49 protein-coding genes and 1 pseudogene (1 of these 50 running past the window's edge) are annotated in these 57,671 nt (G+C 60.8%); 31 read left to right on the plus strand and 19 right to left on the minus strand.

Translation table 11 applies throughout. From position 1 onward, the window contains the following. From JK208_RS00005 to JK208_RS00015, 3 genes are all read right to left on the minus strand, one after another. Positions 1-227, minus strand: a 227-nt coding sequence (locus tag JK208_RS00005; RefSeq protein WP_211573874.1) for a hypothetical protein, incomplete at its 3' end; no start/stop codon positions are given. Between the two features lie 128 nt (positions 228-355). Continuing rightward, complete coding sequence (locus JK208_RS00010) at positions 356-739, minus strand: helix-turn-helix transcriptional regulator (protein WP_194267620.1); 384 nt, start codon at positions 737-739, stop codon at positions 356-358. Continuing rightward, entirely contained in the window at positions 736-1,383 is a 648-nt protein-coding gene (locus JK208_RS00015; RefSeq protein WP_194261716.1) for a peroxiredoxin, read from the minus strand. The genes JK208_RS00010 and JK208_RS00015 overlap by 4 nt, the downstream gene beginning before the upstream one ends. A 108-nt stretch (positions 1,384-1,491) precedes the next feature. On the opposite strand from JK208_RS00015, the gene JK208_RS00020 reads away from it, so the two are divergent. Genes JK208_RS00020 through JK208_RS00030 form a run of 3 tightly spaced genes read left to right on the plus strand, consistent with a single transcriptional unit; the run spans position 1,492 to position 4,933 of the window. Continuing rightward, on the plus strand, positions 1,492-2,418 hold the full coding sequence (locus JK208_RS00020) for an MBL fold metallo-hydrolase (protein ID WP_211573876.1): 927 nt from the start codon (positions 1,492-1,494) through the stop codon (positions 2,416-2,418). Positions 2,419-2,469: 51 nt separating this feature from the next. Further along, positions 2,470-4,158, plus strand: coding sequence for a bifunctional protein tyrosine phosphatase family protein/NAD(P)/FAD-dependent oxidoreductase (locus JK208_RS00025; RefSeq protein ID WP_211573878.1), 1,689 nt, complete (start codon positions 2,470-2,472; stop codon positions 4,156-4,158). A 7-nt stretch (positions 4,159-4,165) separates the two neighbouring features. Beyond that, on the plus strand, positions 4,166-4,933 hold the full coding sequence (locus JK208_RS00030; protein WP_211573879.1) for a sulfite exporter TauE/SafE family protein: 768 nt from the start codon (positions 4,166-4,168) through the stop codon (positions 4,931-4,933). Positions 4,934-4,939: 6 nt separating this feature from the next. Here the strand turns inward: JK208_RS00030 and JK208_RS00035 are convergent, their stop codons facing one another. After that, on the minus strand, positions 4,940-5,290 hold the full coding sequence (locus JK208_RS00035; protein ID WP_194267624.1) for a hypothetical protein: 351 nt from the start codon (positions 5,288-5,290) through the stop codon (positions 4,940-4,942). A gap of 254 nt (positions 5,291-5,544) precedes the next feature. Between JK208_RS00035 and JK208_RS00040 the strand changes: the two genes are divergently transcribed. Beyond that, positions 5,545-6,087: a cupin domain-containing protein gene (locus JK208_RS00040; RefSeq protein ID WP_194261721.1), complete on the plus strand. Its 543-nt coding sequence runs from the start codon at positions 5,545-5,547 to the stop codon at positions 6,085-6,087. A gap of 122 nt (positions 6,088-6,209) precedes the next feature. Next, positions 6,210-6,632 (plus strand): hypothetical protein, encoded by a 423-nt coding sequence (locus JK208_RS00045; RefSeq protein ID WP_211573880.1) that lies wholly within the window; start codon positions 6,210-6,212, stop codon positions 6,630-6,632. A gap of 15 nt (positions 6,633-6,647) precedes the next feature. On the opposite strand, the gene JK208_RS00050 is transcribed toward JK208_RS00045, so the two are convergent. The 3 genes from JK208_RS00050 to petA are packed head-to-tail and all read right to left on the minus strand — an operon-like array spanning position 6,648 to position 9,145. After that, complete coding sequence (locus tag JK208_RS00050) at positions 6,648-7,340, minus strand: cytochrome c1 (RefSeq protein WP_211573881.1); 693 nt, start codon at positions 7,338-7,340, stop codon at positions 6,648-6,650. Further along, entirely contained in the window at positions 7,337-8,500 is a 1,164-nt protein-coding gene (locus JK208_RS00055; protein ID WP_211573882.1) for a cytochrome b N-terminal domain-containing protein, read from the minus strand. Before JK208_RS00055 ends, JK208_RS00050 begins: the two co-directional genes overlap by 4 nt. Positions 8,501-8,512: 12 nt before the next feature. After that, entirely contained in the window at positions 8,513-9,145 is a 633-nt protein-coding gene (gene petA, locus JK208_RS00060) for a ubiquinol-cytochrome c reductase iron-sulfur subunit (protein ID WP_211573884.1), read from the minus strand. A 176-nt stretch (positions 9,146-9,321) separates the two neighbouring features. Here petA and JK208_RS00065 point away from each other — a divergent pair, with 176 nt between their 5' ends. Together JK208_RS00065 and JK208_RS00070 are read left to right on the plus strand one after the other, a co-directional pair. After that, complete coding sequence (locus JK208_RS00065) at positions 9,322-9,795, plus strand: cytochrome c (RefSeq protein ID WP_249201839.1); 474 nt, start codon at positions 9,322-9,324, stop codon at positions 9,793-9,795. A 130-nt stretch (positions 9,796-9,925) separates the two neighbouring features. Then, positions 9,926-10,579 carry a TetR/AcrR family transcriptional regulator gene (locus tag JK208_RS00070; RefSeq protein WP_211573886.1) on the plus strand — a complete coding sequence of 218 codons (654 nt, stop codon included), beginning with the start codon at positions 9,926-9,928 and terminating at the stop codon, positions 10,577-10,579. A 15-nt stretch (positions 10,580-10,594) separates the two neighbouring features. On the opposite strand, the gene JK208_RS00075 is transcribed toward JK208_RS00070, so the two are convergent. Continuing rightward, positions 10,595-12,919 carry a TonB-dependent receptor gene (locus JK208_RS00075; RefSeq protein WP_211573887.1) on the minus strand — a complete coding sequence of 775 codons (2,325 nt, stop codon included), beginning with the start codon at positions 12,917-12,919 and terminating at the stop codon, positions 10,595-10,597. A gap of 236 nt (positions 12,920-13,155) precedes the next feature. Between JK208_RS00075 and JK208_RS00080 the strand changes: the two genes are divergently transcribed. After that, positions 13,156-15,462 (plus strand): TonB-dependent receptor, encoded by a 2,307-nt coding sequence (locus JK208_RS00080; protein ID WP_211573889.1) that lies wholly within the window; start codon positions 13,156-13,158, stop codon positions 15,460-15,462. Between the two features lie 55 nt (positions 15,463-15,517). Here the strand turns inward: JK208_RS00080 and JK208_RS00085 are convergent, their stop codons facing one another. Further along, a complete protein-coding gene (locus JK208_RS00085) occupies positions 15,518-17,275 on the minus strand; it encodes a bifunctional diguanylate cyclase/phosphodiesterase (protein WP_194261729.1) in 1,758 nt (585 codons plus the stop codon). Between the two features lie 287 nt (positions 17,276-17,562). Next, positions 17,563-18,246, minus strand: a complete 684-nt coding sequence (locus JK208_RS00090) for a Fe2+-dependent dioxygenase (protein WP_211573890.1) — start codon at positions 18,244-18,246, stop codon at positions 17,563-17,565. 285 nt (positions 18,247-18,531) lie between these two features. Here JK208_RS00090 and JK208_RS00095 point away from each other — a divergent pair, with 285 nt between their 5' ends. From JK208_RS00095 to JK208_RS00105, 3 genes are read left to right on the plus strand one after another with little or no spacing between them, the layout of a single operon-like run. After that, positions 18,532-19,704 (plus strand): TolC family protein, encoded by a 1,173-nt coding sequence (locus tag JK208_RS00095; RefSeq protein ID WP_194261940.1) that lies wholly within the window; start codon positions 18,532-18,534, stop codon positions 19,702-19,704. Continuing rightward, positions 19,701-20,864 carry an efflux RND transporter periplasmic adaptor subunit gene (locus JK208_RS00100; RefSeq protein WP_211573892.1) on the plus strand — a complete coding sequence of 388 codons (1,164 nt, stop codon included), beginning with the start codon at positions 19,701-19,703 and terminating at the stop codon, positions 20,862-20,864. The genes JK208_RS00095 and JK208_RS00100 overlap by 4 nt, the downstream gene beginning before the upstream one ends. A gap of 9 nt (positions 20,865-20,873) precedes the next feature. Further along, on the plus strand, positions 20,874-23,951 hold the full coding sequence (locus tag JK208_RS00105) for an efflux RND transporter permease subunit (RefSeq protein WP_211573894.1): 3,078 nt from the start codon (positions 20,874-20,876) through the stop codon (positions 23,949-23,951). Between the two features lie 22 nt (positions 23,952-23,973). On the opposite strand, the gene JK208_RS00110 is transcribed toward JK208_RS00105, so the two are convergent. Beyond that, on the minus strand, positions 23,974-25,905 hold the full coding sequence (locus JK208_RS00110) for a hypothetical protein (RefSeq protein WP_211574298.1): 1,932 nt from the start codon (positions 25,903-25,905) through the stop codon (positions 23,974-23,976). A gap of 495 nt (positions 25,906-26,400) precedes the next feature. Between JK208_RS00110 and JK208_RS00115 the strand changes: the two genes are divergently transcribed. Beyond that, a complete protein-coding gene (locus JK208_RS00115; protein WP_249201841.1) occupies positions 26,401-27,192 on the plus strand; it encodes a deaminated glutathione amidase in 792 nt (263 codons plus the stop codon). A 34-nt stretch (positions 27,193-27,226) separates the two neighbouring features. On the opposite strand, the gene hydA is transcribed toward JK208_RS00115, so the two are convergent. From hydA to JK208_RS00145, 6 genes are read right to left on the minus strand one after another with little or no spacing between them, the layout of a single operon-like run. Beyond that, positions 27,227-28,615 carry a dihydropyrimidinase gene (gene hydA, locus JK208_RS00120; protein ID WP_211573895.1) on the minus strand — a complete coding sequence of 463 codons (1,389 nt, stop codon included), beginning with the start codon at positions 28,613-28,615 and terminating at the stop codon, positions 27,227-27,229. Between the two features lie 30 nt (positions 28,616-28,645). Then, complete coding sequence (locus tag JK208_RS00125; protein WP_249201842.1) at positions 28,646-29,299, minus strand: GntR family transcriptional regulator; 654 nt, start codon at positions 29,297-29,299, stop codon at positions 28,646-28,648. After that, positions 29,299-30,240 carry a dihydrodipicolinate synthase family protein gene (locus JK208_RS00130; protein WP_211573897.1) on the minus strand — a complete coding sequence of 314 codons (942 nt, stop codon included), beginning with the start codon at positions 30,238-30,240 and terminating at the stop codon, positions 29,299-29,301. The genes JK208_RS00125 and JK208_RS00130 overlap by 1 nt, the downstream gene beginning before the upstream one ends. Then, positions 30,237-31,391: an FAD-binding oxidoreductase gene (locus JK208_RS00135; protein WP_211573899.1), complete on the minus strand. Its 1,155-nt coding sequence runs from the start codon at positions 31,389-31,391 to the stop codon at positions 30,237-30,239. The genes JK208_RS00130 and JK208_RS00135 overlap by 4 nt, the downstream gene beginning before the upstream one ends. Beyond that, positions 31,388-32,809: an FAD/NAD(P)-binding oxidoreductase gene (locus JK208_RS00140; RefSeq protein WP_211573900.1), complete on the minus strand. Its 1,422-nt coding sequence runs from the start codon at positions 32,807-32,809 to the stop codon at positions 31,388-31,390. The genes JK208_RS00135 and JK208_RS00140 overlap by 4 nt, the downstream gene beginning before the upstream one ends. Continuing rightward, complete coding sequence (locus tag JK208_RS00145) at positions 32,796-33,047, minus strand: (2Fe-2S)-binding protein (RefSeq protein WP_249201843.1); 252 nt, start codon at positions 33,045-33,047, stop codon at positions 32,796-32,798. The genes JK208_RS00140 and JK208_RS00145 overlap by 14 nt, the downstream gene beginning before the upstream one ends. Before the next feature lie 139 nt (positions 33,048-33,186). On the opposite strand from JK208_RS00145, the gene JK208_RS00150 reads away from it, so the two are divergent. From JK208_RS00150 to JK208_RS00220, 15 genes and pseudogenes are all read left to right on the plus strand, one after another. After that, positions 33,187-33,987: a transporter substrate-binding domain-containing protein gene (locus JK208_RS00150; RefSeq protein ID WP_211573902.1), complete on the plus strand. Its 801-nt coding sequence runs from the start codon at positions 33,187-33,189 to the stop codon at positions 33,985-33,987. Continuing rightward, positions 33,984-34,643 (plus strand): amino acid ABC transporter permease, encoded by a 660-nt coding sequence (locus JK208_RS00155; protein WP_211573903.1) that lies wholly within the window; start codon positions 33,984-33,986, stop codon positions 34,641-34,643. Before JK208_RS00150 ends, JK208_RS00155 begins: the two co-directional genes overlap by 4 nt. Beyond that, entirely contained in the window at positions 34,640-35,293 is a 654-nt protein-coding gene (locus JK208_RS00160) for an amino acid ABC transporter permease (RefSeq protein WP_211573904.1), read from the plus strand. The genes JK208_RS00155 and JK208_RS00160 overlap by 4 nt, the downstream gene beginning before the upstream one ends. Next, positions 35,280-36,053, plus strand: a complete 774-nt coding sequence (locus JK208_RS00165) for an amino acid ABC transporter ATP-binding protein (RefSeq protein ID WP_211573905.1) — start codon at positions 35,280-35,282, stop codon at positions 36,051-36,053. The genes JK208_RS00160 and JK208_RS00165 overlap by 14 nt, the downstream gene beginning before the upstream one ends. A 14-nt stretch (positions 36,054-36,067) precedes the next feature. Further along, positions 36,068-36,958 carry a dihydrodipicolinate synthase family protein gene (locus JK208_RS00170; protein ID WP_194267647.1) on the plus strand — a complete coding sequence of 297 codons (891 nt, stop codon included), beginning with the start codon at positions 36,068-36,070 and terminating at the stop codon, positions 36,956-36,958. Between the two features lie 16 nt (positions 36,959-36,974). Beyond that, positions 36,975-37,808 (plus strand): transporter substrate-binding domain-containing protein, encoded by an 834-nt coding sequence (locus JK208_RS00175; protein WP_211573906.1) that lies wholly within the window; start codon positions 36,975-36,977, stop codon positions 37,806-37,808. Positions 37,809-37,846: 38 nt separating this feature from the next. Then, positions 37,847-38,578, plus strand: a complete 732-nt coding sequence (locus JK208_RS00180) for an amino acid ABC transporter permease (protein ID WP_211573907.1) — start codon at positions 37,847-37,849, stop codon at positions 38,576-38,578. Beyond that, entirely contained in the window at positions 38,578-41,451 is a 2,874-nt protein-coding gene (locus tag JK208_RS00185; RefSeq protein ID WP_211573908.1) for an FAD-dependent oxidoreductase, read from the plus strand. Before JK208_RS00180 ends, JK208_RS00185 begins: the two co-directional genes overlap by 1 nt. Beyond that, on the plus strand, positions 41,448-42,182 hold the full coding sequence (locus JK208_RS00190; RefSeq protein WP_211573909.1) for an amino acid ABC transporter ATP-binding protein: 735 nt from the start codon (positions 41,448-41,450) through the stop codon (positions 42,180-42,182). Before JK208_RS00185 ends, JK208_RS00190 begins: the two co-directional genes overlap by 4 nt. Before the next feature lie 111 nt (positions 42,183-42,293). Continuing rightward, positions 42,294-43,562: an ArgE/DapE family deacylase gene (locus JK208_RS00195; protein ID WP_349291945.1), complete on the plus strand. Its 1,269-nt coding sequence runs from the start codon at positions 42,294-42,296 to the stop codon at positions 43,560-43,562. A 97-nt stretch (positions 43,563-43,659) separates the two neighbouring features. After that, positions 43,660-46,233: a TonB-dependent siderophore receptor gene (locus JK208_RS00200; RefSeq protein ID WP_249201845.1), complete on the plus strand. Its 2,574-nt coding sequence runs from the start codon at positions 43,660-43,662 to the stop codon at positions 46,231-46,233. 66 nt (positions 46,234-46,299) lie between these two features. Continuing rightward, a complete protein-coding gene (locus JK208_RS00205; protein ID WP_249201846.1) occupies positions 46,300-46,593 on the plus strand; it encodes a hypothetical protein in 294 nt (97 codons plus the stop codon). A gap of 113 nt (positions 46,594-46,706) precedes the next feature. Next, positions 46,707-47,777 (plus strand): annotated as a pseudogene (locus JK208_RS00210) (glutathionylspermidine synthase family protein). Between the two features lie 97 nt (positions 47,778-47,874). Continuing rightward, on the plus strand, positions 47,875-49,182 hold the full coding sequence (locus JK208_RS00215; protein ID WP_211573913.1) for a DUF1800 family protein: 1,308 nt from the start codon (positions 47,875-47,877) through the stop codon (positions 49,180-49,182). A gap of 3 nt (positions 49,183-49,185) precedes the next feature. Beyond that, positions 49,186-50,409 (plus strand): DUF1501 domain-containing protein, encoded by a 1,224-nt coding sequence (locus JK208_RS00220; RefSeq protein ID WP_211573914.1) that lies wholly within the window; start codon positions 49,186-49,188, stop codon positions 50,407-50,409. Positions 50,410-50,429: 20 nt separating this feature from the next. Here the strand turns inward: JK208_RS00220 and JK208_RS00225 are convergent, their stop codons facing one another. Further along, the gene (locus tag JK208_RS00225) at positions 50,430-52,583 is read right to left on the minus strand and encodes a TonB-dependent receptor (RefSeq protein ID WP_249201847.1); all 2,154 of its coding nucleotides are present in this window, start codon (positions 52,581-52,583) and stop codon (positions 50,430-50,432) included. Between the two features lie 359 nt (positions 52,584-52,942). On the opposite strand from JK208_RS00225, the gene JK208_RS00230 reads away from it, so the two are divergent. Genes JK208_RS00230 through nagB form a run of 4 tightly spaced genes read left to right on the plus strand, consistent with a single transcriptional unit; the run spans position 52,943 to position 57,052 of the window. Further along, positions 52,943-53,929, plus strand: coding sequence for an N-acetylglucosamine kinase (locus JK208_RS00230; RefSeq protein WP_211573916.1), 987 nt, complete (start codon positions 52,943-52,945; stop codon positions 53,927-53,929). Then, a complete protein-coding gene (gene gluP, locus JK208_RS00235) occupies positions 53,926-55,215 on the plus strand; it encodes a glucose/galactose MFS transporter (protein WP_349291946.1) in 1,290 nt (429 codons plus the stop codon). Before JK208_RS00230 ends, gluP begins: the two co-directional genes overlap by 4 nt. After that, a complete protein-coding gene (nagA, locus tag JK208_RS00240; RefSeq protein WP_211573917.1) occupies positions 55,212-56,321 on the plus strand; it encodes an N-acetylglucosamine-6-phosphate deacetylase in 1,110 nt (369 codons plus the stop codon). The genes gluP and nagA overlap by 4 nt, the downstream gene beginning before the upstream one ends. Beyond that, positions 56,318-57,052: a glucosamine-6-phosphate deaminase gene (nagB, locus tag JK208_RS00245; protein ID WP_211573918.1), complete on the plus strand. Its 735-nt coding sequence runs from the start codon at positions 56,318-56,320 to the stop codon at positions 57,050-57,052. Before nagA ends, nagB begins: the two co-directional genes overlap by 4 nt. On the opposite strand, the gene JK208_RS00250 is transcribed toward nagB, so the two are convergent. Next, positions 57,049-57,671, minus strand: partial view of a LysR family transcriptional regulator gene (locus JK208_RS00250; RefSeq protein WP_211573919.1) — the 3' portion only. 301 nt of this gene lie beyond the right edge of the window; only the last 623 of its 924 coding nucleotides appear in the window; its start codon lies off the right edge, out of view; it ends in the stop codon at positions 57,049-57,051. The genes nagB and JK208_RS00250 overlap by 4 nt on opposite strands.

Genomic DNA, 57,671 nt, shown 5'->3' on the forward strand with positions numbered 1-57,671 from the left:
TTTTTTGCCTGGGGGAGGGGGGTAAACATCGCGCGGCATTTGGGGGAGAGTTTGTCGATTTTCTTCTGCATGCAGGCGGTGATCTTGGCTTCATTGGGGATGGCCAGCGCGCACAGGCGAAGCGCATCGCCCTTGCAGGCCTGCGTCTGTTCTTCACGGGTGGCGGCGGAGGCACCCTGTGTCAGTGCAAATGTCAGGCCGGCCAGGGCAATACAATAACGGATCATGTGTTTTCTCCTTACCTTCAGGTAAGCGTGTGGCGCTTTTTACAGTTTCAATCTGAAAGAACTTTATCGCAACTCTGTGTCCTGAAATATCCTTCAATAAGGACTTCCTGAATCCGGATTAACGACTTTCAGGAATGAAGAATGCGGGCAAACCGCGCAGATGCGGCCGGACCGGGCGCCGTTTCGGCGATGGGGGCCGGAAGCTCGGGCGGGAGGGCGCCGGGTTGCAGACTCATCAGGAGTACCCGCGCGCGTCTGGCATCTGGAGTGTCGGCCCAGCAGTAGTGAATGGCGCGGGATTCACGTTGGGATTCGATCAGCCCCGCGCGTCTGAGGGCGCCCAGATGCTGGCTCAGTGTCGGCTGTCCGATACCGGTCATGGTTTCGATTTCGCTGACGGCATGGGTGCTGTCGAGCAGGGCCGAGAGGATCATGAGTCGTTGGGGCTGGGCGAGAATGCGCAGCCATTCCGCCAGTTCACGGCTTTTCTCAAGGGGAAGCAGGACGGTCATGAACGCTCCCGCGGCATGGGCTGGAAGAACCATTTGGCCCCGGCTTTTTCCACTGCGGCCTGTGTCTGGAGCGGAGGCGCGATGGTGCGCTGCCCGGGCTGCCAGCTTTCGGGCGTGAGGGCTCCTGCGCGGTCGACTTCCTGCAGGGCGCAGAGCAGGCGCAGGAGTTCGGGAACGGAGCGTCCGACCGTGGCGGGGTAGTTCAGGATCGCCCGGACGGTGCCCGTGGGGTCGATCATGAAGACGGAGCGGACGGTTGCGCTGTCCTGAGCCGTGCTGTCGAGCATGCCGTAAGCCTTGGCGACGGCAAGGGATGGGTCTTCGATGATGGGGAAAGGGACATGGACGTCGAACTGCGTCCGGATGGCGTTCACCCAGGCCAGATGGGCTGGAAGACTGTCCGCCGAGATGCCGAGGAGTGCGCAGTCCCGCTGCTGGAATTCTTCCGCACTGCGGGCCAGCGCGATGAATTCGCTGGTGCAGACAGGTGTGAAATCGGCCGGATGGGCAAAGAGTAGCACCCAGTGTCCGCGCAGGGCGCTCATGATGAACTCGCCATGCGTGGTCCGGGCGCTGAAATCCGGAGCGCGGTCGCCGATGCGAAGGGACGGAAAAGACGATTCAGCGGGAGGGGATACGATCATGGTCCGGTTCCAAAAGCATCAGGGCGCTTGACATGCAACACTTACAATATTAACTTAACAGTTAATGAAAGTGTCGTAAAGACATTCCGCAGCCAGAAGGTGGACGCCATGCACGATGCAGCAATTCAGGCCGCGACCGACCAGATCCGGCGGACCGAGCAGGGTGCGACGCCCGTTCCCGCGGTGTGTACGTTCTTTGATGAAGCCACGAATACTGCGACGCATGTGGTCCATTGCCCCGTCACGAAGCGCGCTGCCGTCATTGACAGCGTGCTTGATTATGACGCTGCGGCCGGACGAACGTCGCATGGCTCGGCGCAGGCGATTGTCGATTATGTGGAGCGCGAAGGCCTGACTGTGGACTGGCAGCTTGAGACGCATGCCCATGCGGATCATCTCTCCGCCGCGCCCTGGTTGCAGGAAAAAATTGGCGGCAAGCTGGGGATCGGCGCGGATATCACGCTGGTTCAGGCCGTGTTCGGCAAGATCTTCAATGCGGGAACGCGGTTTGCGCGGGATGGGTCGCAGTTTGACCGTCTGTTCCGCGATGGCGAGACCTTCCTGATCGGGGAACTTCCCGTAACAGTGCTGCATGTTCCGGGCCACACGCCTGCGGATATGGCGTTCGTGATCGGGGATGCGGCCTTTGTGGGCGATACGATCTTCATGCCGGATTTCGGTACGGCGCGAGCGGATTTCCCGGGTGGAGATCCGCGCCAGTTGTTTCGTTCCATTCGCCGTCTGCTGTCACTTCCGGTCGAGACGCGGCTGTTCCTGTGCCATGATTACAAGGCGCCGGGACGGGACGACTATGTCTGGCTGACGACGGTCGGGCATGAGCGCGGTTACAACATTCACGTTCATGACGGCGTGAGCGAAGAGGAGTTTGTGCAGATGCGCACCGCCCGCGACGCGACGCTTGCGATGCCGCGCCTCCTGATGCCGTCCGTACAGGTCAACATGCGCGGTGGGCACCTGCCTGAACCCGAAGCCGACGGCGTGAGCTACATCAAGATTCCCGTCAATCGCGTCTGAAATCCATCCGTCCGGCACGGTTGTGCCTTATTTTGCGTTTCTGGAGTTCCCATGCCAACCCGTCATCTGACCGACAGCTATGCCATTTCCCCCCAGATTGCCGTGCAGGATATTGCCGATCTGAAGGCGGAGGGATTTCACACGATCCTTTGTTTCCGTCCTGACGGGGAGGCGCCGGATCAGCCGGAAATGAAAGTGATCGAAGCCGCCGCGAAAGAGGCTGGACTGGCATTTGCCGCAATTCCGGTAAAGTCCGGAACCGTGCCGAGCGAAACGCAGATCGCCGAAACGCGGCAGGTTCTGGCGACGCTTCCCGCACCGGTTGTCGGCTATTGCCGCTCGGGCACGCGGGCCGGGCAGATCTGGGCTCTGGCCGAGGCGGGCAAGCGTCCTGCCGCTGAGATTTTCGCGGCAACGGAACGGGCCGGGGTGGATATCAGCCGTTTGCGGGCCCGGATCGAGCGTGTGGCCGCGCCGGCGGCGGCTCCGCGCAAGGATGCGGCGCATTTTCAGGTTCTGATCATTGGTGGTGGTGCGGGTGGCCTGTCCACTGCGGGCAGTCTGCTCAAGCGGAACCGGAATCTGTCGATTGGCGTGGTGGAGCCGTCCAACGAGCATTTCTACCAGCCGGGCTGGACACTTGTGGGCGGCGGTGTTTTTCAGGCCGCACAAACGCGCCGCAAGGAAGCGGATGTTATGCCGAAAGACGTTGTCTGGGTGAAGCAGGCGGCAAAGTTGTTCCGGCCGGATGTGCGCGAAGTGGTTCTGACGGACGGTACGGTCGTGTCCTATGACGCGCTCGTCGTGGCGACGGGGATTACGCTGAACTGGGACGCTATTCCCGGTCTGGCGGAGACGCTGGGCAAGAACGGCGTGACGTCGAACTACCGTTTCGATCTGGCCCCTTACACATGGCAGCTTGTGCAGCAGCTCAAGGGTGGCACGGCGATCTTTACCCAGCCGCCCATGCCGATCAAATGCGCGGGCGCGCCGCAGAAAGCCGTGTATCTGTCCTGCGATGCGTGGAAGCGCCGGGGCGTTCTGGATAACATTTCGGTTGAGTTCGATACCGTAACACCGGGGCTGTTCGGTGTGAAGGATTTCGTGCCGCCGCTGATGGAATATATCAAGCGCTATCACGTCGGATTGCAGACCGGATCGAAGCTCGTGGAAGTGGACGGGCCGAACCGTAAGGCTGTTTTCGAACGCAAGGTCGGGGAGAATGTGGAGCGGGTCGAGCGGACGTTCGACATGCTGCATGTCGTTCCGCCGCAGAGCGCGCCACAGGTAATCCGCGACAGTGCGCTTTCGGGATCGGACGGGTTTGTTGAGGTCAATCCGGCGACCTTGCAGCATGTGCGTTTCCCGGATGTGTTCGCCCTCGGAGATGTGATCGGCACGTCCTGTGCCAAGACCGCAGCAGCGGTTCGGGTGCAGGCGCCTGTGGTGGCGACCAACGTGCTGGCGTTTCTGAAGCATCAGGGGCCGGTTTCGGAATATGAGGGCTATGGCGCCTGTCCGTTGACGGTGGAGAACGGGCGGATCGTGCTGGCCGAGTTCAGCTATGGCGGCAAACTGGCTCCGACGTTGCCGAAATGGCTGCTCAACGGACAGAAGCCGACGCGCCTTGCCTGGTGGCTCAAGAAATACGTCATGCCGCTGATGTATTGGGACGGGATGCTGAAAGGGCGTGAGCTGATGGTCGCGCCCAAGCCCCTGAACGCGAAAAAGGGCGGCTGAGCGGATCGTGCATATTGCGCTTGAGCTGGCCTGTGGTGTTCTGATCGGGTTTACGCTGGGACTGATCGGGGGCGGCGGGTCCATTCTGGCCGTTCCCCTGATGGTCTATGTCGTGGGTGTGAAAAACGCGCATGTCGCCATCGGAACGAGCGCCATGGCGGTAGCGGTCAACGCTCTGGCCGGGTTGGTCAGCCATGCCCGCGCGGGGACGGTCAAATGGAAATGCGCGGGCATTTTCGCGCCCTGCGGCGTAGCGGGGGCGTTGATCGGGGCGGCGTTTGGCAAGGCGGTGAATGGCGAAAAGCTGTTGCTGTGTTTTGCGCTGCTGATGGTTGTGGTCGGTGTGCTCATGCTGCGGGGGCGTCGCAACAAGGGTGAGGCCGGGGCGGCGTGTAACCGTCAGAACATGCCGCGCGTCATGATGGCCGGGGCCGGGACGGGCGTGTTGTCCGGATTTTTCGGGATTGGCGGCGGGTTTCTGATCGTCCCGGCGCTGATTGCCTGCACACGGATGCCCATTCTCAATGCGGTCGGCACATCGCTGGTCGCGGTGGCGGCGCTGGGCGCGAGTACGGCGTTGAGTTACATGCTTTCGGGCTATGTGGACTGGGTGATGGGTCTGCTGTTTGTCGCGGGGGGCGTCATCGGCAGCTTTCTCGGGACCCGTGCGGCGAAGCGCCTTTCAGGCTCCGGTCCTGCGCTGACGACGTTCTTTGCCTGCGTCATTTTCACGGTTGCGGCGTACATGATCTGGAAGAGCCTTGCCGCGTTGTAAGGCGCGTCAGTCGAGGCCGAAATTCGGAAAAATTGTGAAGCACACCATCGAGAAATAGAACATGACCGCCAGCAGGATGTGACACATATAAAGTGGTGCGATCATGGCGCCGCGCCTGCGGAAAAACGCCATCAAAACACCGAAGGCCGCGATGGCGACAGCGAGCGCCACGTTCAGCATGAGGCGGCTGTCTCCATTGCTGATCGCAATGACGAGAAAGACCGCGCCCACAATGGCTGATCCGACATGAACGGGTGTGAGGAAGCTGAAAGGGCGCTTGTAGCGGGCCGCGAAAATAGCGAGCCAGACGCCCATGATCACCGTGAGAGTGAAACACCCCGTCGAAGCATACAGCATCAGTCGTCCATCCTGTCTCTGCGCAAAATCGCGGAGCCGTGACTGGAGCAGTCGGAAGTCCGCACATGCCGTTCTGGTGGTTTGTTTACTCCAGAACGGTTTTGCGGGCCATATGTTCCGGACGATCAAGTCTTTGCCTGTGCGGGCATATCACAAACAAATACCGCCTACAGGTATAATGATTTTCAAGGTTTCCTTTCTGTTTCGATATGACATAATCATGAAACGAAACAGGAGAGGGGGCATGGGACAGGATGGATCTGGGAGCGCGCCTGCGGTTTGTCCGGACAGCCAGAAATCTGTCCCAGCGTGAACTGGCCAAGCGGACCGGCGTCACCAATTCCACGATTTCCCTGATCGAATCCGGGGATATGAATCCCTCCGTCGGGACGCTCAAGCGGGTTCTGGACGGAATTCCCGTAACACTTGGCGAATTTTTCAGCATCGTCCCGGAAGGGGGAGACAAGATCTTTTACCGCGCGGATGAACTCCTGACCTTCGAGCAGGGGGGCGTGGTGTTCCGGCAGGTGGGCGCGTCCTCATTTGGCAGGACGCTTCAGATTTTGCGGGAAAACTATGCGTCCGGCGCTGATACGGGCGCTGCGGTTTATGCCCATGAGGGTGAGGAGGGCGGTTTCATCCTTCACGGGCGCGTGGAAATTACGGTCGGAGAGCGGCAGGAGATCCTTGGGCCGGGGGATGCGTATCATTTCGACAGTCGCCAGCCACACCGGTTTCGATGTCTGAGTTCCGAAGGCTGTGAGATCATCAGCGCCTGTACGCCACCGACATTCTGAGCTTTTTGTTCTGATCTTCAAAAGAACGGGAGGGGTGTGGCCGTCTCCCGGTTGCTGCGTTCTATCGTCTGGTGGGCCTGTCAGACATGTGAGATGGGTGTGCTCAGGGGAGAGCCACGGGCATGCGAGACCGTCCGTATCCTGAATGTATCAACTGGCGGGGTCTCGTATCCGGATCTGTGCGGACGGGGCTACGCGTGTTGGTGTGCGTGTGCGTTCTGGAGGGGACGGTATGGGGAGAAACCGTCACGCGGACACCTGACATCTGCCCGGTTCGCAAAGCCGTTTTGCAGATCGACACGAAGGCTCTTGCGGCGGCTGTCGCAGAACTGGAGCGCAAGACGCGATGCCCGGTGTTGATGGATGATGCGCTTTTGCAGGACGGAAGAAGCGTGACCATCAGGGGGCTGTATACACCGCGGGATGCGTTGGTGCGGCTTCTGGGCAATGCGGAACTGGACGTGATCGAGACGGTTCAGGGGCTGGCAGTTATGCCGCTGACCTATCGGGAGGCGCATCGCAGGGATCACGCCTCGCATCTGTAGGCTTTGCGCCACCCATCAGGGGCGCGATTTCCAGATCCGGCGTTGCAGCACGAAGGTCAGGAACGCCATCAGGGCGAGGTACGCCAGAACGTAGAGGCCGATCCGTCTGCGTTCTGCTGCGTGCGGATGCGCGACGTCGTTGAGAAAGGCCGAAACGTCGGTTGCCATCTGTTGGGTGGTGGCTTTTGTGCCGTCCGGATAGGTCAGCATTCCGTCCTGAAGGGGCGGAGGCATGCCGATATGCTTCCATTTCAGGGCGGTGTTGTAATAACGGCCGTCATCAAGTTTTACGCCCGCAGGTGTGGGGGCATAGGACAGGAGGATGCGTCGGATCTGTTCGGCGCCCCCCGGTAATGTCATGGCCAGACGGGAGAGGTCGGGCGGAAGCAGTCCGTGATTGGCCAGACGCCCTACGGCCTCGTTGGGATAGGGCGAGAGGATGGGATCAGAGGGTGTGGCGGGACGGGTTTTAGGATCGCCATTGTCGTCCGTTCCGTTCGGGATCTGCTGATCGGCAGCCCAGCTTCGGATGGCGTCTGGAGACAGTCCGAAGGCGGCCATATCGCCGTAATCGACATGATCCATGCCGTGGCAGGCGGCGCAGACCTGTTGAAAGACCATCAGGCCACGCTGGGCGGGTGTGCTGGCGCAGGCGGGAAGGGCGGTAAGGCTGGCGGCAAAAGCGAAAGTTCGGATCAGGCGGCTCATGATGTGATCTCCCGTTCCGAAACGAGTGGCATGACCACCAGAAAGTGGATGAACCACCATGCCATCGCCAGACGGCTGACGATCAGCCATGTTTCGGTCGGAGGATGCATCCCCGCGATGCCCAGCAGAATAAACGACAGAAAAGCCACCGGTAGGGACAGGCGCACCAGTGGGCGGCGTGTGGCCGAACGGGTGGGGGAACGGTCCAGTGCAGGCAGGGCGAACAGCACCGCGAGGCTGCCGACAGCGAGGAGCAGGCCGCCAAGGCGGGACGGCACGGCGCGGAGGATTGCGTAGAACGGTGCGAAATACCATTCCGGCCGGATGTCACGCGGTGTCACGAGGGGATTGGCCTGAACATAATTGTCCGCGAGCGTCAGCAGATTGGGCAGGAAAAAGACCAGCCCGGCATAAACCATCAGGAACAGGCAGAGCGCGAAGCCGTCCCGGCTGGTGTAATACGGATGGAACGGCAGGGTCTGTTTCGGACTGACGGGGTCGATGCCGGAAGGATTGTTCGGCTTGACCACATGCAGCGCTGTAACATGCAGGGCGATGACGGCGAGGATCGCAAAGGCCATTGTGAAATGCAGCACGAACAGGCGGTGCAGGGCCGTATTCCCTAGCGTTTCGCCACCCAGAAGCAGTTCGGAAACCGGCTTGCCGATCAGGGGAATGGTATGGGCGGCATTCAGGACCACCGTGGCGCCCCAGTAGGACATCTGTCCCCAGGGCAGGACATAACCAGCGAAGGCCGTGACCATCACCATCAGCATCAGGCCCAGTCCTGTCAGCCAGAGCAACTCGCGCGGAGCCTTGTAGGAGCCGTACCAGAGGCTACGCGCGACATGGATGTAGAGGCAGGCGAACAGCATCGTCACGCCGCCCATATGCAGGCTGCGCAGGAACCAGCCTGAGGGGATCTGACGGTCGATCGCTTCGACGCTGGCAAAGGCCTGTGTGATGTCGGGAGTGTAGTTGATGGCGAGGAACAGGCCACTGGCGATCATGATGGCCATCGTGACCATCAGGAAGGCGCCGAAGCTCCATAGGGCATTGAGGTTGCGCGGCATCGGAAAGGCGACGTATTCGCGGCGCAGGACGCTCATGACGGGCAGACGTCGTTCAAGCCATCCGGGAGTTTTCTCGGGTGCGGGCATGGGGTCCGGTCCTCAGATCTGCTGGATGTCGGACATGCTGAAGCCCGGATCGCCCGCACTGTGGCCGATGCGGATTTTCGTGTCGGAGAGGAACGTCACGGGTGGGACCGGCAAATTATACGGCGCGGGCGCGCGCTGTGCGACACGGCCTGCGGCATCGAAATGCGAGCCATGACAGGGGCAGAAATATCCGCCTTCTGCCTCGGGCGCCGAACCGGGTTTCTCGAAAGATGGAACGCAGCCCAGATGGGTACAGATCCCGACCAAAACCCCATAATCGGGGCGGACCGAGCGGTGCCAGTTCGTGGCATCTTTCGGCTGCTGAAGCATTTTCGAGTCTGCGTCGCGCAGGGTGGCGATGTGCGCGGGGGTCTGGAGTGCGGCCAGCATCTGTGGTGTGCGGCGCTGGATGAAAATGGGCCAGTCCTGCCATTGCACGGTCATGTCCTGTCCGGGAGCAAGGGAAGACAGATCGACCTCCAGCGTTTTGTCGGACCAAGTCGTGGCGGACGGATTTTTCAGGCTGTTGAGAAAAGGGACGGCAAGGGCGCAGGCCCCCGCGCAGCCCAGTGTTACGGTTGCGGTCGTCAGCAGGTCGCGCCGTTTCGTGCCGCCCGGGGAAGGGGACGTCTCGCTCTGGGTCATGCGGAACCTCTGCCGACTGTGCCGGAGTTCCGGCAGGAAAGATGGGGGCAGGATAGGCGGATTTGCGCTTTCGAGAAAGACACGCTGCCGCGCCGGGAGCGGTAGCTTTCAGACGAAGCGGGGGGTAGTGTGTTTCAAACTGCTACGGCAACGCATCTTCCGGAGGGCTTCGGGCCATGACGATGAGACACGGATTCAGGATCATGCTGGCGGGGCTACTTGGCATGGGACCGTTTGTAACGTCTGCGGCGATGGCGGCGGATGGTGCGGCGCTCTACGCGGGAAAATGCGCGATGTGCCACGGGCCTGCGGGCGCTGGACGGCCCGGCACGTTTCCGGCCCTTGCGGGGCGGGTTGGTGCCATCGCGTCTTCACCCGAAGGGAAGGCCTATCTTGCGGCGGTTCTGGTGAACGGACTGCATGGGCCGATTCTTGTGGAAGGGCAGTCTTACAAGGGATTTATGCCGTCGTTTAAGACGCTGTCCGATGACGATATTGCGGCTGTGCTGAGTTATGCGGCGACGCTGGGGGGCGGATCATCGTCCGGGATTTCCGCTCAGGAGGTCGCATCAGTCCGATCCGTTTCGATGGATGCAGCGGCAGTTCAGGCCAAAAGAACGGCGCTTCAGGCGAGTCACGTTATTCCCTGATGGAAAATGGACATCTTTTGATATCAAATAAACGCAATTGCGTGTTGTAACGAAGCGTCCATCTCTGACTAGCTGCGTTAAATCACGAGATGATGTTGACCGAATTAAATGGTCAGGAAAGGGAACACTTATGTCGCAGACCGCAGTGACACATACTTTACCGCTAAAGCCTGCTCATGTTCCCGTCCGGGACCGTGCGCTGATCCGTGCGCCGGGACGGCCGATCAATCTCGGGCTGAAAGACAATATCCTCGCGGCGATCGCGCAGGTTCTGGCGGAGGAAGGCTATCAGGGCCTCACCATTAGTCGCGTGGCCAAGGCCGCAGGCGTTTCAACCGCTACGGTCTATCGTCGCTGGCCGACGAAACAGGCGATGTTTTTCGATGCGATCCGTCTGTGGCGCGATGATCTGACGCCACAGATCGATACGGGGAGCTTTGCCGGAGATGTGGACGAGCTGATTGCCGCGCGCATCCGCTTCCTCGCTACCCCGCTGGGCCGGACTTACGGCACTCTGCTGGGCGAGGCCGTGCATGATCCGGAATTCGGTCAGGTTCTGTGGGAAGTCAGCGTGGTGCCGGCGCGCGCGCAGATGGCGTTGTTTCTTGAGCGCGCAAGCCAGCGTGGCGAGAAAGTCTTCTGCCAGCATGCCGATACGGTTCTGGACATGCTTCTCAGCACGATCCATTTCCGCGCCATGAACATGCTGGGGCGCGAGCCCATGGACGCGCAGAGCAATCTGCGGGAAATCCAATCGCTCGCGCGGTGCCTGATTTCCTGCTGACGGAACGGGTGTTTTTCAGAAGCCGTATGAAATCCGGCCGCCGATAAAGCGCGGCGGGCCGGGGATGTAGAAATAGGTCGTCGTCGCCATACCGCCGCTTTCGAAAAAGCTGCGGTTGAGCAGGTTGGAGGCGTAAATCGTGGCCTCCCACTTCCCTGATGACGGGCGCAGGGTCGCATGGGCGCCGAGCAGGAAATAGGGCGGCAGGCGATAGAATCCGGTGCCGCCGACCGCGATGGCCTGACTGCCACGATAGGACCAGTCCGGCCCGACATCGAGCCCGAGCGCCGATGTCAGAGGCTGTCGCCATTCCGCCTGACCGTTCAGGGTCAGTTTGGGCTGGCCGTTATTCACGCCTGCGAAGTTGCTGTTCACGGCCCGCCAGACGCCCGTTTTGGCATAGGCCGCATTCGTGGCGGCGCGGTTGACGTTCAGAAAGTCCTGATAATTGCCACGCTGCCAGCCAATGTTCTGCGTTACGAAAACATGGCGTATGGGGTGAAATTCGACCGTGCCTTCGAAACCCCAGCTTTCGGATTTCGGGACATTCGTGATTTCACTCAGCGGACCGTAATTCGGGATCAGGACCGTGCCGACAACCTGCTGGCCGTGGAAGTCGTTATAGAATGCCGCACCATTCAGACGCAGGACATTGGGGATCGGATCGCTTTTGAAGCCGAATTCGTAGGTCAGAACCGTCTCGGGGCCGAACGGGTCAAGCTGGGCCTGGATCTGGGTGTTGTTGGCGCTGAAACCGCCGGGTTTGAAGCCCTTGCTCATCTTGTAATAGACGAGCGTGGTTTTCGTCGCCTGCCATGAGACGCCGACCTGTCCGGCAAACTGGGCCGCGGCCGTGCTCTCGCCGTGGAAAGCCGTCGTTTTGCCGCCGAAGATTTCAGACGTCAAGCCCGGCAGGCTGCGGTCGTCGATTTCGTGCAGCAGACCCGCAAACAGCGTCACGTTATGGGGCAGGCGATAGCTGACATGACCAAACTCGGACGTGCTTTCCTGATTCATGGAAAAGGACGTCGCCATCATGTAACCGCGGGCCGCATAGTCGGTATAGTCGAAGAAGAAGCGCTGTTTCATTCGGCTGCGCTGATAGAACGCGCCTACCACCCATTGCAGGCGGCTGTCCGGATTGCTGGAGCCCAGACGCAGTTCCTGCGTGAAAGCATTGGCGCTGATGGTGCGGTAGGTGTCGGCTTCGGCCCGTGAGGTGCCGTCCTGATCGGTGTATTCGCCTTGTCGTCCGGTTTCGAAGGCTGTGACGGATGTGAGTTTCGCAACTCCGAAATCATGGTCCATATGCAGGTCCCAGCCCCAGAACTGGTTGTGTTCGCTGGGTTTGAGACCTTCCGGGCGTCCGATCAGGTTTGCGAATTGCGGCCGCATCGACCATTCGGCCTGTTGCTGGCCAAGATGCGGCAGCGCGGCCGAGCCGATCAGGCGATGGACGGCCTGACTGGTGACGACCTGACTGTTGTCCTGTACGAAATGACCGGACAGCAGGATCGTGGTGCGGTTGTCGTCCGAATGCCAGCGCAGCTTGCCACGCAGGGCGTAGGAGCCTGCATCGCCCAGATGCGCGCCGTTCTGCGGATCGGTCTGCCAGCCGCCGCCCTGCCGGATCTGTCCGGCCAGACGGAAATCGAGCCCCTTGGCGATCGGGCCTGAAATATAGGCCTCGCTCCGGCTTCGGGCGTAAGACGCGATGTCCTGACTGGCGCCGTAGTGCCATGTGCTGGTCGGGTCGGCGGTGCGGAAGCGGATTTCGCCGCCGGTATCGGATTGGCCATGCGTGGTCCCGACCGGGCCCGGAGCAACTGTGACGTCCGCCAGATCGAACATCAACCCGCTCGACAGCGTCGAGAACGCGAACGGCACGTCATCGAAATAGGTCATGACGGTAGGGATGTTGTTCTGGGTGAAGTCGTTGAAGCCGACGCCGCGCAGATAGAAATTGTTGGAGGCCGTGCCGTTGATTGACTGGATTGTCAGGTTGGGGGCCACGCGCTCCAGACCGCGCAGGGTCACGACGCCGCGCTGGATCAGGCGTTCTGCGCTCAGGCGGGTGTCGGCATCGGGAAGATGCTGTGCTGCGACGAAGGCGAAATCCGTGCGGCGTGCGGTGACGGCGATCGTTTCGGTATTACGGGCCTGAACGGATTGTGGAGTGGTTTTGCGCGGGGCTGGCTTTGCCCCTGACGGATGGGCATTCGCGTGATGGGGGGCTCCGGTTTTTCCGTGCAGCGGCTTCGCTTTCTCCGTCGGGGCGGCGAGAGCGAGGGACGGGCCGAGGAGGCTGGCGCTCAGGAGAAGAGCCTTGCGAAGCGTCATGGAAAGGTCGGAGCTCCTGAAAAGGACGGCGTCAGTCGTGGGGGTAGTCTGCCTGAGAGCGCAGGCAAACCCGGCAATTCACGGTGCTTATATTGTACTTGTGCAACAGCGCCAACGCGCAACGCCTTGTGGCGGGTGGGCGGGGCAGATTTCGCTTGAATCGTTATGATATAACATAATAAGAGAGCCGCTCTGACAATCCTTCGTCTTTGCCTGCATCCCCGTCCGGAGGTTTCATGCCGTCTTTCGTGTCTGCCCGTTCCTTTCTGCTGCTGCTGGGTTGCACTACCGCCCTTGCCGATTCCGCGTTTGCCCAGTCGGTCACGCCGTCCGCAACCTCTTCCCAGACAACTGCGGCTCCCGTCGATGCCCAGACGGACGATGAGGCTTCCGTCGCCCGTTCCAGCTTCGGCCATGCTGACGACCAGCATGGAACGACAACGACGGAGACAAGCCGGGCAGGTGAGGATGCAGTGACGGTGAACGCCCATCTCGAACGCGCCCGCGCTGCGCTTCAGCCGTCAACGGGGGCCACGGTCTATAATTTCTCGCGTCAGGCGATCGAGACCAATCCGGGGGGTGATAATGCACCGCTGAACGCCCTGTTGCTTCAGGCTCCGGGCGTGGCGCAGGATAGTTACGGGCAGATCCATATCCGCGGTGACCATAATGAAGTCCAGTTCCGTCTGGATGGCGTGGCGCTTCCCGAAGGCATGAGCGTGTTCGGACAGACGCTCATGACGCGCTTTGCCCACTCCATGTCCCTGACGACTGGCGCGCTTCCCAGCGAATACGGATTTCTTCAGGCTGGCGTGATCGATATCACCACCAAGAACGGCTATTCGGATGCTGGCGGTGATGTTTCGATTTATGGTGGCGCGCGCGATTACTTCTTCCCGTCCGTGCAGTTCGGTGGTCATCACGGTAAGTGGGACTGGTTTGCGACGGGTGATTTCGTGCATAACCGCGTCGGTATCGAAAACACGACGCCGAGCTTCAATGCTCTGCACGATCTGACCAACCAGTATCATTTCCTCGGTCACGGCCGTTATACGGTTGATGAGAACACCCGGATCAGCTTTACGGCCGGTGTGTCCAACGCTGAATACCAGCTTCCCAATAACCCCGGGCAGCAGCGCCAGTTCGCCAATCCGTCCTTTGCCAACAGTGACCTGTCGCAGCAGCTTTACGGGAATGGCGACAGTTCAAGCCTGAACGAGCATCAGAAGGAAATCACGGATTTCGGCATCCTGTCCCTGCAGAAGGACATGGGTAAGCTGAGCTTCCAGACGTCCGCCGTGATGCGCTACAGCTCCCTGCGCTATTCGCCTGATCCGTTGGGCGATCTGGTTTATAACGGCATTGCACAGCGTGCGGCCCGTTCGGTCTTTTCGACGGGAACGCAGTCGGATGCCACATGGCAGGCCGCAAAGGACCATACTGTCCGCTTCGGCTATCAAATCTATGTGGAGCGAAACGTTTCCAAATCGGATTCAACTGTCTATCCGCAGACGGGTGAAGATGCCGACGGAGGAGCGATTTATTCCGACAATCCCCTCACCATTCATGACGGCACGGGCCGTACGGGTTGGATGTACGGGCTCTATGCGCAGGACGAATGGCGTCCGCTCAAGAACCTGACAGTCAATTACGGTCTGCGTTTTGATGGCGTGGATGAATACACGCATGCCAAGCAGGTCAGCCCGCGTCTGAACATTGTTTACAAGCCCTGGCATGGCGGCACGTTCCATGCGGGATATTCCCGTTACTTCACGCCGCCGCCGTTCGAACTGGTGGGCGGGACGTCGCTCAACAAGTTCGCCAATACGTCTGCGGCGCCGGGAACGTTCCTGAACAGCAACGTTAAGGCTGAGCGCGACCATTATTTCGATGCGGGTTTCGCGCAGACCATTCTGCCGGGCTGGCACGCCTCTTTTGATGCGTATGTGAAGCTCGCCAAGAACATGATCGATGAAGGCCAGTTCGGTTCTCCCGTCATCCTGTCGGCGTTCAATTATCGTCGTGGTCAGGTTCATGGTTATGAATTCGCCACGGACTATACCCGCGGCGCATTCAGCGTTTACGGCAATTTCTCCTGGTCCCGCGCGATCGGCAAGGACATCACGACCGCTCAGTGGAACTTCGATCCGGACGATCTGGCCTATACCAGCAAGCGTTGGATCCATCTGGACCACGATCAGCGCTGGACCGCTTCGGCAGGTGGAAGCTATTCCTTCTTCCACAGGACCGGTCATCCGCTGCGTCTGTCGGCTACGATGGTCTATGGCAGCGGTCTGCGGGCAGATGGTGCGACACCCAACGGTGCTTCGGTTCCGCAATATGCCACATTCAACCTGTCGCTGGTCCAGTCCTTTAAGGATCTGTTTCAGGTTCCGTTCCTCAAGCGGACGCAGCTTCGTCTGGATGTGACCAATCTGTTTGACCGGACCTATCTGCTGCGCGATGGCAGCGGCATCGGCGTCGGGGCACCGCAATATGGTCTGCGCCGCACGATCCTGACCGGTATTGATCAGCGTTTCTGAGTAATATTGTCTGACGGGTTAGAGTTCCCGTCAGGTTTCCCCGGTACGAGGCCCTTTACAGAAGCGCTTTGTACCGGATTTTTTCCAGTGCATCCGGGATGTCCATCACAGGCACCGCTTCGCACAGAAAATCTCCCTGGACGAAATCACATTCCATTTCCAGAAGCGCGCGGACTTGTGAGGCGCTCCTGATCCCTTCGGCGACCACCTTGCGTCCGAGGCTGTGGACGATGTCGATCACCCCCCTGATGATTGCCGCATCGGTCCCGTGACGCTCCAGGCCTGCCACAAACGCGCGGTTGATCTTGACGTAGTCGAACGTGATGGTTTTGAGGTGGGTCAGGGACGCAAAGCCCGTGCCGAAATCGTCCAGCGAAATCTGGACCCCCTTGCGATGCAGGGTATCAAGTTCGCGCTCGACCTGCTGGTGGTGCGGTCGGGAAAAGATATTTTCGGTAATTTCGAGCGCCAGAGAATTGAGCGGAACATTCATGCCATCTGCGAGGCTGTCGAGTTTCCGGAAAAAGTCGGTATTCTCGAAATCGCAGGAGGTGATGTTAATGGCGATGCGCTCAAAGCGGATGTTTTGTTCGCGAAGTCTGCTCACATCTTCCATAACCCTGTGCGTTACAAAAGTATTCAGGGTCATGGTCAGGCTGTGGTCTTCAAACACCTCAGGAAAATACTGCGGAGAAAGTACTTTATGTTGTGGGTGGTCCCAGTGCAGGAGGGCTTCAAATGAAATACGCCCGGGGATGCTGAGGGAAAAAATCGGCTGATAGAAGACTTTGATGCTCTGATCTCGCAAACCGGTCTGAACGCGTCGACGTAGACGGGCCGCGAGGTCCAGTTTTTCCTCCATGACGGGATGGTATTCCCGCATGCGGTTTCGGCCTTCGGTCTTTGCGGCATAAAGTGCCAGATCGGCGCATTTCAGGAGAGTTTTCTCCCGCGCATCGGAGAGGGGCACGGACACATAACCGATACTCACGGTACAGGCATGGGTCATGGTCCGGTTGCGGATGCTGAAGCGCATCTGCTCCAGGATGTCCTGAAGGATCGTTTCAAAAAGAGCCAGAGTGTCGCCTGTCATGAGGACGGCAAATTCATCACCGCCGATGCGGGCGATGAAACAGTTCTCGCTTTCGAATTCCTGCAGTTTTTCGGCGACCTTGCGCAAAAGGCGGTCGCCGGAATCATGGCCGGACGTATCGTTGATTGTTTTGAAGGTGTCGATGTCGAGCAGGGCCAGACAGAGATGGCTTGCGGTGCTCGTGCGGAGGGTCTTGCGCAGGATATGGGAAAAATGCAGTCGGTTGGAAATCTTGGTCAGGAAATCGGTATTGACGACTTTCTGTAATTTCTGCCGACTTGATTTGAGATGGTTTTCAGCCTGTTTGCGGTCAGTGATGTCAAAGCGGATGGCCACATAGCTCGTGACTTTTCCGCTTTCCGAAATATGGGGTACAATTGTGGTGTCGACCCAGTAAAGGCTGCCATCCTGACGACGATTGCAGATTTCGCCATGCCAGACATTCCCTGAGGCAATTGTGCGGTACATCTGGCGAAAGAATTTCTTGTCATGCTGCTTTGAACGCAGCATGCGGTGGTCGTTGCCGATGAGTTGGTCACGGGTATAACCGCTGATTTCCTCAAACCGGTTGTTGACTGAAAGAATGCGACCGCGTGTATCGGTGATGGCGACAATAGCGGAACAGTCCAGGGCGTGAAGGACAAAGTCATCACGGGCGCCCTGAGGCCAATTTTGGACAGAATTCAGGCTTTCCCTGAAGTCATCCTTTTGCTTTTCCATCACCCGAATTGACTCTCTCGATAGGAGAATTGACTATTATCCTACAATAATTAAACGTTCGTTAAAAGGCTGTCCGGGTCTGTTCGGGTGGAGCGTTCCCGGATTTGTTGCAGGATTTTTTCTTTTCTGCGCGGATGATGTCAGCTTTTATTTAATCTCTTTCAATAAAGATGGTTTTTGTCAGACCGCGTCAGCAATCTGATCTTCCATAACGCCTCTGATATGCGCTTGAGAACCCGCTTTCCTGTTTTTATATGTGTCGATAACCGGGAATGTTACGGTCGGATTCAGAGTTCCGCCCATTGCCGCAGAAGGTTGTGATAGGTCGAGGTCAGGCCGAGGACGGCAGGGTGGCTGTCCGGTAGGGCTTTGCGGGTTTCGATGATGGAGCAGTCGAAGTCGTAGAGTAGTCTGCGTTTCGTGTCGTCACGTACCATGGACTGGGACCAGAAGAACGAGGCCCAGCGACTGCCGCTGGTGATGCGGTTGACACTGTGCAGGCTGGTTGAGGGATAGAGCACCATATCCCCGGCAGGAAGTTTCACACTCTGGGTGCCGTAAGTGTCCTGAATGACGAGTTCGCCGCCTTTATATTCCTCCGGGCCGGTGAGGAACAGTGTGGAGGACACGTCGGTGCGGATGCGCAGCCCGGTTCCGGGAATGGGGCGGATGGCATTGTCCACATGGGCATCGAAATGCATGCCGGTATCGTAGCGGTTAAAGAGCGGCGGATAGACACGCAACGGCAGGGCCGCGCTGTTGAATGTCGGGTTCCGGCCCAGGGCGCGCAGGACGATTTCTCCAAGTTCGCGGCATTCCGCAGAGTCCTGCGGGATCTGGAGGTTCAGCTTGGCTCTTGCGGACTGTTCTCCGGCGGTGATGCGGCCATCCGTCCATTCGGCTGCTTCCAGTCTGTCGCGGAAATGGCGGACCTGTTCGGGAGAAAGGACGTTCGGAATATGGATCAGCATGGGTGTCGGGCCTCAAATGAGAATAACTCTTAGCTTGGAGTCATAAGATCGTTTGGGAAGGGGAGCAATTGGCGCTGGAGCCCTGTGGGGCATCCGGAACTGGGCAAAAGAGTCGCATTTCCGTCCGTTGACACGTCCTGTCGGGCGGGGGATGAGACGGGAATGGCATTTCATCCCCTTTACGTTGCGCAGAGTGCAGGAGTGTCGCGCAGGCTGTTGGCCAGCGTGGCGCTTGTGGCCGTAATCTGCGTCGCCGGCGTAGAAAATAGCCGTGCCGAAGGGGGTATGGCCGCACCACTTTCGATGCATGATGCGATTGCTGCGGCCTGGAAAAACGATCCCGTCCGGATCGAGCTTGAGACCAATCAGGAGTCCGCGGATGCGCGGGCAAAGGCAGCGCAGTCCTGGTTTGCGGGCGGCCCGACGCTGAGCGGCGAATATTATGACGACCGCATCAGCGGGGACAATCACGGCTACATCACCTGGCAGGGGGGTGTCTCAGTGCCGCTCTGGCTGCCGGGTCAGGGCACGGCGACCGAGAATGTCGCGAAGGCCGAAGCGAAAACTGCGACCGTTCGCCTGGATGTGGAGCGCATGTCTGTTGCGGTGCGGGTCGTGGATGCGACCGGGGCTGCGATCATGGCGATGCGTCGGCAGACCGCCGCACTCGCAACGGTGTCTGCCTTGCGCCGGATTGAAGCCGATGTGCAGCGGGCCGAGCGTTCGGGCGAAACCGCGATGTCCGACCAGCAGGCCGTGGAGGCCCAGCTCGCTCAGGCCCGGACTGAAGCGGACATGGCCGCCGAGGACATCGAAACCACCGCGAGCCAGTTGCGAACCCTAACGGGTCTGCCGGGGGTGCCGGATATCACGCAGGCGGATGACCACTGGCTGGCGCTGACACGGGCGAATGACGGACGCTGGGTTGAAGACATTGATCCCCGTGTGCGGGCGACGCATCAGGCCGTGATTGCGGCGCAGAATCAGATGAAGCTGGTCCGCAGGAGCTTTATGCCCAACCCCGAAGTGGGCGTCGATGCGATCGATCAGGGGCAGTATGGCAGTCCGTGGGACACGCAGGTGGGTGTTAATCTGCGGGTGCCGCTGCCGAGTGCGGTGACGAATACGCCACAGGAATCCGCCGCCCGGGACCGCATGGCGGCTGCGACACGACAGGAAGTCGAGGCACGCAGGGCCGTGCGGAACGAAATGGCGCAGGTCCGGGCGCGGCTGGTGGCGGCGACCGGCGCGCGTTCCAACGCCCGTATCGAAGCCAGTTCCATGCTGCATCGGGCAGACGGGATGGAGCGGTCCTGGCGAGTGGGCGAGACGCCGCTTATAGAAGCGCTGCGAGCCCGGACGGATGCGTATCGCGCGCTTCTGGATCTGAACCGTGCAGAAATAGCCTGGCATGCGGCTGTCATCCGGATGGGCATTGCGACGGGGACCATTCCATGAGCCGCTTTTCACGTTTTCTGTTTGTCGGGGTGGCTGCATGTGCTGTGGGTTGCGCACATGCGGCTGAAACGCCGGGCTGGATGCAGCCCCTGACGCTGGGGGCACAGGCGCGGGATGCGGAGCATCTGCGGACCGTGATCGTACGGCAGGGAACCTTGCATGACACGGTCTCGGCGCTGGCTCAGGTGAGTGCGGATCTGTCCCGGACGGTCGTGATCCGTGCGAGCGGAGACGGCAAGGTCACGGCGGTCCGGGTGACACCGGGGCAGACCGTGGAGCCGGGGCAGGCGCTTATTGATTACACCGATCATTCGCTGCATGTGCTGCATCTTCAGATGGAGCAGGATCAGGCGGCGCTGGCTTCGGCGAAGGCGACGCTCGGGGAGGCCGAACTGGCCTACCGGCGGGGGCAGGCGCTTGTCGGCAGTACCGTGTCGGTCGGGGAAGTGCGGCGACGTCAGGCAGCGGTGCAGCAGGCCCGCAGTATGGTCGTGGCGCGGGAAGCGGATATCGGGCTGATCGAACACCGCCTGACAGAAGAGTTCACTTCCGTGACGGAAAAGATCGTGCAGGACGAAGCCTCCACGCTTATTTCGCCGGTGCGGGGTGTGGTGCAGTCCATCCAGACCTCCGTAGCGTCGGATGTGACGCCGGGGCAGGCCGTGGCGACGGTTGTAGATCTGTCAGGCGTGTGGATCGTCGCGGATCTGCGGCCCGATGAAGTGTCCCGATTAAGTGTGGGAAGCGTCGTGACGGTACGGCCTTCGGGCAATGCGCGGGCCGAGCCGTTCCGTGCGAAGATTACGACGATCGACGGCGTTGCGGACCCAGTGACGGGGCTGGTCAAGGTTGTCTGTGTCGTGGACCGGCCTGTGGCGTTTTTGAGGCCGGGGGTCATGCTGGATGCGACTCTTGAAACCAGCGAGGCAGTTGAGGGCATGATCGTCCCGGCCGATGCTGTGCAGACGATCGAGGGGCATGATCTTGTTTATGTTCAGACGTCGGAAGGCCAGTATGCGCCGCGCGAAGTCCGGGTCAGGCTGGCTACCGATGAGAGCGCCGTCGTGCAGGGTCCTCTGAAGGTGGGGGACAGCGTGGTGGCGGAGGGCAGTTTTGCCCTGAAATCCATGTCGCTCGTCAGCGGGCTGGATACGGACTGAGCGGGTTTCATGCTGCGTTTTTTCCAGTCCAACCGTTTTGTCCTGCTGGGGCTGCTCGTCGCGCTGATGATCGGCGGGATCATGACCGTGCCGGGTCTGCCGGTCGAGCCGGTACCGGATATTTCGCCCAAACAGGTCATGGTCTCTGTCACGGCGCCGGGGCTGGCGACGGAAGAAGTCGAAAAACTTATTACCTTCCCCGTCGAGGCCAGTCTGACCGGAATTCCGGGCGTGACGGATCTGCGGTCTGTGTCCCGGACGGGCGTGTCGGCGGTCTATCTCCAGTTCGATGATGCGACGGATATTGATCTGGACCGGGCGCGGGTGTCGGAACGGCTGCAGGCGGCGCGAGACAGCATCACGCTTCCGGGCGTAAGTGTGTCGATGGGACCACTTGCGACGGGCATGGGTGAGATCATGCAGCTCCAGATCCGCGGCGGTGGCCTGTCGCTGATGGAACTGAACCGGCTCATGACCTGGACGGTCGTGCCGCAGCTTCGGCTGGTGCCGGGCGTGGTGGATGTCAACGTCAATGGCGGGGCGGTCGAGACGTATCAGGTGGCGGTCGATCCGGCTCGGATGCGGGCGTTTGGTGTGTCGATCGGCGACATCGTTCAGACCGTGGACACCAATAATGCCTCATCGGGTGGTGGCTGGATCGCGCATCATGCCGAGCAGAATGTCGTGGTCGGGCGTGCGCTCGTGGGCAGTCTGGCGGATTTTGGCGCCATCCCCGTGAAGTTCGGCACGAATGGTCACGTGATCCGGCTGCGGGACATGGGTGTTGTGTCCGCAGGGCCGCGCACGCGGCTTGGAGCCGTGACGCGCGACGGGCAGGGCGAGGCAGTCATTGGCGTCGTGATGATGCAGACCGGCGCAAGTTCAAATGCGACGCTGGATGCGATCCGGCATGTCCTGCCGACGATCCGCCAGTCCCTGCCGCCGGGTGTCACGCTGGAGCCGTTTTACAGCCGGGCGGATCTGACGGGCCAGACCATCCATACGGTCAAGGAAAACCTGCTGATCGGTGCGGCTCTGGTGCTGTTTGTGCTCGTGGTCGTTCTGGGAGACTGGCGGGCGGCGCTGGTGATCGTGTCCGTCATTCCGGCGTCGCTGGTCGCGGCGATGGCGGGGATGCGGCTGTTTGGCGTGTCGGCCAATTTGCTGAGTCTGGGTGCGATTGATTTCGGGATGATCGTGGACAGTTCGCTCGTCGTGGTGGAACACATCATGGTCGAGCGCGGTGAGAACCGGGAAGGGAAGCCCTTTGCCGCGCTGACAGCGGACGCGGCGCGCGCCGTGGTGCGACCTGTGAGTTTTGCGATTTTCGTCATCATCATGGTCTATCTGCCGGTGCTCACGCTTCAGGGCATCGAGGGCAAGATGTTCCGGCCGATGGCGCAGACGGTTATCATGGCCCTGCTGGCGTCGCTGGTTTACTGCTTCGTCTGCGTGCCGGTTCTTGCGGCAATGCTGATGCGCAAGGTTCAGGCGGATCGGGAAACCGTGTTTGTCCGGATTGTGCGTCGGTATTACGAGCCCGCTCTGCGCTGGACCGAACACCATAGCGGACGGCTGCTGATCGTCACGGGTGTGGCATTTCTGGTGGCGGTGCTGATCGGCGGACGGCTGGGTGGGGAGTTCGTGCCGCAACTTGAGGAAGGCTCGCTGGTCGTGACCTCGACGCGCCTGCCGGGGGCTTCGCTGGAGACGGTGCTGGCCAGCGTGACGGCGGAGGAAAAGATCCTGCGCTCCTTCCCCGAAGTCCGGACGGTTGTGAGCAGCACGGGGACGGCGGCGATCCCGACCGATCCGATGGGAACGAACGAGACCGATACGTTTGTTTTCCTGCGTTCCCATGACGAATGGAAAACGGCGTCCACCCAGACGGAACTGGTCACGAAAATCAATGACGCCCTGCAGAAAACCCTGCCGGATGCGGCGTATTCGTGGTCGCAGCCGATTCAGATGCGGATGGATGATCTGCTCGCCGGGGTCAGGACACAGCTTGCGATTTCGATCTATGGCGATGACCTCTCGGAGCTGAACCGGATTGCCGGACAGGTTGTCACGACGCTGCAAAACGTGCGGGGCGCGGCGGATGTGGCATTGCAGGGAAGCGGGACGGTGCCGTTCCTGCATATCGACGTCAACCGCGATGCGGCCGCCCGGCTCGGGGTCGCGGTGCCGGACATTCTGGCAGTGGTGGAGGCTGTCGGTGGTCATGTCGGCAAGCCCGTGACGGTTCAGGGCGCGATCATTCCCACGCAGGTGCGTCTGCGAGCGGATGCGGTCAGTTCGCCGGACAGGATCGGGCATTTGCAGGTCCGCCGGGCGGATGGGAAGGGCTGGGTTCTGCTGTCACAGGTCGCGGACATTGTGCTGTCGGATGGTATGCCGCGCATTGATCGGGACAATATCCATCGCCGGGTGATCGTGCAGGCCAATATCCGCGGGCGGGACGTCAGTTCGTTCGTGGCGGCCGCGCAGAAAGCGGTGGTGCAGACTGTGAAGCTGCCACAGGGCTACCGGATGGTCTGGGCCGGGCAGTTCCGCAATCTGCAATCGGCGTTGCACCGTCTGTTCATTGTTGTGCCGATCGCGCTGGCGCTGATTTTCCTGCTGCTCGTGGCGGCTCTGGGATCGTTCGGCGCGGCGTCGCTCGTGTTTGCCAACCTGCCGATGGCGGCGACGGGCGGCATTTTCATGCTGGCGCTGCGGGGGCTGCCCTTCAGCATTGCGGCCGGGATCGGGTTCATCGCGCTGTTTGGCGTGGCGATCCTGAACGGTGTGGTGCTGGTCAGCCAGATCCGTGTGTTTCGGGAACAGGGACTGGCAGCGGCGGATGCGGCGTTTCAGGCGGCTCGGAGCCGGTTGCGACCGGTTCTGGCGACGGCATCCGTAGCCAGTCTGGGCTTTTTCCCGATGGCGTTTTCGGGGGGATCGGGCGCGGAAGTCGAGCGACCTCTGGCGTCTGTCGTGATTGGAGGGCTGATGTCCTCCACGCTGCTGACGCTGTTCGTCCTGCCGACGCTTTATGCGCGGTTCTTTGGCCGCGATGATCAGGACGCACCGGAGCAGCAGTAAATCTGTCCGGTGCAGGGGGCTCTTACTGGAAGGGCAGGTAGCGGAAGTCGAAGAATATCTGGCTCATGCTGGTATGCGGATCGCCACCGATGCCGGACCAGATCTGACGTCGGGAATAGGCAAGCTGTGTGCCCGCCTCGACAGTTCCGAATTTGCCCTTGAAGAAGCGCCACCAGCCGCCAATCGTGACTTCGGATACGCCGCGTGTGTTGGCGGTGCAGGACAGGGTGGAGAGTTCCTGAAGACAACCAGCGTTGGAATAGGCGGGGTTGCCGTAGCCGTAAGACCCGCCGTTTTCGTTGAAATAGGAATGGCCGACGCGCTGAGTGCCGAAATAGCCGTACACATCAATCCGCGGATTGGGATGCGCGATGATGCCCGCCTGCGCCTGAACGCCGAAGAGCGGATCGGGGCTGCCATTGGCTTTGAGCGTGGCATCGGGCAGAAGCACGGAGCCGTAGCGGTTGATGCCCCAGCCTGCGAGGCCAGCCATACGCAGTTCCAGTTTGCCAGGGATGAGGGGCAGGATCATGGAACCACCCGCTCCTCCGCCGACAGCGGTGTTGTTATGGCCGGTATGGCCCATGGTTACGCGGTCATGGGGGAAGTGCAGGATGCCTTCCATTTCGTAGTGACCCCAGACGGGATCGTAAGCGACCTTGCCGATGACATCCGGGGCGATTTCGTTGGAAAAATTGGTCGTATCATTGGTCAGACCGACGCCATTTTCTCCGATCGTGACGGTCGAGCCATTGGGCATCGCAACAGCGCCGTTCGTGTTTGAAAAGCCGGTCGTATCATACAGCGTGGCAGGATTTTCAATGGAAAGGCCGGTCCACAGGCGGTGATGGAAGAAATCCTTCACGATGCGGACCTGCCATTGCCGGGACCATGTCTGGCCTGCGAGCATGGACGCCTCGATCGTTTCCGGAAGACTTTCCTGCCGCGCGACGATACCGGCACGGCCCGGCGTCAGAAGGCTCCAGGCCTGACCACCAAGGAAATGCCAGCCTTCCGTGTTGTCGTCATAGGCGAGATAGGCCTGACGCAGACGGAAGGAATAGCTGTTGCTTTCGTAAGGGTCAGTCGTGACCGCACCGGCGCCGAAATCGGACTCGAAGAAGCCGGAAATCGTTGATTCCGCATCAATATTGCCGCGAGCCAGCAGGGATAGGCGGCTGTAACGCGCGCCGCCGTCGAAATTGTTGGTGTGATAGCGCGGCTCGTTCGGATACGGCATGTCCTGCCAGTAATTGAACGTGTCCGAAGCGATATGGCGGTTTTCGAGCACAGCGGCGGTATCGACGAACCCACCCAGCATGAGTGTGACGGGGCCAAGATGGAAAACCCCGTGATCACCAATTGCACCCGCAGACTGTGCGCCAACAGTTTCGCGCGGATGAGGGCCGACGCCGTTCTCTGCGAAATGAACCAGAACGTCTTCGGCGCGATGCCCTACAACGGCAAGTTCAGATCCTTTGCCGGTGTCTATCAGGTCACGCCCGCTTGGCGAGAGGGACACCCTGTCGCGCCGTGCATGAGCGCCTCGCACTGGCTCCGAACCGGAGGATGCTGTCATTTCACGCTCGACACCGGAGGTTTCGGGCGGTTCAGTCGTTTTGTTACCGTGATGATGGACGGATGCGGTGACGATGTGCCCGGAATGATTTTCCTGTGTAGCGATCTGTTCGGCATGGGGGGAGGCCGTGCGGGTCGGTGATGCGCCTGAGGCGTGGTGTCGGGCGATTTCTGCTTTCAGGAGGGCCATGTCGTGATTGATGGCGCGCTGCTCTTCCTGCACATGGGCCTGAGCGGCCTGAAGGCGGCTCATTTCCTGTTCCATTTTCGAAACAATATCGTCGTCAGCGCGTGCCTGTGCGCTCAGTGCGAGTGCGCCCAGAGCCGTTCCAAGAAACAGGGATGTGCGTCCCGAATAACGCAGGGACCGCAGCATGTGAAAGGTGAGCAGAATCAAGTAATCCCCCGTGTCAAAAGATGTCAGGAGCATGTGCATGAACACGGGCCTGATAGCTCTTAAAAATATTTTCAGAGGAATGCCAGAAGGCCGGAAACCGCGAGGGACGCGTGGAAAAATGATAATATTCTCGGAGGGATCTGACCAGCATAACGGAATCGTGAAGTCTTTTTTAAAGATAGGAGTGTTGGTCTGAACTGAGGAAAGAAAAAATCAGGATAAATTTTGATAAAACTTGTCTGAAAATTTATGGAGATAAGCTGATTAATATTATTAATACATTATATTATTCGGAATTTATGTTTTATTTTCCTGAATTTGTTTTAGAATTTATTTTTACCTGATTCCTGTTTGAAGAATTTTTTCCTGTAATAAAAAGTATCAACCTCCTGCATCTTCACCGTGACGTACGGGTCGGGCATGGTGGGAGCCTGGATCTGGGCGTGTATCCGCTCTTTTGGAAAATGGAATGCGATGATGAAAGTTGCTCTGGGACAGTTTGCTGTTGCGCCGGACTGGGAAACCAACCAGCGGCAATGTCTGGATCTGATCGCGAAGGCGAAGGCAGGCGGTGCTGAACTGCTGCTCCTGCCCGAAGGCATTCTGGCGCAGGACATCAACAATCCGGAGCTTCTGCCCCAGACGGCACAGCCGCTGGACGGCCCGTTCATGGAAGGACTGCGTGCCGCCAGTCACGGGATTGCCGTGGCGGGATGTGTCAATGTGCCGGACGGGCACGGACGGTTTTACAATACGCAGTTTGTCCTGCGCGACGGGACGTTCATCGCACAGTATCGCAAGCTGCATCTCTATGATGCTTTCAGCATGAAGGAATCCCAGCGGACATCACCGGGGCTGGAGCTGCCGCCTGTCGTGCAGATCGGTGACATGAAGGTCGGTCTGATGACCTGCTATGATGTGCGCTTCCCGGAACTGGCGCGCCATCTCGCTCTGGCCGGGGCCGAGGCTATATTGTTGCCTGCGGCATGGGTCAGAGGTCCGATGAAGGAACGGCACTGGGAAATCATGGCCGTGGCGCGGGCTCTGGAGAACACCTGTTATGTCGTGGCGGTCGGTGAATGTGGCGCGCGCAACTGCGGCGCCAGCATGGTGGTCGATCCGCTGGGCGTGATTACGCTCGCGTTGGGTGAAGCGCCCGCTCTGGGTTTTGCCACACTGGATCGTGAGCGGATCGCCCATGCGCGGCGCGTACTCCCTGTTTTGGAAAACCGCCGCTTCGCTGATCCGGTTCTGGCCGACCGGTAAGTCGGCCTTCACTCATGAGGCTGGGGCGGAAGCCTCAGTCCCGGCGTGACCTGAGGAAGCGTCCCGTGCCGGGCTGAGCGGTGACGGTGCCGTTGTCCATGGCCAGCACGCCTCTCTGGAACACCTTGACCGGCCACCCCTGAACCTGCCGCCCTTCATAGGGCGTGTAGTCAATATTGCTCTGGAACAGGGCGTTGGTGATCGTGACGGATTTGTTCGGGTCCCACAGGACGAGATCCGCGTCCGAACCCGGAGCAATCGTTCCTTTTTCGGGATAGAGCCCGTAGCGCTGGGCCGGGGTGGTGGCGGTCAGGCGTACGAAGTCCGTCAGGTCGATTTTTCCGCCGTTGATGGCGGCATCGTAGAAGACCGGAAGGCGTGTTCCGAGGCCCGGCATACCATTGGGAATCAGCGAGAAATCCGCATCCCGGCCGTGGCGTCCCTTGCCGACGGCCCCATCGAACGTATAGCCGCAGTGATCCGAAGAAATGATGCTGATGACACCGTTGCGAAGATACTGCCACATGCCGTCCTGAGCGGCTTTCGTGCGCAGAGGCGGGCTGCAGATATATTTCGTCCCCTCAAAACCGTCCCGCTTGAGGTCGTCTTCCGTCAGGGTCAGGTAATGCGGGCAGGTTTCTGCAACGACTTTCACATCCCGGGACTGGGCGCGGGCGATCTCTTCGGCGACGTCGGGGCAGGAGACGTGAAAGATCTGGATCTTCTGGTCAACCAGTTCGCTCATTGTCATGGCGCGATATGTGGCTTCACGTTCTACGGCAGGCGGGCGCGAGGTTGCGTGCCCGTGTGGCTCGGTGCGTCCTTCCGCAAGATGCTGCAGGATCAGGTGACGGATGGCGTCATAGTTTTCGCAGTGGACGGATACGATGATGTCGCTTTTGCGGGCCGCTTCCAGAACCTGAAGAAACTGGCCGTCCGTCAGATGGAAATCGTCATACGTCATGAAGACTTTCAGTCCTGCCGCGCCACGCTCGGCCACGACGGGAATGTCGTCGCGGATGGTCTGTTCGTCAGTGCGGGTGATGATCTGGTGGATGGCGAAATCAATGCGTGAATTGGCGCCTTTTTCGCGATAGGCGTCGAACTGCTCCACAAGGCCCCGGCCGGGGACGTGGGACGCGAAGCAGACGACCGTTGTGGTGCCGCCCAGGAGTGCCGATCCGGTGGCGGAGACGAAATCGTCTTCATGGGTCGTGCCGTCGGCTTCTTCCTGTTCGATATGACAATGACCGTCAATTCCGCCCGGCAAGACGAGCAGGTCGGTGGCATCAATCGTCTCATGGCCTTTCAGGTCGAAACCGATATCAACGATCTTTGAGCCGTTTATTCCGATATCGGCAGTATATTTATCCGTGGCGGTCACGATCATGCCGTTGCGGATAACGATGTCAAAAGTCGTCATGACGGTTTCTCCTGAAATGGGCAGGGGTGGTCAGCCGCCCCTGAGAATGTCCATGCAGTCTGTCGCGACATTGCGCAGATGCATGACCATGGCGTCGCGCGCGCCGGTGCTGTCGCCGTCGAGCAGCGCGTCCAGAATGGCCAGATGTTCGCGCGTGGATGCGGGAACACGTCCGAGCGGGTAGCTGACTTCGCACAGACGGGTCAGGGTCCGCAGTTCGTTGATGGAACGGAGCAGGACCGTGTTGCCCGAGACTTTGGGAAACATCAAATGGATGCGGTCGTCGAGTTGCCACTGCGCGGCGGTCTGTTCGGGTGTCGCGCCAAGTTCGATGACTTCGCGGCGGAGATTTTCCAGCACTTTGCGATCAAGCCTGTCGAATGACAGGTTGATGGCTTCGCTTTCAAGGATCTCACGGATATGGATGCCCTGAAAGAATTCGGTAGCCGAGACGTTCCGCACTGCAAACGAGCGCGAGCCCTGCTTGACCAGAAGATCCTCGGCGGCGAGTCGCATCAGGGCCTCGCGAACGGGAGTGCGCGAGATCTCGAGATGATCCGCCAGGCGCCCCTCCACGACGGACATTCCGCCGGGGAGTTCTTTTTCAAGGATCATGCGCCGGATCTGTGTATAGGCCAGTTCCGCGAGATTCAGCTCGCGTTCGGCCACCATATAATCGCCCATTACGGTCCTTCCAGTGCCATTGCATCGTGCAAGGCTGCTGACAGCTCCTGCCATTCTTCTGGGGCGATGATATCAGAAGCCTTGCGGGTACGGCAGGAGGGCCATTTGCCCTGCATGACCAGACAGGCCTTTAGACGCAGCGTAGCCCGGCCCGAGGGCGCACGACCGTAAATCAGGTTCGCCAGCGGCTGGATGGCGTCATGGACCCGGCGCGCAGCGGGCAGGTCGTCATTCTCCATCGCGCGCCACAGTTTGGCGAGCGACACGGGGAGGATGGCTGCGAGGCTGACGAGGCTGCCGGTCGTCCCGATGGCGAAGCACGGCAGGAGATGTTCGTCTCCCGACGCCATGACGTCCACATGCGGGGCCACGCGCGCGGCTAGCCTGCGGTGTTTGTCATAGGCGTTGGTTTCCCAGCTTCCTTCCTTGATGGCGACGATGCCGGGGAGCCTGAGCAGGCTTTCCAGAATGGGAAGGGAATAGGCCATGCCGCCACTGCCGACGGAGGATTGATACAGCATGATCGGGGCATCAACGGCCTCGCAGATCGCGGCATGATGGGCGATGATGGCGTCGTGATCCTGTGAGACTGCCCATGAAAACGGCGGGAACACGAGCAGTGCGTCCGCGCCGGCCGCGATGGCATCACGGGCATGAAGACAGGCTTCGTCGAGGTCTTCGGACAGGATGCCCGAGACGATGATGCGGTCTTTGCCGATGGTATCGGCGGCCAGTTCCACGACGCGGCGCTTTTCCTCGCGGGTCAGGAGATGGTTCTCGCCCGCATGACCGTTGCACAGGATGCCCACAATGCCTTCGGCACGGGTGCAGTCCCACAGATGCTGTGTGAAGCGTGCCTCGTCCAGCGTTCCGTCTTCCAGAAAGGGCACCAGCGTTGCGGCATATACGCCCCGGAATGGCGTAGGAGAGACGGGGATCATGGGCGTGTTCCAGTGGGGGGGAGGGAGGAGAAGCGGATGGGGTCGAACGCGCCCAGATCCGGGGCGCCGCCCAGAATGCGCTCGGCAAGCAGGCGGCCCATATATGGCCCGCTCGTAAATCCGGAATGGACACACCCGACGACGAAAGCATCGTCATCCGGTGTCAGCGCACCGATCAGGGGCATGGCATCGGGTGTTTCGGATTCGAGACCGAGCCAGACACGCAGGATCTGCGCTTCGTTGAGGCGCGGGACGACATGCTGGGCCAGACGGACATTGCCGCGAAGGTTTTCAGGAATGACTCGGGTGCCGCCCTGATGGATGTTGCCCTCGCCCTGCCAGCCGCCACCGATCAGCACGCTGCCATTGGCAAACTGCTTGAGGGACAGAAGGCCATTGGCAATGCTCAGTACGCTCCTCATGACGGGCGGCAGCGTTTCTGTGACGACAAGCTGGTTGATGAGGCAGCGGATCGGAATGTCATATCCGAGCCAGCCCAGCATCTTTTCCAGCCACGCCCCGGTGCTGAGCACGATCCTGCGGCCCCGTACGGGATGCGCGCGGCCGGTCATCTGAACGTCGTAGCCTCCGCCCGTAACGGGGCAGATGCCCTCAACCGGACTGTTCTCGATGATCGTGACCCCGGCCTGTCTGAGGGCGCGGGCATAGGCCCCGCCGACGCGATAGGTCGGGATATGGCCGTCCAGCGCGCAGTAGGCGGCGGCGCGGAGGGTCGGGTTTACGCCGGGTTCGATCCTGATGGCCTCTTGGGCTGACAGGACTTCAATCGGCGCACCCATCTCCTGCCGGACATGCGCGCGCTGGCGCAGAAGCTCCTCTTCGGCTTCGGTAAACGCCATGGACAGGCCGGGTGTGGCGAGGGCGCCGACGTCTTCTCCGAGCCACTCAGCGCTGTCGAGCCACATCTCGCGGCCACGGATGGCGTGGGGAATGAGCTGGGCTCGGGTCATGTGCAGGGTCAGGGTGCCAGCATTGACGCCGGAAGCCGCCCGGAACATGTCCTCCCGGTCGATCAGGGCGACCTTTTGGCCAGCGCGGGCAAGGAAAAGCGCAGTTGTGGCGCCCATGACGCCCGCCCCCACGACGACCGTATCAAAGATATCCGGTTTGGTGTGCAGCGCCTGAGTCATAGGGGAGCTGCCTTCGGAAGAGGAATATCGGAATAGGTGAATTCTCCGGTCACGGCTGTGAGCGGGAGGGGGAAGAAGGGCATTCGCGCTGTGAAACTGCCTGCCTCTTCGGGGGTTTTGCCGCAGGCCGCCGCGAGCAGGCCGCGGGCGCTGTCCTCACACATGCGGCCCTGACACGGACCCATGCCACAGCGCGTCCAGGCTTTGAGCTGGTTCAGGTCTTCGGCTCCGACCTGAATGGCGGAACGCAGGGTCGCGGCTTTCACGCGTTCGCAGCGGCAGACGATGGTGTCGTCCTGAAGATGGGCGGGAATGGTGCTGCCGGCGTTCATCAGAGGGAGCATCCGGCGCGAAACGGCCTCAAGACGACGGCGCTGACGGAGAGGCGTGCGTGTCAGGGCTTCGTAAGTTTTCGTGGAAATCACACCTCGGTCATGGGCGATGGCATGGGCCGTGATCAGGCCCCGCAGACGGGCCACGGCCATACCCCGGATTCCGGCAGCGTCCCCCGTGACATAAAGATCGGGGCGGCTGGTGCGGCCTGCGTTGTCCGTTACGGGTTCGAGATAGCCGCCGATCGGATCGTAACGGTGGTGAGCGCCTGCCGTGCGGGTGATGAGAGTCGAGGGTTTGAGGCCATATCCACAGGCCGCGGCTTCGGCGGCATAGAGGTGGCGGCGTTCGGGATGATCCATTTCGGTAACGGTCAGGAGCAGGCCGGTCTCCGTTTCCTGCGCTTCCGAAATATGGGCGCGATGATGGATCGGGATACCAGCCTTTCTGAGGCGCAGCATCCAGCTTGTCGCCTGTGTCAGGCGTGCCGGGTCGAGCGACAGCATGGCACCAAGACGCAGCCAGTCCGAACGATGACCGGCATCCACGATAGCCACGACCCGGCCACCCAGTTCGAGAACCTGATGGGCAACGGAGAACAGGAGCGGCCCTGAGCCCGCGACCACGACACTCTGGCCGGGCAGGGTGCCGCCGTTGCGCATCAGGATGCTGGCGCCCGCAAGACCGATGATGCGCGGAGTCGTCCAGCCCTGAAATGGCAGGAAACGTTCGGTGGCGCCATTGGCGACGACAAGCGTTGCGTCGGGGAGTTGGTCGATGCCGTCCGGTCCGAGCAGGTCGAGCGTTAGTGTGGGCGACAGGCCCCAGACGCGGGTGGAGAACCGGACATTCACGCTGGATGCGGCCAGTTTCTGGCGCAAAGTGTCGCCGCCGGAAAATTCGTGATTGGGCGGCACGACCCGACGTGCATAAGGTGAGGGCGCGCGGAAGATCTGGCCGCCTGCGACAGGCTGTTCGTCGATCAGGGTGACCGGGAATCCATGCCGGGACAGGGCGATGGCAGAGGTCGCACCGGCAATGCCGCCACCGATGACGGTCACGGGAGAAAAATCAGGACTGGACATAGGGCGTGACGGTCATGTTCGGGAGGAGGGGAGCTTTGCAGGCATAGGCGACGGTGCCGTCGATGCGGACGCGGCATTCCTGACAGCTTCCCATGAAGCAGAACGCTCCGCGGGGTGTTCCGTCGACGCCGGACCGGCCGAGTTCCGTAATTCCGGCGCGTCTGAGGGCTGCTGCAACCGGTTCTCCCTCGACCCCTTCGACGGTGCTGTTCAGGAAGGTGAAGGTTACAGGAGGCATCTTGTTTCCCATCAGGATCGGTCCGGAGAAGAAATTTCTTTTAAAGGGTTTTCTATCGTATACAGAACGTATATCTGGATTAGATCAGTGATCGGGTCACCGCAACCCCAAAGTCGCACAACATGCAGGGAAACCTTTCTTGAGAGCGATCCGGAACAGTCTTCTGCTGGGGGTCTGCGCTGCATCCGTCGTCCTGTGGGGCGGGGGCGTGCAGGCGAGGGACAGTGCCGCCATCCGGGCGAGCGGGCACATCAATATCGGTGTGGAACCCGGACTGCCGCCGCTTGGGGAATATGACGATCACAACGAACTTGTGGGATATGATGTCGATATCGGTCGGGCGATTGCGCAGGGTCTGGGTGTTGAGCCGCGCTTTGTGACGCTCGCTTCCAGCGGTCGCATTCCCTATCTGATGGCCGGGAAAGTCGATATCGTTCTGGGCGGTCTGACACGGACGCCTGCACGGGCGGATGTCATTGCATTTTCGCGGCCACTTTATTCCGAGCAGTTTGCGGTTATTGCTCCCGAAGATCGGGGCATCGCGTCCTTTGCGGATCTTGAATCGGGCGCGCGCCGCCTGATTGAGGTGCGTGGGTCAACGGCGGTTGCGTATCTGCAGCAGCATGTTCCCAAGGCGCCGATGCTGCTGCTTGAGAGCTATGCCGATGCCATTCGCGCGCTGGCGCAGGGGCGTGGCGATGCGATGGTGGATGTCATCGAATATGTCGGACACTACCTGCCGTCGCAGCCTCAGGTGCGCTGGCGGATTATCCGGGGATTCGCGCCGCCCGTGGGGGATGACTGCATCGGGATGTCACAGCAGGACGTAGCCCTGCGTGCGGATGTGAACCGTATCCTTGACGGGATGGAGCGCGACGGACGTCTGGAGCAGATCCATCGCCGCTGGTTCGATCCCGCCGGTGCAGGGCACGCGCCATGACGGGGTTGGATTTCCGTCCCGTTTTCGCGCATCTCCCGTTTTTGCTGGGTGGTGTCGGGGTGACAATCCTGATTGCGACGCTGGCCTTTGTGTTCGGACTGTCGCTCGCCGTTGCACTGGCCGTTCTGCGGTTTGAAAATCAGGGCGCATGGCGCAGGCTCAGTCGCAGCTACAGCACGGCTCTGACGAATACGCCTCAACTGTCCCAGATTTTCGCTGTGTTCTACTGTCTGCCGCTGACGGGGCTGATGGTCTCGCCGTTTTTGTCAGTCGTGATCGGCATGACGCTCAATGCGGCGGCCTATCTGGCGGATATCCTCGGGGCGGGCATGGCGCGGGTGCCGCCCGTCTATCATGAAGTTGCGCTGACGCTGGGGTTGAACCGGCGTCAGACCTATCTGCGGGTCATCCTGCCCTATGCGGGGCGTGCGATGTTTCCAGCGCTGGCCAACCATTTCCAGATCATGATTTTGGGCAGTGCCATGGCGTCCATTTTCGGCGTCGAGGACCTGACGGGCCGCGCTTATGATATCGGATCGACAACGTTCCGCATCCTTGAAGTCATGCTCGTGACGGGCGGACTCTATGCCCTGCTGTCTTTCGCGCTGACGGGTGTGTTCGCACTCTTCCGCCGCACGATGGAGCGGATGGTATGATCGCGTTTTCGCATTATGACATCACCCTTCTGCTTCAGGCGATGGCCCGGACGGTCGTGCTGTCGCTGGGCGGCGGCATTCTCGGGATTGTGGGGGCGGTCATCCTTACGGCGCTTCGCCTGTCCGAAATATGGGTCATGATACCGCTGCGGGTTCTGGCGGTGGTGTATGTCCAGACCATCCGGCGCATTCCGTTCATCGTGACGCTGTATATCGTCTTTTTCTGCACGGGCATGATGGGCGTGGATGTGTCGGCGACTGCTGTTGCGATTGGCTCCATCGGGCTGATTGCGGCGGCCTATCTCTGCGAAATCCTGCATGGCGGCGTCAAAACGGTTCCGGTGGAGCAGGTCGAAGCCGCGCTGGTGCTGAACCTGCCGTTCTGGGCGCGGTGGCGGTATGTGATCGGGCCGCAGGCGATGTCCGCCGTTGTGCCGCCCGCGGTGGGGTATCTGGTGCTGTTCATCAAGGACACGGCGCTGGCCTCCCAGATCGGAGTTGTGGAGCTGAGCCAGGCTGGGGTGATCCTGACCAATCGCGGCCTGCCCTCAACGCAGGTCTTCTGTGTGGTTCTGCTGCTCTATTTCGCGATTTCCTATCCCCTGACCTGCCTGAGCCGCCTGCTGGAGAAACGCATTGCCGTACATTGATGTCCGGGACGTCTGCGTCCGCCACGGGAAAAACGAAACCCTGCGTCACGCTGGATTTGAGGCCGAACGCGGGGACATCGTGAGTTTCATCGGGCCGTCCGGTTCCGGGAAAACCACGTTTTTGCGGACGCTGATCGGGCTTCAGCCGGTCTGGCAGGGGCAGATGGGCGTGAACGGGCGGAACGTGGACATGGCCGCGCCTGCCTCTGCGCGCATTCTGCGGGAGCAGGCTGCGATCGTGTTCCAGCAATACGGACTGTTTGGTCATATGTCGGTTCTGCGGAACCTGACGCTGGCACCGACGGTCGTGGCGAAGCGTTCGCGTCGGGAGGCCGAGCATGAAGCGCGTGCGCTGCTGGAGCGTCTGGGGCTGGCGGACAAGGCGGACGTGCTGCCAGCCGATCTGTCGGGCGGCCAGAAACAGCGTGTGGCGATTGCGCGCGCGCTCATGCTTCGCCCGGCGCTGCTTCTGCTGGACGAGCCGACATCGGCGCTCGATCCGCACAAGGTGCGTGATGTCGGCGTGCTGCTGCGTGATCTGGCGCAGGACGGCATGACCATCATTCAGGTTTCCCACGCGATGGGTGTCGTCTCATCGCTGTCGGACAGGATCGTTCTTCTGGAAGACGGTCAGGTCAGAGCCGTCGGAACGGGGCGCGGGGACGCGACGCAACAGCCCGATATCGCGGCGTTCATGAATACCCATGGCGGTGATGCCGCCACGGACCCGGCCGGATCGCGGTCGGACCCGGAACATTGAGGAAGGAAAGACCCATGAAGTTTCGTGGCACATATACCGTCATGATCACGCCTTATGACAGCGAAGGACGCGTTGACGTTCCGGGGCTGCGGCGCTTCACCGACTGGCAGATCGCACAGGGCATCGCAGGTCTGATCCCGCTGGGCTCGACCGGCGAATTTCTGTCGCTGACGGATGACGAACGTACGCTGGTTGCGCAGACCGTCATCGAGCAGGCTGCAGGCCGCGTTCCGGTGTTCATCGGAACAGGTGCGGAAAACACCTATGACGTGATCCGCTACAGCCAGGAAGCCGAGAAGCTCGGGGCGGATGGCGTGATGATCATCCCCCCGTTCTATTCTACGCCGACGGATGACGAGCTGTTCGTCCATTACCGCCGGGTGTCGGACGCGATTGGGCTGCCGATCATGCTCTACAACAACCCGGCCACGGCGAATGTGGATCTGAAGCCGGAACTCGTGGCGCGTCTGTCCCATATCGACAACTGCTGCCTGATCAAGGAATCCACGATGGATGTAACCCGCGTGCGGGACATCATTCGTCTGTGTGGCGACCGGCTTTCGGTCTTTGGCGGCATCATGGGCTTTGAGAGCTTTCTTGAAGGCGCCATTGGCTGGGTCGCAGTGGCGTCCAACGTTGCGCCGCATGTCATGAGTGAGATTTTTAATCTCTGTGACGGTTACAAGGATATTGGAAAGGCGCGGGAGATGTATTTCCGCCATGTGCCGCTGATCCAGTTCGTGGGCGGGCAGGGGTATGTCTCGGGAACGAAAGCTCTGCTGAAGCACATGGGCTTTGATGTCGGTGGTCCGCGCGCGCCGCGTCTGCCGCTGCCGGAAGCGGATGATGCCCGCGCGCTTCAGATCGTCCGCGATCTGGACCTCCGGTTTGAAGAAAGCGTCTGATATGAGGGGCGGCCCTGTGTCAGGTCTGATCCGGGGGGCGGGGCTGCTCTGTGCGGCCCTGGCTTTCGGGGCGCAGGCGGCACCGTGTCCGCAGGCTGTTGAGGGGCTGATCTCTCCGCCGCATCTGGTCATGGCGACCAACCCGACGCTGCCGCCTCTGCAATATGTGACCGTGGACGGGCAGATCGCCGGAATGCGGATCGAACTCGGAAACGAAATCGCCCGCAGGCTCTGTCTGACGCCGGTCACGCTCTCGACGTCTTTTGCGCAGCTCACACTCGGGCTGCTCGAAAAACGGTGGGACGTCATCAATACGGGGATGTTCTACACTGCCCAGCGGGCGCGGCTGATGGAGATGATCCCCTACGAAATCCAGGCGATCAGCGTGTCTCTTAACGATGATTCCGCGCTGCATCCCGCACGACTTGAGGATCTGTCCGGCTCTTCGATCGGGGTCGAGATGGGTGGAATAGAAGAACACCATGCCCGCGAGGCCGATCAGGCCCTGCGGAATGCCGGACGGCCGGGCTTTGATATCAAGACGTTCCAGAACGTGGGCATCGCCTTTGCGGCGCTGCGCGCGCGGCAGGTGACGGCGGTGTTTTCCATTGATGCTGTCGCACGGCGTAACGCACTTCAGGGTGGCGTGAAGCCTGTTCTGAAAGGGCTGTATCCCACGCCCGTTGCTCTGGCGCTGCGGGATCCGGCTCTGGCGCAGCGTCTGGCGGATGTTCTGGAAGCCATGCGTGAGGACGGAACGCTGGAGCGGCTTATGGCGCCTTATGGCGTCGCACCCTTTCCCGGACGGATTGTGGTTTCAGGACCGTCCCATCCGTCCGACATGCATTGATACGACACACAAACACGATACGAACGCGGGGCATCGACATGCAGATCTGGAGCTGGCACGGCTTCTTCACCTATCTCGGCAGCCCCTATATCTTCCGGGGCGCGCTCATTACGGTCTATATGACGGCCGTCTCGATGGTGATGGGGTTTCTTCTGGGGCTGCTGATTGCGGTCATGAAGCGCTCGCAGCGCCGTCTGCTGTCCTGGCCTGCGCGGTTTTATGTCTGGTTTTTTCGGGGCACACCGCTGCTGGTCCAGCTGGTCGTGATCTATACCGGTCTGCCGAAGCTGGATATCCGGCTGAGTGTTCTGGCGTGTTCGATTATTGGGCTGACACTGAACGAGGCAGCGTATCTCGCGGAAATTATCCGTGCGGGGCTGAATGCCGTGCCAACTGGCCAGATCGCGGCGGCACGGGCGCTGGGCCTGAGCGAGCGGCAGATCGCCTGGCGGATCGCATTTCCGCAGGCGTTCCGGCTCATCATCCCGCCGCTGGGCAATTCGGTAAACGGTCTGCTCAAGACGACCAGTGTGACCTCTGTCATTTCCATGGAGGAACTGATGCAGCGCAGCCAGATTCTGGTGCAGGACCAGTTCATGGTGCTGGAACTGTTTTCGGTGGCGGCGCTGTATTATCTGCTGATGACGACGGCATGGGACTTCCTGCAACGGCGGATCGAGCATTATGCGGAGCGGCCCTATCGTCGCCAGCAGAAAATCGCAGCAGTTGAGGCCATCGAACTTCCCGCGACGACGCAGGATGCGCGCTGATGTCGGAGCGGTTGAACTTCACGTTCAATGACACCAGCGTCTCCGCAAAACCCGGACAGACCCTGACGGCTGCGCTGATGGCCGCGGGCAGAATTGCGCACCGGACGGCGCCGGATGGATCGGAGCGTGGTCCGTTCTGCGGGATCGGGGCCTGTCAGGAGTGTCTGCTGGAGGTGGACGGGCAGATGTCCCGCCGGGGATGCATGACGTCGGTGCGGGACGGGATGCGGGTTCGTAGTAATGACCGTCTTCCGGATGCGGCTGTTTCAGCCTGTCTGGCGAAAGGTGAGGAGCGTCTGGCTGAACATGCCTGCGATGTGTTGGTGGTGGGCGCTGGACCGGCGGGTCTGGTTGCGGCGACCGAACTGGCGCGCGGTGGGATGGATGTTCTCATCGTGGATGAACGCCATATTCCGGGCGGCCAGTATTTCAAACAGAACGCGGTTCATCCGGAGCGGCAGGATGATCAGGGTCGCAAGGGGAGGTCCCTGATTGAAGCCATGCGGGCCAGTGGCGCGCGGCTGTGGCACGACACGCTCGTCTGGAGCGCCCATCGCGAAGAGGGCGCTCTCGTCATCGGTGGGCTGCGGGATGGTGAGGCGTTCTATATCCGCACGCAGCACATCGTCGTGGCGACGGGCGCGCAGGAAACGCCTGCGGCCCGACCAGGCTGGACGTTGCCGGGGGTCATCACGACGGGGGCCGGGCAGACAATGCTGCGCGCCTATGAAGCGGTGGCTCCGGGGCGGATCGTCGTTGCCGGGAATGGCCCGCTCAATCTTCAGCTTGCGGCGGAACTGGTCCGGCGTGGCGCAGACGTGGCGGCCGTTGTGGATTCAGCGCCTGCGCCCGTCAAGCGGTCCTTTCTGGCCACACGGCTATCGGTGGCGTCGCCTCGTCTTGCGCTCGCGGGGATGCGGCATCTGGCGACATTGCGTCGGGCTAGGGTGCCGGTGCTGTGGGGAAGCGTTGTGACCCGCATCGAGGGCGAGGATCGTGTCGAGCGGGTGGCGGTGCAGCAGCAGGGAGGCGCAGAACGTTGGATCGAGACGCAGACTGTCTGCCTCGGAGACGGATTTGTTCCCGCCAGTGAACTGCCACGGCTTCTGGGCTGCCGACAGGAGATCCGGAACTGGCCCGTGACCCATCCCGAGACGGGCCGAGAGCCCGACGGAAAGACCGATCAGGCGGATGTGTCCGTTATTGGTGAGGCCGGGCGTTTTGGAGGTGCTTTTCTGGCGCAGGCTCAAGGGATGCTGTGTGCGGCCAGACTGCTGGAACGGGCAGGAAAACCGGTCCCGTCCGGTTTGGAACGCAGTCGGCGGGTATATCGCGATAATGCGCGTTTTCAGGAGCTTCTGTGGAAGCTGTATGATCCGGTTGTCTCGCTGCCGTCCCCTCAGGAGACGACCATCCTGTGCCGATGCGAATGCGTGACCGCAGGGACTGTCCGGGCCCGCGTGTCGGAAGATGGGATCACCGATCTGGCGTCTCTCAAACGAGCGACACGGGCCGGAATGGGGCGGTGTCAGGGGCGGTTCTGTCAGGCCTCGCTGATGAAGATGCTGCCGGAGCCGAAAAACGAAAAGGATTTTACCGCACCGCAGATTCCGCTGCGGCCGGTTCCGGTTGCGGCCCTTGCGCGTCAAAAACCGGAATGGCGAGGGCATGTCCGTGTTCCCATTCCATCGGGGCTGGGAGCAGTGGGGGCATCGGTTTCCGGCGCTATCGAGACTGTGGATGTCGTGGTCGTGGGTGGCGGGATCGTCGGGCTTTTCACGGCGCTGTTTCTCGCCGAAGCCGGGAAAAGTGTCGTGGTGCTCGAACGTGGTCGGGCCGGGGCGCTGGCTTCGGGCGGCAATGCGGGCAGTCTGCACGCGCAGCTCATGGCGTTCGACGCCAGCGCGGATACGAACGGACCGTCCATGCCTGCGCGGACGCTGGCGTTGCAGCGGGAATCCATCCGGATGTGGGAGTCGCTGCGCACGACGTTTGATCGCGATCTGGAGATCAAGGTCAGCGGCGGACTGGTGGTGGCGGAAACCGAAACCGATATGGACCGTCTGCGCAGCAAAGTCGCGGTCGAACAGGCCCTTGGCGTCGACGCGCGGCTTCTGGCATCGGACGAATTGCACGGGATCGAGCCCAATCTGAGAGATGGTTTTCTGGGCGGGGCGTATTGCTCCGAGGAAGGCAAAATCAACCCGATGGCGGCAACGCAGGCTGTTCTGGCGCGGGCACGGCGCGCGGGCGTTCGGGTTGAGGAACTTACAGCCTTGTCCGCAATCCAGCCCGATGGCACACGGTTTCATGTTAACGCGGGGTCAAAGCGCTGGTCGGCCGGAGCGATGGTGAATGCGGCCGGTGCCTATGCGGGAGAAGTCGCGGGGCTGGTCGGACGTCGGCTGCCGGTTTTTGGTGCGCCGTTGCAGATGATCGTGACCGAGCCTGTGGCTCCGCTGGTCTTTTCGCTTCTGGCCCATGCAAGCCGGCATCTCACGCTCAAACAGGCCAAGAATGGCTCGCTGCTGATCGGCGGCGGATGGAGTGCGGGGCTTGATCCGGTGCATGGGCATCCGCGACCGCTTCGGGAAAATCTGGAAGGAAATCTCTGGGTGGCACAAAGGCTGGTTCCGGCGCTGGGGGCCGTGAATGTCGTTCGGAGCTGGGCTGCAATGAACATCGATATCGACGGGGCTCCGATCCTTGGAGAAAGTCCGGACGTACCGGGCTTCTTTACGGCTGTAACAGCCAATGGGGTCACGTTAGCTCCGGCCATGGGGCGGCATGTCGCGGATATGGTTCTGCGCCGCTCCGAACGTCCTGATCTGGAGATCTTTTCTCCTGCACGCTTTTATGGAGATCCGTCATGATCACGCTGGATACCGTGACGAAATCATATGGCGCCTTTCAGGTGCTCAAGGGCTGTTCGGCGGAGATCGGCAGAGGGGAGGTTGTGGTTGTCTGCGGCCCTTCGGGTTCGGGTAAGTCCACGCTCATCAAATGCATCAATGCGCTGGAGACGTTCGAGAGTGGGCAGATCTACGTTGATGGCATGGCCGTGCGTTCCGCGAACACCGATCATTCAGCGCTGCGGGCGAAAGCGGGGATGGTCTTTCAGAGCTTCGAGCTTTTTTCCCATCTGAGCATTCTGGACAACATCATGCTGGCCCCGCGTCTGGTCCAGAAACGGGGGAAGGAAGAACTTCGCGAGCATGCGAAAACGCTTCTGCGCCGGGTCGGGCTGGAACAGCATGCGGACAAATATCCGATCGCCCTGTCTGGCGGGCAGCAGCAGCGGGCGGCGATTGCACGCGCTCTGGCGATGAAGCCGGATGTGATGCTGTTCGACGAGCCGACATCGGCGCTCGATCCTGAAATGGTGCAGGAAGTCCTTCAGGTCATGACGGAGTTGGCGCGCGAGGGCATGACCATGATGTGCGTCACCCATGAGATGGGATTCGCGCGTCAGGTCGCGACGCGGATTCTGTTCGTGGATGCGGGCGAGATCGTCGATGACTGCCCGGCGGCAGATTTTTTTGCAGGGCGCTGTTCGGCCAGAGCGCAGGCTTTTCTGCGGTTTGAGGAGGCGCACCCAAGCTAAAAGGAAATATTTTCAGCAAGAGGCAACATTCCGCTTCAGGATCGAATTCAGTTCGTATACAAAGAGAATATGAACTGAGGACTGTCAGGCGATCCGGTGGGAGAAGGCGCTGTGCTTGAAAAGACTTCCTGTTGTGAGAAAACGGCGAGCGAACGTCTGGGTCATGTCATCGACCGGGATTTCGATCTGCGTCAGGTGCCGTTCCTTCAGGATCTCGTCGGCGTCCCGTCGGACAATCCGCCCGGTGACTGCGCGCCGCACGCCCGGTTTTCCGCCGACAGGCTGCGGGCACTCGGTGTTGAAGTTGAATGCCATGCTGTTCCGCAGGACTTCGTGCAACGGCACGGTATGCAGAGCGCAACGAATCTGATCATCCGGGAGCGTTTCGGAAATGGCAGCGGCCCTGTCATTGCGCTCAATGCGCATGGGGACGTCGTGCCCCCCGGCGAGGGCTGGGTGCATGATCCGTATGGCGGCATCATTGAAGATGGCAGGCTTTATGGACGGGGGGCCGCGGTCTCGAAGTCAGATTTTGCGACCTATGCCTTTGCGCTGCGCGCGCTGAAGGAAGCCGGTTCTGACCTGTCTGGCACGGTCGAGCTTCATCTGACCTATGACGAGGAAATCGGTGGTCATGTCGGGCCGGGTTGGCTTCTCTCGGAAAAGCTGAGCACTCCCGACTACGTCATCAGTGCCGGTTTTACCTATGACGTGATGATTGCCCATAATGGCAGCCTTCAGCTTGATGTGGCTTTCACGGGCAAGGCCGCGCATTCCGCATGGCCCGAGACGGGCGCCGATGCCATCGAGGCGGCGTGCCGTGTGATGACGGCTCTGTACGCTTATCGGGACGGGCTGGCGAAGATGGTCTGTTCCATTCCGGGTATTGAATCGCCGACGCTCGTCGTTGGTACGATCAATGGTGGCGTTGCAGCAAACGTCGTGCCCGAACAGGCGACATTCCGGCTTGAGCGCCGGATTTTGCCAGACGAAAAAGCGGCCGAGGTCGAGGCGGATCTGCGGCAGCTTATTGTGAATGCGGTAGATGTGCCGGGCGTGAGTTGCGTCGTAACGCAGCATCTTCTGGCGCTGCCACTGGTTCCGGATAAGGGGCAGGCCCCTTTGATCGGAGCCTTGCAGGACGCTGCCGAAACGGTGTTCGGGGAACGGATTGCCGTCAAGGGTATGCCGTTGTTCACGGATGCCAGAATTTATAGCAATGCGGGCTATCCGACCGTTCTGTACGGGGCTGGTCCGCGTCGTCTTCAGGATGCCAATGGCCATCGTGCGAACGAGCATGTGGTTCTGGAAGATATGCGTCGTGCGACGAAGGTTGTCGCAACGGCACTTTCCCGCCTTTTACGTTCTGAATCCGAGTAATTCCGAATTCGGAATAAAAATCCCGCATAATTCCGTTATGCGATCCGACTGTTTCTGACTGATATCCCTGTGCTGCGCCAGGGCGATGGAGCCGATTATGAACATCAGGAAACTTGCGCTTTACTCTACGTTCCTCTCCGTCAGCGTCTGTAGTGGATCGGTTTTTGCAGCCTCGGAAAAAGCCGTGCCGGAGCCGGCGAAGGCGTCCGTTCACAAAGCGCCGTCCAAAACGGTATCTCCGAAGACGCGCAGGCCGCCTGCGGCGAAACATCGGCCTGCGGATGTCATCGCCGGAAGCGAAGAAGGCGTGATCGTCACCGGAACGCATGCGTCCAACCGCCACGCCCGTCAAAGCACCAGCCCGATCACGGTCCTGTCCAGTGCGACGCTGCGTCGCTCAGGCATGATGAACCTCGCCGATGCGCTGACCAAGACCTATCCGTCCATCAATATGAGCACGATGGGCAATGACGCCGGTGCACTGACGTCCTTCATCCGGATGCGCGGCCTCAATCCGAATCAGGTTCTGGTTCTGCTGGATGGCAAGCGTCGGCACACCACGGCCAACATCAATGCCGATGCCGGTCCGAATTTTGGCGCGACGCCCGTGGATCTGAACATGATCCCGTCCAACATGATCGATCATATCGAGGTTCTCGAAGACGGCGCCGCTGCGATGTACGGCTCTGATGCCATTGCTGGTGTGGTGAACATCATCACCAAAAAGCAGGATCACGGGCTGAATATGAGCGCTCAGACGGGGGCGAACGCCTATAACGGTGATGGTTGGCAATACCAGCTCAACGCTGATGGTGGCTTCAAACTCGGCCGTGATGGCTATGCTCATATTGCGGCACAGGTTTACCATACGGACCATTTCGTAACCAACACGGTTGATAACCGTCTGGCGGGTTATGTCCCACCGGGGGCAGCGAACGAGCTGTATACCGGGTCGGTCAAAGTGCCCAAGAACTCCAACAAGATCATGAGCACGCCGGAAGAAACGCGCGAAAATCTGGGGATCGATTTCGGCAAGAACCTGACCGATAATATCCAGTTTTACGGGCAGATCACCTACGCGCACCGCCATGCGGAAGCGTATGAGAATTATCGTGTTCCCTCGGGTGCCAGCGCCAGCAATCCAGAGCTGTTTCCATATGGCTATTCGCCGTTGGAGACGATCGACGAGAACGATTATGCTGCGACGCTGGGCCTGAAGGGTCGTCATCTCCTCGGTTTCGACTGGGATCTGAGCAGCACCTGGGGTGAGGATCTGGACAAGATTTCCAACCAGAACACCACCAATCCGAACATGTATGCGGCCACGGGCTACACGCCGACGACCGTGCGGACCTCCAATTTCCGTCTGGCGCAGTGGACGAACAATCTCGATCTGCGTCGGAACTTCAAGATTGCCAACGTGGTCCCCGTCACGGTGGCTTTCGGTGGCGAACAGCGTCTGGAACAATATACTATTCTGGCTGGCGAACCCGCATCTTACGAATATGGTGGCACTTCGGCGCTGGCGGGGCTGACGCCGCAGGATGCTGGCAAGTGGGATCGTGATGTCTGGGCGGCTTATCTGGATGGCGATTTCCATCTGCTGAAGAACTGGGATCTCGATTTCGCCGGTCGTTTCGAACACTATACCGACGTCGGAAATACCGAGAACGGCAAGGTTTCCACGCGTTACGATATCACCAAGCGTATTGGCCTGCGTGCGACGATCAGCAACGGTTTCCGCGCGCCGACCATGGCCGAACAGCATTACAGCGCCATCAATGTCGGGCCGACATCGGTGTTGGGATTGTTGCCGGTTTCGTCTTCCGAAGCGCGTGCGACAGGGGCGTCTCCCCTCAAGCCCGAACGCTCGACCAGTGCGACAGGTGGCATTGTTCTTGAACCTGTCGACGGTTTCCATGTCGAGGCCGATGTCTATCAGATCAACATCCGCGATCGCGTCGTGCAGGGTGGTAACGTGACGGGTCCGGCTGCGATTGCAGCATTGGAAGGCATGGGCGTTTCGCTTCCGGCCCTGACGCAGCTTTCCGAAAACGCCGTGCAGACCTATTACTTCACGAACGGTGCCAGCACGCGGACGCAGGGTCTGGATATCAAGGCGGATTACATGTTCCGCATGCATCGCTTCGGCAACCTGAGCCTGTCGATGGCGCTGGACCTGAACCGTACGCGTCTGTCGCATAACGGAATGTCTGCGACGGGATCACCGCTGCTGAATGCACAGAATATCGCTTACCTCACTACGGCTTATCCGCGCAGCAAGATCATTCTGAATGCGTTCTGGACAATCGGGAAATGGGACGTGAACCTGCGCCAGACCCGTTATGGCGAAACGACCGGTATGATGACGTATCAGGACTGGACGCCTACGGCGGCGATCTGTCCAATTGATGGCAAGCAGCTTCAGCAGTCCAGCAGCTGTTTTGCGCAGTTCAAGAATTCTCCGCGCTGGCTGACGGATCTGGAGATCGGGTATCGGGTCAATTCGCGCTGGCATCTGGCGGTGGGGGCGAACAACATCTTCAATATCCGTCCGCGCAAGCTGCCGGGTGAGCTGAACCAGCTTGGTGCCAACCCTTATGATACGTTCTCGTCTCAGGTGCCGATGACGGGTGGGTATTATTACGGGCGTGTGAACTTCACGCTCTGAGAGTTCTTATCTTCGTCTGTGGATGTGTTACGGTTGGTATCAGGCAAACATATCTGCAGATGAATGATGAAAAACGGGATTGCTTGGGGTGTGGGGGCGGGCGCTCTGGTTGTCGGGCTGGGGGTTCTTGGCCTGACGATGCGGCATCCTCAGGCGGCGCGGCCGGCCCCCTGCGCGGCAGCATCTGACAAGCGGCCCCAGAACTGCCCCGAGCAGGGCAGTTCTTCGGGGCATGGTGTATATATCTCCTCTGGCAGGGACCGTGACGGCCGAGCCGGGCATGGCGACGGCGAGGCTGAGTCCGCGGGGCATGCCGGGTTTGGGGAAAGCGCGGGCGGACATGCGGGCGGGGGCGAATAGGGTCGGTCCGTGGGGCAGATCCGCCGTCTGATATCCTGTGCGAGACCGGACTGGCAGAGTCAGGCCGATCGGCTTGGTTATCATTATTATCGCAATACTGATGGAAGTTTCGCATGGCGTGTGTTCGCAACGTGGCCGAAACGCTGCATCGGCTCTGTCTGGAGGTTGTGGACGAGGCTGTTCGACGGCCTGGTGGCTTGGATGCGTTTCATATTCCGGCCGCCATGCAGGATGTGGTGCGGGAGTCCTGGAGGCGGGGGGACCCGTTTCTGATCGGGCGGTTTGATCTGGCGTGGTGCGGCGGGCGGCCAAAGCTGATTGAATATAATGCCGATACGCCTGCGACACTGCCGGAAAGCACGCGGATGCAGGACCTCTGGCACCAGCAATGCGGCGGGGCTGATGGTCATGCGCCTCTGGATGCGCGGGCTCTGGTGGAGCGTCTGGCCGCACTGAGGCGGGCGGGGCGGATAGGGCACATGGTGCATATCGTGCCCTATCCCGACAATCTCGAAGACACCACGCATGCCGTTTATTACCGGGAATGGGCCGAGCAGGCGGGCTTGGAGGCGGTTCACTGCGAGTTGCGGGATCTGGAGGTGACGCAGGATGGTCAGCTTCTGCATCGGGGGCGGATCGTTCGCAGCATGATCCGCATGTATCCGTGGGAGTTGATGTTTCGAGATTCCGGGGCGCGGCATCTGCGGGGATGTGGCTGTACGTTTCTCAATCCGCCCTAGACGGCGCTTTTGTCGAACAAGGCGCTTTTGCCAGCTTTGTGGCGGCGGTATCCCGGGCATCCCAACCTGCTGGCGGCGGGATATGCGCCCGAGGATCTGCGTCGCGGGCGTGGGGGGAAGGCCGGGGCGCCTTATGTGGAAAAACCGATCCATGCCCGCGGCGGGGAGAATGTGCGCATCATTGCAGGCGGACGAACAGTTTGTGCCGAGGGCGGGACGTATGGGGCGTATCCGAAAATTTTTCAGGAATTTGCGGATCACCGGATCGACGGGGTGACGGCGTCGGTAGGGGCGTGGATCGTGGGGGAGCGGTTTGCGGGACTGACGATGCGGGAGAGTGCGGACCCGATCGTGCGGCATACATCGCCCATCGTGCCGCATCTGGTGTGTGAAGCGCCCGGCAGGCTGGCGCGATGGCGCGCGGTGTTGAGGAAGCGTTTCTAAAAAACTTCACATGCTACGGCCCATCTTTTGCCACATGGACGGCCCAGCGTTCTGTAGGGTGCCGACTCCCGTTATCGCCCCGTTTCGCGAGGATGCCATGCGATCAGTCAGCGCAATCAACAGGTTTGGGTGGGGCCAGCGGGATGGCTCCAGTTCTGGTCTGTCCGTTCAGGACTGGCTGGCTGGTCAGTTGACCGGGCCGGACAGGGCCGTGTTTGCGGGTGTGGGGCCGTGTGCGGACGGGCTGGTGGCGCTACGGGAACAGCGGAAGGCCAAGATGCAGGGCGATCCGCTGGTCAAGCCGATCTTTCAGGCTGAAGTCGCAACACAGATGGACAATCTGCTTCTGACGGAGCAGCCGTTCCGGGAGCGGCTCGTCTGGTTCTGGTTCAATCATTTCACGGTCAGTCTGCGGCAGGGCAGTACGCGCGCCGTTGTGGGCGCCTATATGCGCGAGGCGATCCGCCCGCATGTGACGGGGCGGTTTTCGGACATGCTGCTGGCGGTCATGCGGCATCCGGCGATGCTGATGTACCTGGACAACGCGTCCTCCATCGGGCCGGACAGCATGGCGGGGCGCAAAAGCCATCGCGGGCTGAACGAAAATCTGGCCCGAGAATGTCTGGAGTTGCATACCGTCTCGCCTGCGTCCGGGTACAGTCAGGCGGATGTGACGTCTTTTGCCGCGATCCTGACGGGATGGGGCGTGGATCTGAAAGCTGACGAACCGGGGTTTGTGTTTCGCGAAAAGGCGCATGAGCCGGGTGTGAAAACGCTCATGGGACAGGCTTTCCCTGAAGGCGAGGAGGGCGGCGTGCAGGCGTTGCAGTTTCTGGGCACGCATCCGGCGACCTACCGGCATATTGCGACGCAGATGGTCCGACATTTCGTTTCGGATACGCCAGCGCCAGCCTCCGTACGGCATGTCGAGGGTGTTTTGCAGGCCAGTGGCGGGGATCTGCGGGCGGCGTCTCTGGCGCTGGGGGCATTGCCGGAACCGGCTTTGGGCGGGGGCAAGTTCCGCTCTCCCATGGATTATGTCACGGCGGTTCTGCGGGCGTTGTCCGTAGGGGGCGCGCCCAGCCAGCCGGGCGATCCGCATTCTCCGGCGCATCAGTTGGTTTCGGGTTTTGCGTCGCTCGGGCAGCCGCTGTGGACCGCGCCGCTACCCAACGGGTGGAGCGACGATGCGGCGGACTGGTCCGCGCCTGCGGACATGCTGGCACGGACGGACTGGGCCTGGCGCGTGGCGGCGCATGTCCGGACCGGTGATCCGATGGATATTGCCGACATTGCCCTTGGTCCGGCCCTGCGACCGCAGACCCGCACGGCCATGCATCATGCCGGGTCGCGTCAGGATGCGCTGGCCCTGCTGTTTTCCTCCCCTGAATTCCAGAGGCGCTGAGCCATGATGATTTCCCGTCGTACTGCTCTGCTGGGTCTGACGTCCGCCTGGACGCTCGGGCGTTCTTCTCTTGCTTTTGCGGGCTCTTCCGGTGGGCCGGATGATCCGCGTCTGGTGGTGATCCTGCTTCGGGGTGCGCTCGACGGATTGTCGGCCGTGACGCCGTATGGAGACCCGGATCTGGCGTCGTATCGTCGGGCGCTGGTTCTGCCAGAGCCGGGGCAGGAGGGCGGGCTGCTCGATCTGGGTGGGTTTTACGGGCTGCATCCGTCTCTCGTGACGCTGCACGAGCTTTACGGTCAGGGGCAGATGCTGCCGATCCATGCCGTTGCGGGGCATTATCGCAGCCGGTCGCATTTCGAGGCGCAGGATTATCTGGAGAGCGGGGCGGATGAGCGTCTGGGGAGCGGATGGCTGAACCGGGCTGTTTCCGTGCTTCAGGGCAAGGCGAACCGGCCAGATGGGTATGGGCTGGCAATGGGGCTGACGGTGCCGCTTCTGTTGCGTGGTTCGGCGCGGGTTGGAAGTTATGCGCCTGCGGGAAGCCAGCATCCGGATGCGGATCTGTATGGTCAGATTCTGGCGCTGAATGCGTCCGACCCTGTGACGGGACCGGCGTTGCGGAATGCTCTGAAAGCGCGGGGATTTTCGGATGCCGCCATGACGCAGGAGGGTATGGCTGCTGCGCCGGGCGTGGATGCTGCGGGCAAGCCGCGGAAAATCGACGCGTTTACGCAGCTTTCCACGGCAGCGGGGGAGATGCTGGCGACGGCGCATGGTCCGCGTGTGGCGGCGTTGGAAATCGGGGGGTGGGACACGCATGCCGGGCAACTCGGGCGGCTGGGCGGACCGCTGGCGCAGCTTGACCGGGGCATTGGGGCGCTGCGTCAGGGGCTGGGCGAGAGGTGGAATCGCACTGTGGTGTTGGCCCTGACGGAATTCGGACGGACCGTGCGGATCAATGGCACGGGCGGGACGGATCACGGGACGGGAACGGTTGCGTTTCTGGCGGGTGGCGCGGTTGCGGGCGGGAAGGTCGGGGGGACCTGGCCCGGTTTGCGTTCGGGGCAGTTGTTCGAGAACCGGGACCTTGCGCCGACGACCGATCTGCGGTCGGTCGCGGCGGGGGTGCTGTGCGATCATCTGCATCTGCCGCAGCATGCGGTGGGAACGGTCTTTCCGGGCACGGCTGTGGAGCCTGCCCGGGGGCTGGTTGTTTCGGTGTGAGGCCGGGTTCTTCCATCCGTTCAGAACTCCGAAACGACTGAGAAGAACGTGCCGCGCCGCTGGCCGTACTGGGCCTGATAGATGCCGACGCCGCTGCCGTTGCGGAGCTGGTAGCGTTTGTCGAACAGGTTCATGACGTCCGCGCGGATTTTGATGTCATGCCCGAACGGGACCTTCGTGAAGGTGTGCTGGTAGCCGATGTTGAAGACGTCGTATTGCGGCTCTTTTTCCAGATTGGCGAAGCCGCTGCGCAGGCCATAGCCATAGACGAAATCGACATAGGCCATGTCGTGTTTCGTGGTCCAGGATGCGCCTGCGGTGGCGGTGAATTCGCCCTGATGGTCGAGCTGGATCGCGTGGTTGCGGATATAGGCGAGTTCCGCCAGATCGAACTGGTACTCTGCCGAATTGATGTCCCGGGCCGAGGTTTTGACGTAGGAAAAATTGCCGTACATCGACCAGGGGCCATGCCGCCAGGAGCTGCCGAATTCCGCGCCATAGACGCGGCCGCGTTTGTAGCTGAAGGGGGCGAGGATGACGGCGCGGCCGAACTGCCCGAGATCGGTGAGGTCATGCGCCCATTTGGCGTAGGCGTCGAGCGTGATCTGGAATTCGGGTGTGATGCGCTGGAGGATACCGCCATCGACGTAATTCGATTTCTCGACTTTGGTGGCGTTGTTGATCGTGTTCGCGGCGGCATTGGTGGTGCCCGCAAAGCGCGCGAGTGTGGACGGGTAGACATATTGCGGGGACGGCGGGGCGAAATAGCGCGAATAGCCGAGATGCAGCGTTGTGGTGCGGGTGGGTTTCCAGACCATGTTCGCGCGCGGGCTTAACTGCCCTTCATTGTCGAAGGACGAGGCGAAGCGGTCGTAGCGGATGCCGTAATTGAAGGTCAGGGTGCGAGTAATTTTATACTCGTCCTGAATATAGGCACCCGCTTCGACGGACCAGTTTCCGGTATTGTCGATCATGCGTTTTGCGATGTCGGATGTCTGGTTTCCGGCGTCGTCCACGGGGAAGGCCAGCGTATCGGTATCCAGCCGTTCGGAGGTGTACTGCCCCAGCAGACCGGCCCGTAGGGTGTGATGGGGGGCGATATCGTAGGACAGGTCGGCCTGCATGCCGCCGGTCGTGAAGTCGTTGACTTCATGTTCCGAGACGCCCTGATAGATCAGGTCGCGGTCCCGGTCCGGTGTGTAGTCGATCCGGCCGTAGCGGAAATAGGGTGAGACCTGAAGGTTCAGTTTTTCGGTCGTGCGCTGATAGGACAGCACAGCGTAATAGTTCTGTTCGGTCTGGCTGTCGTTCAGATTGGCCCAGTTCATGGACGGGTCATGCGGATTGACGCCCGCGACATTGTACAGGGTCGTGTAATCCGGGCTGGTTGTGTCGAACGTTTTGAACGAGTTGGGGATTTCGAAATCCGCGTAGGAGGCGCTCGTCAGCAGCGTGATCCGGCTTGTGTCGTCGAGATGGTAGGACAGATACGCGAAGGCTTTTTCCTGTTCGGTCACGTCATGGATGGCGCGGAACGTGTTGCTCGGGTTTTCGATGCCGATATTGTTGCGGGTGAAGGACAGGGTGGTGAAATAGTCCAGTTTTCCATGCTGACCGCCAAACTGCACGGACGGGACGAACGTGTTGTAGCTGCCGCCATACAGCGAGATCTGATTGTGTTTGAGGCTGTCACCGGTCTTGGTCGTGACGTCCACCACGCCTGCGGTACGGAAGCCGAACTGCGCGGGCAGCGTGCCGGTCAGCAGGTCCACGGACTGGATGATGCGCGTGTCGAGTTCCTGTCCGAAACCGTTCAGCCCTTCCGGCAGCAGAACGCCGTTGACGCGATAGGTCAGGCCGCCATGTTCGCCGCGGACATGGACTTCGCCATAGCTGTCCAGCACCACGCCGGGGACGCGGAGGAGGATCTGGCTGAAGGCCGCGTTTTGGCCGCCGGGTGTGGTTGCGATCTGGCGCTGGTCGATGGTGTAGTCCACGGCGCCGAGGCCGGGGAAAATGCGGGCGCGTTCGCTGTTGAGATGCCCGACGACGCTGATGTGTTCGGAAGGGGCGGGTTTCTTCGCAGGATCGGCTTTTTTGACGGTCCGGGATTTGTGTCTGGATGGGGTGTCGTTGGCGAGGCTTGTGCCGATAAGGGTCAGGCTGACGGCCATCAAACCGCAGGTCCGGAAGCATTTCCGGCACGATAGTAAATTGATCATGGTATAGTATTTGCTATATCTGCTGAAGTGCATGCGGGCGGCCTGAGGCGTGGGGTTCAGCCACCCGGAATCAGGGGGCAGGCTCAGACTTAAAGCATCAGCGTTATGATATGCAATATGCTATATCAATCAGCAGAGGATCTATCTTGGGGGCTAATCGAAAAATCGGGAGAGGCTGGAACTGAAAAGCCTCTGTCAGGAGGGTCTGAAAAGCGATAAAAATCATTACGGTACTGGATATGCGATCATTCGTCCGCCATGCTCGCCCGTCTTTCTTTCTGCCTCTGTTGTCTCAAGCGAAGCGTCAAAATATGACAGTCTCTTCTCCGGTCCTAACGCACCATCATCAGCCCTGCATTGCCGCCATAGACGGTGGAGGGACCAAGACGCTTCTTGCTGTTGTGGGCAGGGACGGATCGCTGGGGCCTGTGCTTCGGGGGGCGGGGTCCAATCCGTTTGATCAGGCCGGATGGCAGGATGTGTTGCAGTCTTTGCTGGAGCAGCTTCCTTCCGTGACGACTGCGCTGTCTCTGGGGCTTGCGGGATATGAGGAGACGCGGGTTCTGGGGCGTGAACAGAGCGATGTCGTGGGGAGCGCCTTTGCGGGACCTTTCAACATCTATAGCGATGTTGAGATGGCCTGTACCGGGGCTTTCGCGGGGGAGGCGGGGGTTCTGGTTCTGTCGGGTACGGGATCGGTGGCATGGGCTACGAATGGTCGGGGCGGTCAGGTCAAGATTGGTGGATGGGGTGGCCTGTTCGGGGACGAGGGCAGTGGGTTCTGGATCGGGCGTCAGGCGCTGGCGCTGCTGACGGCGCTTCTGGATGGACGCAATCAGGCGGATCATGCGTTTTTTGCGCCGTTTGTGGCGGCGATGGGCCTTCCGACTGAAAAAGTGGCGTGTGGGACGGCGCTTCTGGAATGGTATGGGACGCTGCGTCATCCGAGGGCCAGTGTTGCGGCTCTGGCGCGGATTGTTTCGGATCTGGCTGAAGACGGGCTGGAACCGGCCCGGCGGCTGATGCGTGAGGCAGCGGATCATCTTTGTGCCCATATCGAGGCGGCCCAGCGCCATTTTCCCGAAACGTCGCTGCCGTGGAGTTATGCCGGAGGAACGTTCCAGAGCCGGTTTCTTCGGGAAAGCGTTGCTGTTCGGCATGGTGCGCCTGTGCCGCCGCGTCTTCCGCCGGTCGGAGGGGGGCTGCTCAATGCCGCGCGTCTGGCTGGGTGGGACGTGGATGATGCGTGGATTGAGCGCGTGTCTGTTGCACTTCGTGATGCGGGGCTGACCTCGTGACGGGGCCTGTCCAGTCCGGTAGGGGGCTGACCGGGGATTATGGACTGGCGCCTCTGGGTGTGGCGGCGGCGATTTTCTTCATCATGGGTTTTGTGACCTGGATGAACGGTCCGCTGATTTCGTTCGTGCGTGTGGCGTTTGATCTGAGCGATACGAGCGCCTTTCTCGTGCCGATGGTGTTCTATTTTTCGTATTTCCTGTTCTCCTTGCCCGCGTCTTTTGTGGCCCGGAGGCTTGGTCTGCGGCGGGGGCTGGCTGTTTCGCTCGTGTTATGTGCGGCGGGTGTGGCGCTGTTTGGGCAGTTTATTGCCATGCGTCTTTATGGGGGTGCCCTGACCGGGTTGCTGGTGATGGGGGCCGGGCTGTCTCTGATGCAGGTGGTGATTAACCCGTTGGTCAGTCTGCTGGGGCCGTCCGAGCGGGCGTCGCAGCGCATTGCCATCATGGGCGTGTGCAACAAATGCGCGGGAATTCTGGCGCCGATCGTTCTGGCGACTGTGGTGATGGGGGATATTGGAACGCTGTCCCAGCGGGCGCAGGAGACGACGGACCCTGTGGCGCGCAATGCGCTTCTGTCGGGGTTCGTGCAGGCGATTTATGCGCCTTACATGACGATGGCTGTTGTTCTGTTGCTGACGGCCATCGGCGTGGCGCTCTGCCCGCTGCCGGATTTGCAGGCGCCTGCGCTGCCGGGGCCTCTGGAGGGGAGCCGGCGTATTTTCCGGCCGCATCTGGTGTTCGGGATTATCGTGATGTTCCTGTATGTCGGCGTGGAAGTCATGGCCGGGGATGCTATCGGAACCTATGGGCAGGGTTTTGGTCTGCCGCTCAGCCAGACGCGTTTTTTCACGTCCCTGACGCTGGCCGGGATGCTGGGGGGATATATTCTCGGGTTTCTGGTCGTGCCGCGGATCGTGACGCAGGAGCGGCTCATGGAACTGGCCTGTTTTCTGGGCGCGGGGCTGACGATCGCGGCGTTTCTGACGCAGGGCTATGTTTCGGTTCTGTGCGTGGCGTTGCTGGGGGCAGCCAATGCCATGCTGATGCCCTCGATTTTCCCGATCGCTATTCGGGGTGCCGGGGCGTGGACGCCGCTCGCATCCGCTCTGTTGGTCATGGCGTATAGTGGCGGGGCGGTCATTCCGCAGATTTACGTCATTCTCAAGCCGTTCGTGGGCTTCCAGGGCATGTTTGCGCTGCTGGTTCTGCCGTCTTATCTGGCCTTGCTGCTCTATGCCCGGCGTTATGGTCGGACTGGGCTTTTACCACTGGATCAGGAGCCATGATGGCGCATCTTGAGGGCAGGATCGTCCTGCGCGATCGTATTGTTTCGGGGCGAGTGGATTTCGACAGCCATATCCGCGAGATCGTGCCTCAGTCCGGAGTGCCGGAGCGCTATATCCTGCCGGGCTTCATTGACGGTCATGTCCATGGCGGTGGTGGGGCCGATACGATGGACGGGGTTGCGGCCATCGAGACGCTCTCGCGTTTTCATCTGAGCCACGGAACCACGACGATCCTGCCGACGACGATCACCGCGCCCTGGGCGGACGTCATGGACGCGTTGCGGGCGGTGGCGGAAGTCTGTGATCGGGGCGTAGAGGGTGGGCCGCGCATTCATGGCGCGCATCTGGAAGGGCCGTTCGTCAGCCCGCACAAGCTGGGGGCCCAGCCGCCGTTCACTATCGAGCCGACCGCCGAGCGTGTGGCGGAAGCCGTTGCGACCGGGTGTGTGCGTGTTGTGACGATCGCGCCGGAGCTGGAACACGCGCCGACGGCCATGAAGGCCTTTGCGCAGGCGGGTGTCCGGGTCAGTCTGGGGCATACCACCACGGATTTTGAGGGGGCAGAGCGGGCGATCTGTCTGGTCTGTGCGGCCGGGGGAACCGTCGGAGGGACGCATCTGTTCAATGCCATGTCGGCGATTGAGGGGCGGCGTCCCGGGCCGGTGACGGCGCTGATGTGCAGTGATGTGGCGTATGGGGAAATGATCTTCGATACGCATCATGTTCATCCCGCCAGTTTCCGGCTGGCGGAGCGGATGATGGGGCCGCGGCTGCTGTTCGTAACGGATGCCATGCGGGGTACGGGCGAAGCCGATGGTCCGAGCCAGCTTGGCGGGCAGGATGTGATGATCCGTAACGGGGTGGTCCGGCTGCCGGATGGCACGCTTGCGGGGAGCATTCTGACGCTGGATCAGGCGTTGCGGAATGCTCTTGATGCCGGAATGTCGCTCCCGAAAGCGGCGCGTCTGGTCAGTACGAATGCCGCCGCCTATCTGGAGCTGCATGACCGGGGGGCGATTGCGCCGGATCTTCTGGCGGATTTCACGGTTCTGGATGACAGGTTCCAGGTCAGCGAAGTCTGGGTCAATGGAGAGCGCAGGGTATGAAAATCATCGTCACGGACACGCCCGGTCAGGCGTTTCAGCGCGCGGCGGACATGATCGCGGAGGAAATCCGCGGATCTGGAGCGCCCGTTCTGGGATTGGCGACGGGCCGCACGATGGAGAGCATTTACCAGCTTCTGGTGCAGCAACATGACGCGGGGACGCTGGATTTTTCCGGCACGACGTCGTTCAATCTGGACGAATATGTCGGTCTGCCGCCGACGGACCCGAATTCCTACAGCCATTACATGCAGGAGCATCTGTTTTCGCATGTGAACATGTCCGCAGGGCAGGGGCATGTTCCGAATGGTGTTGCTGTGGATCTGGAGGCTGAGTGCGTGCGCTATGAGGCCGCCATTCGCGCGGCCGGTGGGCTTGGGTTGCAGCTTCTGGGCATTGGCGAGACGGGGCATATCGGTTTCAACGAGCCACCTTCCGCGTTCGACAGCCGGACGCGGGTTGTCCATCTGGATGATGTGACGCGGCGGCAGAACAGCAGCATGTTTGGCGATGACCCGGAGCGTGTGCCGGAACGCGCCCTGACGATGGGGGTGGGGACGATCCTGGAAGCGCGCCGTCTGGTGCTGGTGGCTGTTGGTGAGGGCAAGGCGGCGATCGTTGACGAGGCGCTGAACGGTCCGATCAGCGAGGCTGTCAGTGCCACGGCCATCCGTCTTCATGACGATGCAACGGTGATTCTGGACGAAGCCGCGGCCCGGATCTGGCGGCGTTAGCGCGGACAGATCGTTTCCATGTTTGGGAGTGCTTCCCGGAAAGCATCGCTGATAATCTGACGCATCCAGAGGTTATCCGCTGTCCGTTGCCAGAGCAGCGACACAGAATACTGCCCCAGATCAATGGGTGCCGCGCAGACGGTCAGGCCAGAGACGGCAGCGAGGCTTTGCGCGGCATGGAGGGGCAGGGTGGCAATGGCACGCGTTCCGATCAGGAAAGGGGGGAGCGCAGAAAAATGCGTCAGCGCCGATTGTACCCGGCGCGCGTGGCCCAGAGTTTTCAACACATGGTCCACGATCCCCTCCCGTCCGGAAAAGGACACCAGAAGATGTGGCAGCGTGAGGTAATCTTCCAGTGTCAGGGGAAGTGTGAGGCCGCAGGCGGCTGGATCAAGCAGGCAGGCGTAACCGGATTGTCCGATCTCCTGATGCTGTAATCCGGAGCGTATATTGGGCTGTGCGACGACGGCAAAGTCGATGTCTCCTGCTTCGAAAAGAGCTTCGACGCGATGTTTGTTGGCCTGTCTGAATGTCACTGAAACCCGTGGGGCTTCGGCTGCCAGACGTTTTGCGATCAGGGGGCCAGCCGCGATCTGGAAGTCGTCGGACATTCCCAAAG

Origin of the sequence: Gluconobacter sp. Dm-74, assembly GCF_018256135.1 — a bacterium.
GTDB lineage: Bacteria > Pseudomonadota > Alphaproteobacteria > Acetobacterales > Acetobacteraceae > Gluconobacter > Gluconobacter cadivus.

Coding starts and splice junctions, on each gene's coding strand:
- JK208_RS00010 (WP_194267620.1), bottom strand. CDS start 739: ATGACCGTCCTGCTTCCCCTTGAGAAAAGCCGTGAACTGGCGGAATGG.
- JK208_RS00015 (WP_194261716.1), bottom strand. CDS start 1,383: ATGATCGTATCCCCTCCCGCTGAATCGTCTTTTCCGTCCCTTCGCATC.
- JK208_RS00020 (WP_211573876.1), top strand. CDS start 1,492: ATGCACGATGCAGCAATTCAGGCCGCGACCGACCAGATCCGGCGGACC.
- JK208_RS00025 (WP_211573878.1), top strand. CDS start 2,470: ATGCCAACCCGTCATCTGACCGACAGCTATGCCATTTCCCCCCAGATT.
- JK208_RS00035 (WP_194267624.1), bottom strand. CDS start 5,290: ATGCTGTATGCTTCGACGGGGTGTTTCACTCTCACGGTGATCATGGGC.
- JK208_RS00040 (WP_194261721.1), top strand. CDS start 5,545: ATGGATCTGGGAGCGCGCCTGCGGTTTGTCCGGACAGCCAGAAATCTG.
- JK208_RS00045 (WP_211573880.1), top strand. CDS start 6,210: ATGCGAGACCGTCCGTATCCTGAATGTATCAACTGGCGGGGTCTCGTA.
- JK208_RS00050 (WP_211573881.1), bottom strand. CDS start 7,340: ATGAGCCGCCTGATCCGAACTTTCGCTTTTGCCGCCAGCCTTACCGCC.
- JK208_RS00055 (WP_211573882.1), bottom strand. CDS start 8,500: ATGCCCGCACCCGAGAAAACTCCCGGATGGCTTGAACGACGTCTGCCC.
- petA (WP_211573884.1), bottom strand. CDS start 9,145: ATGACCCAGAGCGAGACGTCCCCTTCCCCGGGCGGCACGAAACGGCGC.
- JK208_RS00065 (WP_249201839.1), top strand. CDS start 9,322: ATGACGATGAGACACGGATTCAGGATCATGCTGGCGGGGCTACTTGGC.
- JK208_RS00070 (WP_211573886.1), top strand. CDS start 9,926: ATGTCGCAGACCGCAGTGACACATACTTTACCGCTAAAGCCTGCTCAT.
- JK208_RS00075 (WP_211573887.1), bottom strand. CDS start 12,919: ATGACGCTTCGCAAGGCTCTTCTCCTGAGCGCCAGCCTCCTCGGCCCG.
- JK208_RS00080 (WP_211573889.1), top strand. CDS start 13,156: ATGCCGTCTTTCGTGTCTGCCCGTTCCTTTCTGCTGCTGCTGGGTTGC.
- JK208_RS00085 (WP_194261729.1), bottom strand. CDS start 17,275: ATGGAAAAGCAAAAGGATGACTTCAGGGAAAGCCTGAATTCTGTCCAA.
- JK208_RS00090 (WP_211573890.1), bottom strand. CDS start 18,246: ATGCTGATCCATATTCCGAACGTCCTTTCTCCCGAACAGGTCCGCCAT.
- JK208_RS00095 (WP_194261940.1), top strand. CDS start 18,532: ATGGCCGCACCACTTTCGATGCATGATGCGATTGCTGCGGCCTGGAAA.
- JK208_RS00100 (WP_211573892.1), top strand. CDS start 19,701: ATGAGCCGCTTTTCACGTTTTCTGTTTGTCGGGGTGGCTGCATGTGCT.
- JK208_RS00105 (WP_211573894.1), top strand. CDS start 20,874: ATGCTGCGTTTTTTCCAGTCCAACCGTTTTGTCCTGCTGGGGCTGCTC.
- JK208_RS00110 (WP_211574298.1), bottom strand. CDS start 25,905: ATGCTGCGGTCCCTGCGTTATTCGGGACGCACATCCCTGTTTCTTGGA.
- JK208_RS00115 (WP_249201841.1), top strand. CDS start 26,401: ATGATGAAAGTTGCTCTGGGACAGTTTGCTGTTGCGCCGGACTGGGAA.
- hydA (WP_211573895.1), bottom strand. CDS start 28,615: ATGACGACTTTTGACATCGTTATCCGCAACGGCATGATCGTGACCGCC.
- JK208_RS00125 (WP_249201842.1), bottom strand. CDS start 29,299: ATGGGCGATTATATGGTGGCCGAACGCGAGCTGAATCTCGCGGAACTG.
- JK208_RS00130 (WP_211573897.1), bottom strand. CDS start 30,240: ATGATCCCCGTCTCTCCTACGCCATTCCGGGGCGTATATGCCGCAACG.
- JK208_RS00135 (WP_211573899.1), bottom strand. CDS start 31,391: ATGACTCAGGCGCTGCACACCAAACCGGATATCTTTGATACGGTCGTC.
- JK208_RS00140 (WP_211573900.1), bottom strand. CDS start 32,809: ATGTCCAGTCCTGATTTTTCTCCCGTGACCGTCATCGGTGGCGGCATT.
- JK208_RS00145 (WP_249201843.1), bottom strand. CDS start 33,047: ATGCCTCCTGTAACCTTCACCTTCCTGAACAGCACCGTCGAAGGGGTC.
- JK208_RS00155 (WP_211573903.1), top strand. CDS start 33,984: ATGACGGGGTTGGATTTCCGTCCCGTTTTCGCGCATCTCCCGTTTTTG.
- JK208_RS00160 (WP_211573904.1), top strand. CDS start 34,640: ATGATCGCGTTTTCGCATTATGACATCACCCTTCTGCTTCAGGCGATG.
- JK208_RS00170 (WP_194267647.1), top strand. CDS start 36,068: ATGAAGTTTCGTGGCACATATACCGTCATGATCACGCCTTATGACAGC.
- JK208_RS00180 (WP_211573907.1), top strand. CDS start 37,847: ATGCAGATCTGGAGCTGGCACGGCTTCTTCACCTATCTCGGCAGCCCC.
- JK208_RS00185 (WP_211573908.1), top strand. CDS start 38,578: ATGTCGGAGCGGTTGAACTTCACGTTCAATGACACCAGCGTCTCCGCA.
- JK208_RS00190 (WP_211573909.1), top strand. CDS start 41,448: ATGATCACGCTGGATACCGTGACGAAATCATATGGCGCCTTTCAGGTG.
- JK208_RS00200 (WP_249201845.1), top strand. CDS start 43,660: ATGAACATCAGGAAACTTGCGCTTTACTCTACGTTCCTCTCCGTCAGC.
- JK208_RS00205 (WP_249201846.1), top strand. CDS start 46,300: ATGAAAAACGGGATTGCTTGGGGTGTGGGGGCGGGCGCTCTGGTTGTC.
- JK208_RS00215 (WP_211573913.1), top strand. CDS start 47,875: ATGCGATCAGTCAGCGCAATCAACAGGTTTGGGTGGGGCCAGCGGGAT.
- JK208_RS00220 (WP_211573914.1), top strand. CDS start 49,186: ATGATGATTTCCCGTCGTACTGCTCTGCTGGGTCTGACGTCCGCCTGG.
- JK208_RS00225 (WP_249201847.1), bottom strand. CDS start 52,583: ATGGCCGTCAGCCTGACCCTTATCGGCACAAGCCTCGCCAACGACACC.
- JK208_RS00230 (WP_211573916.1), top strand. CDS start 52,943: ATGACAGTCTCTTCTCCGGTCCTAACGCACCATCATCAGCCCTGCATT.
- nagA (WP_211573917.1), top strand. CDS start 55,212: ATGATGGCGCATCTTGAGGGCAGGATCGTCCTGCGCGATCGTATTGTT.
- nagB (WP_211573918.1), top strand. CDS start 56,318: ATGAAAATCATCGTCACGGACACGCCCGGTCAGGCGTTTCAGCGCGCG.